The sequence below is a fragment of the Vibrio sp. 1401 genome, from assembly GCF_033340295.1.
The window spans coordinates 1-54,880 of record NZ_JAWOWF010000034.1; the positions used below are offsets into that span (position 1 = coordinate 1).

Annotated in this window: 45 protein-coding genes and 1 pseudogene; 18 read left to right on the top strand and 28 right to left on the bottom strand. The window is 42.8% G+C overall.

The window, feature by feature from the left end:
- Nucleotides 1-206: 206 nt before the first annotated feature.
- The 3 genes from R7Z77_RS16450 to R7Z77_RS16460 form a co-directional block, all read right to left on the bottom strand.
- The gene (locus tag R7Z77_RS16450; RefSeq protein ID WP_203514219.1) at nucleotides 207-1,454 is read right to left on the bottom strand and encodes a hypothetical protein; all 1,248 of its coding nucleotides are present in this window, start codon (nucleotides 1,452-1,454) and stop codon (nucleotides 207-209) included.
- Nucleotides 1,455-1,820: 366 nt separating this feature from the next.
- Nucleotides 1,821-2,009 (bottom strand): hypothetical protein, encoded by a 189-nt coding sequence (locus R7Z77_RS16455; RefSeq protein ID WP_029808445.1) that lies wholly within the window; start codon nucleotides 2,007-2,009, stop codon nucleotides 1,821-1,823.
- A 332-nt stretch (nucleotides 2,010-2,341) separates the two neighbouring features.
- Nucleotides 2,342-3,568: a chromosome partitioning protein ParB gene (locus R7Z77_RS16460; RefSeq protein ID WP_225452542.1), complete on the bottom strand. Its 1,227-nt coding sequence runs from the start codon at nucleotides 3,566-3,568 to the stop codon at nucleotides 2,342-2,344.
- Nucleotides 3,569-3,748: 180 nt separating this feature from the next.
- Here R7Z77_RS16460 and R7Z77_RS16465 point away from each other — a divergent pair, with 180 nt between their 5' ends.
- The gene (locus R7Z77_RS16465) at nucleotides 3,749-4,936 is read left to right on the top strand and encodes a hypothetical protein (RefSeq protein ID WP_405543207.1); all 1,188 of its coding nucleotides are present in this window, start codon (nucleotides 3,749-3,751) and stop codon (nucleotides 4,934-4,936) included.
- Between the two features lie 535 nt (nucleotides 4,937-5,471).
- Here the strand turns inward: R7Z77_RS16465 and yciH are convergent.
- The 4 genes from yciH to R7Z77_RS16485 all read right to left on the bottom strand — a co-directional run bounded on the left by yciH (nucleotide 5,472) and on the right by R7Z77_RS16485 (nucleotide 8,008).
- Nucleotides 5,472-5,783 carry a stress response translation initiation inhibitor YciH gene (gene yciH, locus R7Z77_RS16470; RefSeq protein WP_005376292.1) on the bottom strand — a complete coding sequence of 104 codons (312 nt, stop codon included), beginning with the start codon at nucleotides 5,781-5,783 and terminating at the stop codon, nucleotides 5,472-5,474.
- A gap of 1 nt (nucleotide 5,784) precedes the next feature.
- Nucleotides 5,785-6,171 (bottom strand): DUF3319 domain-containing protein, encoded by a 387-nt coding sequence (locus tag R7Z77_RS16475; RefSeq protein WP_005376294.1) that lies wholly within the window; start codon nucleotides 6,169-6,171, stop codon nucleotides 5,785-5,787.
- Between the two features lie 128 nt (nucleotides 6,172-6,299).
- Complete coding sequence (locus tag R7Z77_RS16480; protein ID WP_033907069.1) at nucleotides 6,300-7,289, bottom strand: D-alanine--D-alanine ligase; 990 nt, start codon at nucleotides 7,287-7,289, stop codon at nucleotides 6,300-6,302.
- A gap of 149 nt (nucleotides 7,290-7,438) precedes the next feature.
- Nucleotides 7,439-8,008 carry an SPOR domain-containing protein gene (locus R7Z77_RS16485; RefSeq protein ID WP_005390018.1) on the bottom strand — a complete coding sequence of 190 codons (570 nt, stop codon included), beginning with the start codon at nucleotides 8,006-8,008 and terminating at the stop codon, nucleotides 7,439-7,441.
- Between the two features lie 236 nt (nucleotides 8,009-8,244).
- Here R7Z77_RS16485 and R7Z77_RS16490 point away from each other — a divergent pair, with 236 nt between their 5' ends.
- Nucleotides 8,245-10,878 carry a bifunctional acetate--CoA ligase family protein/GNAT family N-acetyltransferase gene (locus tag R7Z77_RS16490; protein ID WP_085569030.1) on the top strand — a complete coding sequence of 878 codons (2,634 nt, stop codon included), beginning with the start codon at nucleotides 8,245-8,247 and terminating at the stop codon, nucleotides 10,876-10,878.
- 77 nt (nucleotides 10,879-10,955) lie between these two features.
- On the opposite strand, the gene R7Z77_RS16495 is transcribed toward R7Z77_RS16490, so the two are convergent.
- Complete coding sequence (locus R7Z77_RS16495; RefSeq protein WP_017634152.1) at nucleotides 10,956-11,843, bottom strand: LysR family transcriptional regulator; 888 nt, start codon at nucleotides 11,841-11,843, stop codon at nucleotides 10,956-10,958.
- Between the two features lie 231 nt (nucleotides 11,844-12,074).
- Between R7Z77_RS16495 and R7Z77_RS16500 the strand changes: the two genes are divergently transcribed.
- Nucleotides 12,075-14,213, top strand: a complete 2,139-nt coding sequence (locus R7Z77_RS16500) for a TonB-dependent hemoglobin/transferrin/lactoferrin family receptor (RefSeq protein ID WP_064354781.1) — start codon at nucleotides 12,075-12,077, stop codon at nucleotides 14,211-14,213.
- Between the two features lie 334 nt (nucleotides 14,214-14,547).
- On the opposite strand, the gene galE is transcribed toward R7Z77_RS16500, so the two are convergent.
- Together galE and R7Z77_RS16510 are read right to left on the bottom strand one after the other, a co-directional pair.
- Nucleotides 14,548-15,564: a UDP-glucose 4-epimerase GalE gene (galE, locus tag R7Z77_RS16505; protein ID WP_005386320.1), complete on the bottom strand. Its 1,017-nt coding sequence runs from the start codon at nucleotides 15,562-15,564 to the stop codon at nucleotides 14,548-14,550.
- A gap of 54 nt (nucleotides 15,565-15,618) precedes the next feature.
- The gene (locus R7Z77_RS16510; RefSeq protein ID WP_213967852.1) at nucleotides 15,619-17,577 is read right to left on the bottom strand and encodes a diguanylate cyclase domain-containing protein; all 1,959 of its coding nucleotides are present in this window, start codon (nucleotides 17,575-17,577) and stop codon (nucleotides 15,619-15,621) included.
- A gap of 319 nt (nucleotides 17,578-17,896) precedes the next feature.
- Between R7Z77_RS16510 and R7Z77_RS16515 the strand changes: the two genes are divergently transcribed.
- Genes R7Z77_RS16515 through R7Z77_RS16525 form a run of 3 tightly spaced genes read left to right on the top strand, consistent with a single transcriptional unit; the run spans nucleotide 17,897 to nucleotide 20,267 of the window.
- Nucleotides 17,897-18,652 (top strand): 5-oxoprolinase subunit PxpA, encoded by a 756-nt coding sequence (locus R7Z77_RS16515; protein WP_054579603.1) that lies wholly within the window; start codon nucleotides 17,897-17,899, stop codon nucleotides 18,650-18,652.
- Nucleotides 18,652-19,335: a 5-oxoprolinase subunit B family protein gene (locus R7Z77_RS16520; RefSeq protein WP_005386313.1), complete on the top strand. Its 684-nt coding sequence runs from the start codon at nucleotides 18,652-18,654 to the stop codon at nucleotides 19,333-19,335. The genes R7Z77_RS16515 and R7Z77_RS16520 overlap by 1 nt, the downstream gene beginning before the upstream one ends.
- Nucleotides 19,332-20,267: a biotin-dependent carboxyltransferase family protein gene (locus tag R7Z77_RS16525; RefSeq protein WP_085569034.1), complete on the top strand. Its 936-nt coding sequence runs from the start codon at nucleotides 19,332-19,334 to the stop codon at nucleotides 20,265-20,267. The genes R7Z77_RS16520 and R7Z77_RS16525 overlap by 4 nt, the downstream gene beginning before the upstream one ends.
- Before the next feature lie 28 nt (nucleotides 20,268-20,295).
- Here R7Z77_RS16525 and R7Z77_RS16530 read toward each other — a convergent pair whose 3' ends face one another.
- The 3 genes from R7Z77_RS16530 to R7Z77_RS16540 form a co-directional block, all read right to left on the bottom strand.
- Nucleotides 20,296-21,735, bottom strand: a complete 1,440-nt coding sequence (locus R7Z77_RS16530; protein WP_213967851.1) for an FAD-dependent oxidoreductase — start codon at nucleotides 21,733-21,735, stop codon at nucleotides 20,296-20,298.
- Nucleotides 21,736-22,087: 352 nt separating this feature from the next.
- Entirely contained in the window at nucleotides 22,088-24,544 is a 2,457-nt protein-coding gene (locus tag R7Z77_RS16535) for an ABC transporter permease (RefSeq protein WP_213967850.1), read from the bottom strand.
- Nucleotides 24,544-25,236: an ABC transporter ATP-binding protein gene (locus tag R7Z77_RS16540; protein WP_047101137.1), complete on the bottom strand. Its 693-nt coding sequence runs from the start codon at nucleotides 25,234-25,236 to the stop codon at nucleotides 24,544-24,546. Before R7Z77_RS16540 ends, R7Z77_RS16535 begins: the two co-directional genes overlap by 1 nt.
- Here R7Z77_RS16540 and tesA point away from each other — a divergent pair.
- The 4 genes from tesA to R7Z77_RS16560 all read left to right on the top strand — a co-directional run bounded on the left by tesA (nucleotide 25,235) and on the right by R7Z77_RS16560 (nucleotide 30,940).
- Nucleotides 25,235-25,837 carry a multifunctional acyl-CoA thioesterase I/protease I/lysophospholipase L1 gene (gene tesA, locus R7Z77_RS16545; RefSeq protein WP_005376324.1) on the top strand — a complete coding sequence of 201 codons (603 nt, stop codon included), beginning with the start codon at nucleotides 25,235-25,237 and terminating at the stop codon, nucleotides 25,835-25,837. The two genes, R7Z77_RS16540 and tesA, sit on opposite strands and share 2 nt — an antisense overlap.
- Nucleotides 25,838-25,919: 82 nt before the next feature.
- On the top strand, nucleotides 25,920-27,119 hold the full coding sequence (gene fabV, locus R7Z77_RS16550) for an enoyl-ACP reductase FabV (RefSeq protein ID WP_213967849.1): 1,200 nt from the start codon (nucleotides 25,920-25,922) through the stop codon (nucleotides 27,117-27,119).
- Nucleotides 27,120-27,299: 180 nt separating this feature from the next.
- Nucleotides 27,300-29,213 carry a sensor domain-containing phosphodiesterase gene (locus tag R7Z77_RS16555; protein WP_005376326.1) on the top strand — a complete coding sequence of 638 codons (1,914 nt, stop codon included), beginning with the start codon at nucleotides 27,300-27,302 and terminating at the stop codon, nucleotides 29,211-29,213.
- A 71-nt stretch (nucleotides 29,214-29,284) separates the two neighbouring features.
- Nucleotides 29,285-30,940: an ABC-ATPase domain-containing protein gene (locus R7Z77_RS16560; RefSeq protein ID WP_318136756.1), complete on the top strand. Its 1,656-nt coding sequence runs from the start codon at nucleotides 29,285-29,287 to the stop codon at nucleotides 30,938-30,940.
- Between the two features lie 79 nt (nucleotides 30,941-31,019).
- Here R7Z77_RS16560 and R7Z77_RS16565 read toward each other — a convergent pair whose 3' ends face one another.
- Both R7Z77_RS16565 and R7Z77_RS16570 read right to left on the bottom strand, forming a co-directional pair.
- On the bottom strand, nucleotides 31,020-31,640 hold the full coding sequence (locus R7Z77_RS16565; RefSeq protein ID WP_005376328.1) for a DNA-J related domain-containing protein: 621 nt from the start codon (nucleotides 31,638-31,640) through the stop codon (nucleotides 31,020-31,022).
- Between the two features lie 128 nt (nucleotides 31,641-31,768).
- Entirely contained in the window at nucleotides 31,769-32,608 is an 840-nt protein-coding gene (locus R7Z77_RS16570; protein ID WP_005376329.1) for an isopenicillin N synthase family dioxygenase, read from the bottom strand.
- 242 nt (nucleotides 32,609-32,850) lie between these two features.
- Between R7Z77_RS16570 and R7Z77_RS16575 the strand changes: the two genes are divergently transcribed.
- Complete coding sequence (locus tag R7Z77_RS16575; protein WP_005376330.1) at nucleotides 32,851-33,447, top strand: DUF2238 domain-containing protein; 597 nt, start codon at nucleotides 32,851-32,853, stop codon at nucleotides 33,445-33,447.
- Here R7Z77_RS16575 and cutA read toward each other — a convergent pair.
- The 4 genes from cutA to R7Z77_RS16595 all read right to left on the bottom strand — a co-directional run bounded on the left by cutA (nucleotide 33,409) and on the right by R7Z77_RS16595 (nucleotide 36,455).
- Nucleotides 33,409-33,741, bottom strand: a complete 333-nt coding sequence (gene cutA, locus R7Z77_RS16580; protein ID WP_005376332.1) for a divalent-cation tolerance protein CutA — start codon at nucleotides 33,739-33,741, stop codon at nucleotides 33,409-33,411. The two genes, R7Z77_RS16575 and cutA, sit on opposite strands and share 39 nt — an antisense overlap.
- Nucleotides 33,742-33,991: 250 nt before the next feature.
- Entirely contained in the window at nucleotides 33,992-35,701 is a 1,710-nt protein-coding gene (locus R7Z77_RS16585; RefSeq protein ID WP_005376336.1) for an SgrR family transcriptional regulator, read from the bottom strand.
- Between the two features lie 79 nt (nucleotides 35,702-35,780).
- A complete protein-coding gene (locus R7Z77_RS16590; RefSeq protein WP_005376338.1) occupies nucleotides 35,781-36,014 on the bottom strand; it encodes a DUF3389 domain-containing protein in 234 nt (77 codons plus the stop codon).
- A 6-nt stretch (nucleotides 36,015-36,020) separates the two neighbouring features.
- Entirely contained in the window at nucleotides 36,021-36,455 is a 435-nt protein-coding gene (locus tag R7Z77_RS16595) for a hotdog fold thioesterase (protein ID WP_005376340.1), read from the bottom strand.
- Between the two features lie 201 nt (nucleotides 36,456-36,656).
- On the opposite strand from R7Z77_RS16595, the gene R7Z77_RS16600 reads away from it, so the two are divergent.
- Entirely contained in the window at nucleotides 36,657-37,445 is a 789-nt protein-coding gene (locus R7Z77_RS16600; protein WP_017634168.1) for a M48 family metallopeptidase, read from the top strand.
- Between the two features lie 74 nt (nucleotides 37,446-37,519).
- Here the strand turns inward: R7Z77_RS16600 and R7Z77_RS16605 are convergent, their stop codons facing one another.
- Nucleotides 37,520-38,548 carry a site-2 protease family protein gene (locus tag R7Z77_RS16605; protein ID WP_047103591.1) on the bottom strand — a complete coding sequence of 343 codons (1,029 nt, stop codon included), beginning with the start codon at nucleotides 38,546-38,548 and terminating at the stop codon, nucleotides 37,520-37,522.
- Between the two features lie 422 nt (nucleotides 38,549-38,970).
- On the opposite strand from R7Z77_RS16605, the gene R7Z77_RS16610 reads away from it, so the two are divergent.
- The 4 genes from R7Z77_RS16610 (at nucleotide 38,971) to R7Z77_RS16625 (ending at nucleotide 43,828) form a co-directional block, all read left to right on the top strand.
- Nucleotides 38,971-40,206: a porin gene (locus R7Z77_RS16610; RefSeq protein ID WP_064354770.1), complete on the top strand. Its 1,236-nt coding sequence runs from the start codon at nucleotides 38,971-38,973 to the stop codon at nucleotides 40,204-40,206.
- A 20-nt stretch (nucleotides 40,207-40,226) separates the two neighbouring features.
- Entirely contained in the window at nucleotides 40,227-42,635 is a 2,409-nt protein-coding gene (locus R7Z77_RS16615; RefSeq protein ID WP_064354769.1) for a VolA/Pla-1 family phospholipase, read from the top strand.
- Between the two features lie 136 nt (nucleotides 42,636-42,771).
- Complete coding sequence (locus tag R7Z77_RS16620; RefSeq protein ID WP_054575997.1) at nucleotides 42,772-42,981, top strand: YgdI/YgdR family lipoprotein; 210 nt, start codon at nucleotides 42,772-42,774, stop codon at nucleotides 42,979-42,981.
- Nucleotides 42,982-43,270: 289 nt separating this feature from the next.
- A complete protein-coding gene (locus R7Z77_RS16625; RefSeq protein WP_005376350.1) occupies nucleotides 43,271-43,828 on the top strand; it encodes a PhnA domain-containing protein in 558 nt (185 codons plus the stop codon).
- 185 nt (nucleotides 43,829-44,013) lie between these two features.
- Here R7Z77_RS16625 and R7Z77_RS16630 read toward each other — a convergent pair whose 3' ends face one another.
- From R7Z77_RS16630 to R7Z77_RS16640, 3 genes are all read right to left on the bottom strand, one after another.
- Nucleotides 44,014-44,205 carry a hypothetical protein gene (locus R7Z77_RS16630; RefSeq protein ID WP_005376351.1) on the bottom strand — a complete coding sequence of 64 codons (192 nt, stop codon included), beginning with the start codon at nucleotides 44,203-44,205 and terminating at the stop codon, nucleotides 44,014-44,016.
- Nucleotides 44,206-44,484: 279 nt separating this feature from the next.
- On the bottom strand, nucleotides 44,485-45,504 hold the full coding sequence (locus tag R7Z77_RS16635; RefSeq protein WP_064354768.1) for a TerC/Alx family metal homeostasis membrane protein: 1,020 nt from the start codon (nucleotides 45,502-45,504) through the stop codon (nucleotides 44,485-44,487).
- A gap of 622 nt (nucleotides 45,505-46,126) precedes the next feature.
- Nucleotides 46,127-47,869, bottom strand: coding sequence for a bifunctional metallophosphatase/5'-nucleotidase (locus R7Z77_RS16640; protein WP_005376363.1), 1,743 nt, complete (start codon nucleotides 47,867-47,869; stop codon nucleotides 46,127-46,129).
- Nucleotides 47,870-48,137: 268 nt separating this feature from the next.
- Here R7Z77_RS16640 and R7Z77_RS16645 point away from each other — a divergent pair, with 268 nt between their 5' ends.
- A complete protein-coding gene (locus R7Z77_RS16645; protein WP_064354767.1) occupies nucleotides 48,138-49,772 on the top strand; it encodes an ATP-dependent endonuclease in 1,635 nt (544 codons plus the stop codon).
- 153 nt (nucleotides 49,773-49,925) lie between these two features.
- Here the strand turns inward: R7Z77_RS16645 and R7Z77_RS16650 are convergent, their stop codons facing one another.
- Both R7Z77_RS16650 and R7Z77_RS16655 read right to left on the bottom strand, forming a co-directional pair.
- Nucleotides 49,926-50,408, bottom strand: a complete 483-nt coding sequence (locus R7Z77_RS16650; RefSeq protein ID WP_017634175.1) for a DUF1097 domain-containing protein — start codon at nucleotides 50,406-50,408, stop codon at nucleotides 49,926-49,928.
- A 228-nt stretch (nucleotides 50,409-50,636) separates the two neighbouring features.
- Nucleotides 50,637-51,542, bottom strand: a complete 906-nt coding sequence (locus R7Z77_RS16655; RefSeq protein WP_005376369.1) for a LysR substrate-binding domain-containing protein — start codon at nucleotides 51,540-51,542, stop codon at nucleotides 50,637-50,639.
- A 301-nt stretch (nucleotides 51,543-51,843) separates the two neighbouring features.
- On the opposite strand from R7Z77_RS16655, the gene focA reads away from it, so the two are divergent.
- Entirely contained in the window at nucleotides 51,844-53,295 is a 1,452-nt protein-coding gene (focA, locus tag R7Z77_RS16660; RefSeq protein WP_171342929.1) for a formate transporter FocA, read from the top strand.
- A gap of 137 nt (nucleotides 53,296-53,432) precedes the next feature.
- Here the strand turns inward: focA and R7Z77_RS16665 are convergent, their stop codons facing one another.
- The 3 genes and pseudogenes from R7Z77_RS16665 to R7Z77_RS16675 form a co-directional block, all read right to left on the bottom strand.
- The gene (locus tag R7Z77_RS16665) at nucleotides 53,433-54,002 is read right to left on the bottom strand and encodes a YceI family protein (RefSeq protein WP_158173064.1); all 570 of its coding nucleotides are present in this window, start codon (nucleotides 54,000-54,002) and stop codon (nucleotides 53,433-53,435) included.
- Nucleotides 53,999-54,538 carry a cytochrome b gene (locus R7Z77_RS16670; RefSeq protein WP_005390157.1) on the bottom strand — a complete coding sequence of 180 codons (540 nt, stop codon included), beginning with the start codon at nucleotides 54,536-54,538 and terminating at the stop codon, nucleotides 53,999-54,001. The genes R7Z77_RS16665 and R7Z77_RS16670 overlap by 4 nt, the downstream gene beginning before the upstream one ends.
- Nucleotides 54,539-54,712: 174 nt before the next feature.
- Nucleotides 54,713-54,814: pseudogene (locus tag R7Z77_RS16675) on the bottom strand (DUF2164 domain-containing protein); the annotation flags it as partial.
- Nucleotides 54,815-54,880: the final 66 nt, after the last annotated feature.

Here is a 54,880-nt window from a genome sequence, read left to right on the forward strand (position 1 = left end):
GTCCTAGGTTCATCTGGTGATACAGATGGTTCACACATTAAGCGGTGAACAGCGCTTCATACGACTTCACGTCGCACGCCCCAAAATGTTTTAGGTCAGTTTTTCTGTACGGCGTTCATTTTTGTATTTGACTTATTTTTCCTTATGCCAAAGCTCTAGCTATACGGCCAAATTCGCTCAGCCAGTACAGTCCGTCAAGTCGATAGCTATTCAATAACTAAGTGCCTGTTAATAGCTTTTTTACACTCAAGGGTAAAGCGTCCCCCCATATCCCTATCTACCTCGAACCTTTTCTTTTCCGAATCGACAAACCTTACAGTTGTTTTTATGTTCTCACCTTCACCGCTCAGGATGAGGGTCAGAGTGTTCTCATCTACCTCTTTGTAACCGAGAGTTAGCTTCTTCTCTCCAGCTTGGTTGTAAATGTCATATTTTGGATAGTTGTCATCAACCTCCACTGCGCCTATTTTATCGCTTTCGTCTAGTAGTGGTTCAAGAACAATATCTTGAATAACCTGACAAGCTAATAGGTATAAAGGAGAACCCTGCGCTTGTTTGATGATCGACCTTAGCTGGATGCTTCTATACAGGCCACCAAATGTAGCCCCTTCACTACTGGTCACTAAACTCTCCGCTATTTCATGGGCAGCAACAAACATGTTCTGTATATCCTCTTGTGAGTTGGATTTTTCAGTTGATGGGGTGTCAACCACTCGATTCACTATGGGGGCTAACTCTCCACCTAAAAAGCTTGTTAGATGGAGGGTTTCAAAAAAAGCACCTCGGTAGGCATTAATGTCTGAGCGATCCAAATTAATCACCCTCATCCCTGTTTCATAATGAAGTGTTAGTGCGCATTGATTTAAATACTGAATTAGCTGGATGATCACACTTTCTTTGATGTGTCTGTTCGGCGTTTCTTTGGCTTCTTCTTTTTGTAATAGGTTTAGAGCTTCTTCTAATACCCTTTCGGTATTCCGAAAGTAGTAGTCAATGGCTCGTATTGCTTCATCACAGACTCTTAGTTTACCACGTTGAATTAGACGGTCTTCCGCATACACCTTTGAGTGAATTGCTGGCAAGTCATCTGTTGAAATAAAAGTGAATGCACGGTCAGAGGAAATTTTACCAAACTGCTTAATTAAAAGACGCTCACTAGCAGCATACTCGTCTCTAAGGTGTCTATTTATTACTTGCTGCTCCTCTAATTCGGATGGCTTATTTGAGTTGTGAGCTATCAACCATTGAATTAATGTCGTAACACAAAAAACAACAAGAGCCAGCGGTAACTGATAGGTTTCTAATGTATTTTTTAGCCCCTCAGAGAAGCCAGAGACATTTTGAGCCATAGAGACCAATGTAAACACTGCAATTAGAGTGAAAGATGGCAACACCCAAAACCAAATGGAATTGTATGGAGGTTGCCTTTTAGCTTTGCTCTTTATTGTGTCCATAAATACTCTCAGTCAGTAGGTTATGTACTAGCTTACCCTATGAAACCCGTGATAACCAACAGAGTTAGTATGGTTGCGTTGCACATCATCCACACTACTAGAAAGTCCGTCGTGGCGAGCCGCTTATTCAATACATCACCTAATTCTAACTGAGTTAATTTAACAACCTATGTAACTCACAATTGTCCCAATTGTGAGTTTATACCTTCAGGCTGACAGTGCGGTCTTGTCGTGGTTAACCAGCGTACGTGTAAGATTGTGTATGAGTCACTACACTAGAAAACGTTATTAAGCTTGCCAACTATTTATTGGTCAAGTCTAAGCCCAAGTATCTTAGATGGCTTTTCTCATGGTTGGACGGGGAAATCAGTTAATGAAATCAGCCACTATTTTTAACAGCTCAGATGCAGGTCTTGCCGAGGTGGCAGTTTTGTAAACCACAACCTTATCGCCGTACTGGACTATAAGGTTTCCGGCATCACTTAGCGTGACTGATGCGATTACCTTTTCACCCATCTCATCTTGTATTATGTGCAGTATGTCTTCCGGAGTCATGTAGTTAACCTAGTGGCCTCAAAGTGTGACCCTGCTAAGTAGCTACTGCCAACGATGAATATGTCATATTTGATTGTCACCTCTCTGGCTAAGTTAGTGTGATCAATGTGAACCTTAAGGCAGTGCTTACATGTAATACTCCATCGGATCAAAAGCTGGGATGACGTTTGAATAGTTAAAATAAACTCGGCAAAATCCCCTTGTAACCTTACATTGTCAATCGTAAACAAATGCAAAGCGTTGTTATCCAAAAGACTCAGTTCGTGGATAAGTTCTTCCATAAGCTTTCCTTACAGAAGGCAGGCTAATGTCGTATACCTGCCTTACAATCTTTATTGTTTTATTTGTTGTACATTACTTTGTTTCTGAATTCGTTTTGGCGTAGGGCCTTTGGGTACGCATGGGACTGTAAATGGCTCATTAATATTACCAGCAGCGGTAAGAGGAATTTTGTTCCCACTTTCATCTTTTTTATAGCGAGCAACTCGACGTACGGCGATCTTGTTGCCAGCAATCGTAAGACCGAGGTGCGAGTTCCATCCTTTAAAGATCGCAGATAGTTTGCAAAGAAGAGAATAAGATGTCGATTCGTGAACAATTGACTGAAGGTAATTCCTAACCTGATATTCGATATCTTCCTCAGAGCTAAGTCCTAATGAAGAGATTACACGAGTTAGATATGTTTCGGGACAAAGAGGTAACTCTTTATACTCGCAAACAGATAGTTGTTTTTTGATTAAGTAGTGTGCGAACGCATAGATTGTTTCAGATGCTTGGCTTTCAAGTCGATGTTTTTTAAATACTTCTGAGATGAAATGAACCGAAAGTGCTAGTTCATTATGCTCTTCCACATATGCCAGTATTTCTGCGGGTTGGAACGATGTTCCTTGCGTCCCACGAAAGGCGAATGGATTTCTAGTCATGTCAAACGCTTTAGCGAGCATGGCAACGCGAGAAAGGACTGAAGCACTAACCTGAACTCCTGCCATCTCCAATACTTGCGATCTTGAGCGTATATTTCCCACATCGATATGGGCAAAGCTCAGGTCGTCAGTAACACCATAAGTAATAGGCGCTATAAACCCCACACAAGCCTCACAGGCTGCCTCTAGTCTATGGTGGCCGTTCAGGATTTCACCTTCATAAGAAATGATGATTGGCTCACCAGTTAGACACCACTCGCCCCTTCTCATAGCTTCTGAATACTTTTTTACTTTGGGTTTACTAAGCCGCCTATTTTTATTTTTTTTGTTTACTGTTCCTCGACTCGAAAACTTCAACATATCTCTTGCCAACTGAGGGCTAATGAAAATGGTGATGTGTTTAAGAGTCGTTTGTACAGCCTTTACCCCAGCGTAGTACTTAGCGTTCTCTTTGAAAATCTCTTCTAACTGAGTGGGGGAAAGTGTTTCGGTCGAGTTTTTTAGCAGACTGGTTGAACTGGCTAGATAGCTTGTCCGTTCACTTTCGTCAAAGTGACTCACTAAGCTGTTTACAATCGAGTGCTCTAGATCTGCATTTGAGACTTCATCGGTATCCCCGATACGTAATTCTGTCATGTTTTTATCCTTTGGTCGGTCTGTGGCAACATAGTGCGCAAAAGTACTAATTAGGTAGTACTCACTGAATATTATTGATCCGACATGCATGTCGGATCAAATTTTATTTGTAAATTAAACTGAGATAAACACAATGTTGGACATAAAGAATTGAAAGCCATAGAACAAAAAATATCTGGCATGTTGCTTTCGACTAAGGGCAAAACTTGTAAAACCCTCATAACAACTATGCCGATGGTTGCAATTGATGCCTATTTTTCCGCCGAGAATGTTAGATCGGAATTGAAGTGGATCATTGATGCAGCAACCAATGCGACAAACTTAGATAAAGTAAAAGCTATTCAAGCCGAGCTTGAGGAGCGTGTGGTCAAAGGTGAAGTTTTTGCACCACTTTCTATCACGTTTGCTATTGAGGGGAAGCCTGTCTTGGATGGGACTTCTCGTAGCCTGTCATCTTTGGCTTTCAATTCCAGCAGTACCCATATTGTCGGTAACGTGCTGACATTCGTGGCTATTTGCAGGACGTTGGGAATTAAGACTTTCTTGTTTAGCTCAAGGTTAAGTGCGAAAGAAATTAATCAAAAAAGCTTAGCTCGGCAGCGATTAGCAATGGAAGAAGTTGAAGTTCGAGTTATTTTTGATGATGAGAAAGGGTTGAATACCGCTGATGTCGTTCACTTATTTAAAAAAAGTGCGCTCTTCGACACGGCTCTAAATCTGCCTCATGTTAGTGAAGGTAATAGCTTGTCTGGTGACAGTGACTTCCCATTAAGTCCATTCATTTTTCAGTTAATCAAAGACACAGATATCGAGTCTTATGGTGGTGTCAACTTTGATGCTAAACATGTAAAGGTGTCTGAGAGTACTATTACCACCCAATATGTTCTGTTTAAGTTGCTCGTTGGTGCGGTAGCCGGAGCTGGCACTCAAGAGTACAGCAAGATGCCTAAAGACATAACATTAGAATCGGGAGAGAGTTTAACATCGATACTTGCATGTGGTTATATGAATAACATCTCAGCATTCATGAGAGGATGGCTGAAGCCTTTGAAAGAATCGTTCGTCAATAATCGCTCAGGATATCAACTATCTCCTCAGGTTTGGCAAGCATTAGGCTTAGTTATTCATCAACTTGTGACGGATGATATGTCACCTGACGTACTTGAAAATGCAGGAAGAGAACTGGGTAACCTTGACTACAGTAAGCAGGCTAAGCACTGGGAAAACTGCCCTGTGATGGAGCTGGATGCACAGGGGCGTATTTATAAAAATGCCGCCAACTCTACACGCCAGTTTAGGTTGGGTTTACAGGAGTACTTTTTGAAAGTGATCAGGGATGCGGCTAGCTTAGAATTATCCAGAGGTTAGTTTCGCACTTTCTTTATTGCCGCTATTCCCTTTTTGTTGGTGAATTGAGTAAGTTTCAAACTTTTATGTACTCTGACAAAGAGTACATGTACTAGCCAAGTATATTTTACTCAATTTACCATAGAATTAATCTAGTACATGTACCGAATTTATTATCACTTCATGCAAATCAAGTGTAACCTACTGTTATTTAATGAAAATTTACGTGTGATCTACCCATGTACAAGGTAAGTTTCGTAGATTTGTTAAATAGTCTGGGTTTATGGTTAGGTTCATGACTATGCTTAAATCAACCACTTACCAACCAGATCACGTACTTGCCAATTTATTATGATGAGTCTACGATAACTTCATAAGTAAAAATTATGTGGTTTTCGTTAGGTTCATAAATAAGTTTATTTAACAGTATTCTGATTTACCATAAAATAGCTAATATCGATCTATCAATCTACGATTGCTTGCTCTTCAATTAGCAACTTATAAAAAATGGCGTCTATTTCTTTAGACGCCATTTTTGTTTACTGGAAATATTAAATTAGCCACCGGCTAATTTGACTGTCATGCCTTTCTTTTCAAGATGTGCCTTGATCTTGTCTCTAGCATCACCTTGAATCTCGATATTGCCATCTTTTACAGAGCCACCACAGCCACAGACTTTTTTGAGTTCTGCCGCTAATAACTTTAAAGGTGCATCATCCAAGTCTAAACCTGTAACAATGCATACGCCTTTACCTTTACGGCCTTTCGTTTGGCGCTGAATCCGAACAACACCATCGCCTTTAGGGCGAGATACTTTTTCTTCTTCCGGTTTAATTCGACCGGTTTCTGTTGAATATACCAGAGTCATTCTATTGTTTCTTTTGTTGTTGAGCTTGCATCGCTTTTTGCTTTGCAACCAAATAAGCTTCGATATGGCGTTGAATAGCGGCTTTACTGCCCTTAATCAGTTTACCATTAAACATACAGTACCAAGAGTTAGGTTGGCCTGTATCGTTTTGAATAGTATAGCCGTTAAAGACCTCTGATTTTGCAACACCAGTTTGCTGCACTCTTTGTCCGAGTGAAGCAAACTCTTTGGGATCAATAATCGATGCGGTGTCACACCACCAATCAATGCTTTTCTTTACCGCCGTCAAACTGCCCTGTAAAACGTGGTTCTTGATTTTAACCTTCCAAACACTGCCATCTGATCCGACTGACTGCAGGTTAAAACCTCTATAATTTGAAATCGCCATACCACTGAGTCATCTGTTTAATGCGTTGATATAATCATAATTGCTACTGAGCAATATTCAAATACGGCTTGAATAATCCTTGCTCTAGAAAACAACTTGTATCATAAAACGCGTCTCGATAACGTTAATCACTTTGCACTGTTTATACAATCTTCCAAGAACTCATGAAATTTGTGCCCGTTGTTTTGAAGCATTTTAGGGAACATTGAGATCGGAGTCATTCCTGGAAATGTGTTTACTTCGTTTAAGTAAATCTCATCATCTTCCGTTAGGAAAAAGTCGATACGAGATAAATGACGAAGATTCATTTGTTTAAATACCGTCTCTGACGCGTGTTGGATGGAATCTAATTGTATTTGAGTTAGATTCTTCGCCTCAACTTCTGTGAGCGAGTGACTTGAACTGCTGTACTTTTCATCGTACGAGTAAAAAGCACCATCAGGCGCGATGACCTCGCCTGGCTTAGTGATATGTAGTTGGCCATTCATCTCATATGCAGCAACTTCAAGTTCTCGAGGTTTTACTGCTTTCTCAACCAACACTTGGTCAGAAAACCCAAAAGCATCATTTACTGCATTAGAAAGCTTGTCTTTTTCTGTGACACTGTAACAGCCAACGGAAGAACCTTGGCGAGCGGCTTTAACAAAAACTTTTCCCCACTTTTCAAAGGCTTTATGAGCTTGAACGTGAGCTTCTTCATCGTTTCGCGTTAAGAATAAGTATGGCGTATTGGGTATGCCAATAGCGTCGTACCAAAGCTTAGATGTGATTTTATTGAAACTATTGCTACTCGCTTCTGGCCCGCAGCCAAGATAAGGAATACCTGCGATTTCAAACAGAGATTGAATGTCGCCTGTTTCGCCAGGAAAACCATGTATACAAGGCACGATGAAATCAATGGTTTGATTAGATTCACTTGAGCACAACTGCTTGGTATTGAGATCCAAGTAAACCAACTCACCTTGGTTGGTCATCCAACCTTCGTTTTTTATTTCTACGCGTGTAACGTGAACGTCTTCAATAAGATTTAGTTGTTGTTCGACAAAGTTTGCAGACAATAATGAAATCTCGTGCTCAGAAGAGCCACCGCCGCATAGTAAAAGAATATTTTTAATCATGAATCCATCTTTCCGTGACCTACAAAAGATACTATTTATTATGATAAACCTTTGAAGTGTGACGTACAGTAATTTTAATGTGAGGAATGTTGTTCGAATAGGATTTGAGCAAATAAATAAGGGAGCTATTCGCTCCCTTATTTGATGTGTTAATTTAATTTGTTAAGCGTTGGGTAAGCTGAGTTTTTGATTGCATCAATGCTTTTAACAAATGGTCTTAACTGCTGAAATTGAGCTGGCAAAGTCGAAATCGCTTGCTTGGCTTCTGCGCTTGTTGCGTAGTCTCCGTATAAAACTGAGAACCACTTAGTACCGTTTACAACTTTGTAGTTTTCCCAAATTGGCTGACCGTTCTGTGGCAGCTTATTTGCAAACTGATCGACTTTAGCTTGGCTACCCACAGCTGCGACTTGAATGGTATAGCCGAATCGTTGAATGCCAGCTTGCTTTTTACTTGGTGGTACGATCTTAACTGGCTTCGCCTGCTCTTTTGGCGTTAGCTTGACTACTTTCTTTTCTTCAGGCTTTGCCGTCATTTTCACAACAGTTGGTTGTACGTCTTTTTCTACTACAGCGTTTTCAGACGCCATAATTGGTTTAGAGATACGATCTGATTTGTAGTCCTCTCGGTAACTTTCTGAGGTCACATCCGTGATGTAAGTTTCAGATGCACAAGCAGAAAGCAGAACTGACAAGCCGATGATTGCGATTTTTTTCATGAAGTAACAAATGCTCTGGATAAATATTACGATAAATCATGCCGATAGCAGGGCCGTTTATCAAGCATCAAATACAATAATCTGTGATTTTGATGTGATGAATAACACAAACTCCATAAGCATCGTACACATTTTCTGCAATGTCTGGTCTGAAGATGTTTTATCAGTAAATTATTCGTTTATGATTGATATGAAACCGAGAAGCCAACGTGACTTACAAACGGCCAGGAGTCAGCATGAATAAACTACATAAACTCTTTAAACCCAACTCTGTGGCCGTTATTGGGGCATCTCAAAAAGCATTGCGAGCAGGACATGTTGTGATGCGCAACCTTCTACAAAGTGGATTTGGTGGCGCGATTATGCCAGTAACGCCGCGATATAAAGCCGTATCTGGCGTGATCGCTTACCCTGATGTAGCTTCCCTGCCCTATACGCCAGATATTGCAATTTTGTGTACGAACGTTTCACGTAACGAGCAATTGCTTAAAGAGCTAGATGAGAGAGGCACACCGTTTGCGATTGTTATCTCTGATGACCCTAATCCTTTAGATATCTCATCATTGAACATTCGAGTCTTAGGCCCAAACAGCTTAGGTATCATCCTTCCTTGGCACAATTTTAACTGCACGTTTTCCCCTGTTGCAGCTAAACCCGGAAAAATTGCTTTCATCTCACAATCCGCGGCGGTTTGTACCACGGTTTTAGACTGGGCAAATGATAAGAACATTGGTTTTTCTTCGTTCATTTCGATTGGGCGCGGACAAGATATCGATTTTGCAGATTTGCTCGACTATTTGAGTATGGATGGAAACACTGAAGCTATTCTGCTTTATGTTGATAATATCCAAGACGCTCGCCGATTTATGTCTGCTGCGCGCGCCGCTTCACGTAACCGACGTATATTGGTGCTAAAAGCGGGCCGCTCTAAAGAGATGAATACTTTTGAGCAGCAAGACGGAGATACACTTGACGTAATTTACGATTCTGCTATTCGCAGAACTGGTATGTTACGAGTCAGCAATACGCATGAGCTTTTTGCCGCGGTAGAAACACTCACGCATTCTGTGCCACTTCGTGGAGAGCGTTTAGCGATCATCACCAATGGCGGCGGCCCTGCTGTTATGTCCGTTGATACTTTGATTGAACGTGGTGGCCAACTCGCAACGCTTGATGACGCTTCCATTGAGCAATTACAAGCAGTACTTCCATCCAACTGGCGTGCTCGAAATCCAATTGATCTGTCTGGTGACGCAACCCAAAAACGCTATATTGATACCATTAACGCACTGATGAATAACGACTGTGCAGATGCGATATTGATTATGCATAGTCCTTCTGCTGTTTCTGATCCTCTTGAAACTGCTCAAGTCGTTATTAATGCCATCAAATCTCACCCTCGGCATAAGCATTTTAATATCTTGACCAACTGGTCAGGAGAACAAACGTCGAGAGAAGCGCGACTGGCCTTTACTCAAGCAGGCATTCCAACCTATAGAACACCTGAAAGTGCGGTTGTAGCATACATGCACTTGGTCGAATACAGACGAAACCAGAAACAACTAATGGAAACGCCAACGACGGCAGAGCCATTACATTCTGGAAGTGTGAGTTCAGCAAAAGAATGGGTAAACGAACGACTACTGGATAAAAACACAGTTACCTTGGATACGCATCAAACCAGCCCATTATTTAAGCTGTTCGGGTTTAACGTTTTGCCTACGTGGATTGCATCTGACGACATTGAAGCCGTTCATATGGCAGAAAATATTGGATATCCTGTTGCGGTTAAATTGCGTTCTCCAGACATTCCTCATAAATCGGATGTTCACGGTGTCGCTCTAAATTTAAGAAACAGTCGAGAAGTTTCCAACGCAGCGCTATCCATTTTAGATACCGTAAAGCTCAGCTACCCTTCCGCCAATGTACATGGGCTGTTGGTACAAGGGATGGCAAAGCTCGGCAGCGCTGAAGAGCTACGGATTAGTATTGCAGTAGATAAAGTCTTTGGACCAGTGATCTTGCTTGGTCAAGGCGGCTCTGAGTGGAATATCGCCCAAGATGCCGTCGCTGCACTTCCTCCTTTGAACATGACGCTTGCGCGCTACCTTGTCGTTGTTGCCCTAAAGTCTGGAAAGATTCGCCTGCAGAAACACAAAGATGCGCTCGATATTACTGAGTTGTCGAAGTTCTTGGTTCGTATCTCCCAAATGGCAGTTGAGTTACCAGAAATACAAAAACTGGATATCCATCCAGTGCTAGTGTCCGGAAGCGATTTAACTATCCTTGATGCAGATGTCACACTGTGTAAATACGAAGGAGACGCCCAAAAACGGCTAGCGATTCGCCCTTTCCCGGCAGAGTTTGTCGAAACTGTAACGCTTCGAGATGGCCAACCTATCCTGCTTCGCCCTATCTTGCCTGAGGATGAGCCGCTGCATGCTCAATTCATTAATAGCGTATCGAAAGAAGATCTCTATAAACGTTTCTTTTCTGAAGTTGGAGAGTTCAACCATGAGGCTTTGGCAAACTTTACTCAAATCGACTACGACCGCGAAATGGCGTTTGTTGCGGTAGCGTTTAATACTGACGGACCGTCTATCATAGGGGTAGCCCGCGCATTGATTACACCAGACAATAGTGACGCTGAGTTTGCTATTTTGGTTCGTTCAGATTTGAAAGGAAAAGGTTTAGGCAAAGTGCTGATGCAGAAAATAATCAGCTATTGCAAAATTAAAGGCACAAAGCAAATGTCTGGAATGACCATGCCAACAAACAGAGGAATGTTGATGTTGGCTCAGAACTTGGGGTTTGAGATCGATGTCCAGTTTGCAGACGGTACGGCAGATATGGTGCTCCCTTTAAATTGAAAAGCGCAGCATTAGCGATGACTTTTACTTCTTACATTCGATAATCAATGGGAATCTAAGAAGTAAAAGTTACGTTGTTACTTTAGTTTCCAATTCTTTTTTAAGTACTGAATACACCAGGATTTTGCTTCACCCATAGTGTTCCGGCGCCATGCCAAAATAATATCCATCGGCTGTTCTTCAGTGCCTTCGATTCGTTTCAATACACCACTATCAATAAGAGGTTGTGCAATTTGGCTTGGTAATGTACCAATGCCTAAACCTGCAGTTAGCGCTTCTACTTTTGCCGTAAAGTTGGTGACGGTCAAGCGAGGTTGTTTTTGAATGATATTAATTGAGAGCGCGGGTTGCTCACGTGCGGTATCTGCAATAGCAATAATCCGATACTTTTCTCGCGCTGCTTCATCAAACTTACCACTACGCTTGTGAACATAGTGATCAGCGGAAGCTACCCAATACATACTCATTTTACCAATTTTTTCTGACTTAACTTCTTGAGGAAGCGTATCCAGTGATGGGCAAATCAGTAAATCAGCTCTCCCCGTATTCAAAGACTCCCAGCTACCAGCCAGAATCTCCTCTTGCAGCCTGACTCGAGTTGAGCTGACCTCGGCCAACGCATCAACCATCGGGAAAAAATTGGATATAGGAATAATGCCATCAAAGGCAATGGTAATATCCAGTTCCCAACCATTCGCCAATAACGTTGCATCGTTCACTAACTTTTCACTGGCTTGTAAAATGGCTCTTCCTCTTTCAAGAATAAGCTTACCTGCTTCAGTAAAATGGGCTTTGTGACCAGAGCGATCGAAGATAATAATGTCTAAATCTTGCTCGAGTTTCTGGATTTGATAGCTCAGCGATGACGGGGCTCTGTCTAACTCATTCGCAGCAGCAGCAAAACTCCCTCTTCGATCAATAGCATCTAGAATATGGAGTGCTTCTAACGTAATTGGACTCTGCACATGGCCTCTCTTAATGTGACATTTATCACATTCGTTGTATTTGGATGAACTTATCAAGAACTAACGACAAATTATATAACATATTGATAACTAAAGACTAGGAATGCTAATAGCCTAAGAAGAAGATTCAATACAAATCAATAAATGACAATGGTAATGATAGTAATTACCATTTAGATCCATTAATATCCGCGTGTTGTTACCTATTATGGATCTAAGGTATTGAAGCCAATGTATAAAAAATCAATTTTGTCAGCCTCCATTTTAGTTGCCCTTTCCCATACTGCTTATGCGGAAGAAGCTTCTAAGTTTGAAGAAGTCGTTGTGTCGGCCACCCGTACCAACCAAACCATAAACACTGTTGCTGCTTCTGTTGCTGTTGTATCAGAGAAAGACATCGAAGAAAACATGGTAAAGGACTTGAATGATCTATTCGAGTATACGCCAGGTGTTACTGTTAATGGCACTCAACGCCAAGGCGTCCAAAGTATTAACATTCGCGGGATGGAAGGTAAACGAGTTAAAATCTTAGTAGACGGTGCATCTCAACCAGGTGTATTCAGCGGTGGACCATATTCGTTTATCAATTCTAGTGCCGTTACTGTCGACCCCGATATGCTAAAGAGTGTCGAAATTGTTAAAGGAGCAGCTTCTAGCCTACATGGTAGTGATGCAATTGGCGGTGTTGTCGCATTCGAAACAAAAGATCCGAAGGATTTCCTCAAAGATGGCAAAGACTTTGGTGGTCAAGCTAAACTCTCTTATTCATCGGAAGATAACTCTTTTAGTGAGCATGTAGCTTTAGCAAAGCGTTTCGGTAGTACAGAAGCACTTGTAGCCTTTACACGCCGTGATGGTGCAGAGCTACAAAATTTCTCTAAGGCGCCTTACGATAACTATTCTGTGGACAACCAAGATTATTACAAAAACGATCTATTGGTAAAACTTCAATCTCAATTGAATGACGCTCATCGCTTGGAGTTTTTGGGAGAAGTTATTTACAACGAGACTGACTCAGAGATCGCACATAAAAGTTACAAAAACTTCAACGCTGAAGACACAACCAAGCAAAATCGCATTGGGCTCAAGCACATTTGGTTTGCAGATGCAGCTATCTCGGATACGATCACGTCCAAGCTTACATGGATTGGTAAAGAAGAAAACGGCGTCTCTAATCGCTTTATCGAAGCTAGCCCTGGTTACCCACCTTACGTACCGCCTAGTGGTGACAACCAACAGAAAAAAGATTACGAATATACTGAAGACAAATTTGAATTCGAAACTCAGTTAGATAAAGAGATTCAAAATCACTATATTGTTTACGGAATATCGTACAAACATAGTGACATCAGTAATACCAATCGCGAGTTTAATTCCGATCCTGGCACGCCAGATACTGTTTACGTTTACACACCGGATGCAAAAGAAGAAAGCTTTGGTTTATTCTTGCAAGATGAAATTTCGCTTCTTAATGACAAGCTAATTCTGACTCCAGGTGTGCGTTACGATTACTTCTCTACTAATCCTTCAAATACTTCTGAAGAGTCATTCGAGAAGTTTAGCGACTCTGCATTAACTGGTCGTTTAGGAGCAACTTACTCTGTATCGAAACCTGGCACGATCTTCGCGCAAGTGAGCCAAGGGTTCCGAGCGCCATCGTTCGACGAGCTTTACTACACCTACGATAATCCGGCTCATGGCTATACCAATCGCCCTAACCCAAATTTGGGATCTGAAAAGAGTTTGTCTTATGAGCTTGGTTACCGTCATAACACTGCAGCGTCTGCAACTGAAGTAGCGTTCTACTACAGTGATTACAGTGACTTTATTGAGCAAACGTCATCAAACAATGGTGGTTTAACTGAATTCACAAATATCAATATTAGTGAAGCAAACATTAAAGGGGTTGAGCTCTCTAACCGTCTTGATTGGCATGCCATTGCTGGTCTTCCATCAGGCGTGACAACTCGCTTTGTTGCAGCATACACAGAAGGTGAAGATGGTGATGGTAATCCTTTGAACAGTGTAAACCCATGGAATGCCGTAGCTGCTGTAAATTACGATTCACCAAATGCACTTTGGGGGACAAGCCTAAAAGTAAACTACACGGCTAAGAAATCGAACAGTGATATCAACTCTGATGGTGATAAAGGCGGAATCAAAGACCAAGTTGCTTTGCCGTCTGCGACAGTCGTTGACTTAACGGCGTACTACAAACCAATGAAAGATATAACCATTCGTGCTGGTGTTATGAATCTAACGAATGAAGAATACCATCTTTGGAACGATGTTCGCGGTAAGACTGAGTTAAGTCGAGACAAAACGCAAGCTGAGCGTAATTACAACATTAGTGTTAAATACGAGTTCTAAACCTTAAAAACACAAAAGCCAGCGTAATGCTGGCTTTTTTATGGCTTTCATTTCAAAAATGTAAAGAAAAGTATGAAAAATGAAAGTTTACTGTTTTGCCATCTCTTTTTTCACCATTACTGCTGCTGCAATGATGAAAGTGATGATCAGACCGAGTTCCATGAACTACCCCAATAGCTATGAGAAAATTTATAACCCAAATTAAGAGTCGGGCATAGTTTAACAGCTCTATATATACTTGCTACCTTTTGACCAGTAATTTACGATTTTTTCCGATTTGGATCAAAAAAGACGCAATTATGCGCCTTTTTGTTACTATTATGTAAATTAAAGATTAGGCATCTGGATAACCTTGAGGGTTAGTAGACTGCCAGCGCCATGTATCGCCAGTCATTTCTTCTAGAGTGCGAGTTGCTTTCCAACCTAACTCATTCATCGCTTTTGATGGATCCGCCCAACACTCTGCAATATCACCTGGACGACGCTCAACAAGTTGGTATGGGACATCTTTACCACTTGCGGCTTCAAATGCTTTCACCATGTCCAGTACACTGTAGCCGTTACCAGTACCGAGGTTATAGATATGAAGGCCAGCTTTGCTACCTACTTTTTCTAATGCAGCAACGTGACCATCGGATAAGTCCATTACATGAATATAATCACGTACGCCTGTGCCATCTTTGGTCGGATAATCACTACCAAACACAGAAAGGAACTCTCTGCGCCCTACCGCAACTTGAGAAACAAACGGCATTAAGTTGTTGGGAATACCTTGAGGATCTTCACCTAGCTCGCCTGTTGGATGTGAACCTACCGGGTTAAAGTAACGAAGAAGTGTAATGCTCCAGTCAGGGTTCGCATTTTGGAAGTCGGTTAAACACTCTTCTACCATTAATTTGCTGCGACCATATGGGTTAGTTGCGCTAGTTGGAAAGTCCTCTGTGATGGGTACAGAAGCAGGATCACCGTATACAGTCGCTGATGAACTAAATACCAACGATTTAACTCCGGCTTCACGCATTGCATCAACCAATACTAAAGTGCCATTAACGTTATTGTCGTAATACTCTAGGGGTTTTGCTACAGACTCACCGACGGCCTTTAAACCTGCAAAATGGATAACAGCTTCAATATTGTGTGACTTTAGTGCTTCTACCATCGCCAATTTATCTCTGATATCGGCTTGAATGAAGGTTGGCTTTACACCACATACCTTTTCAATTCGATCTAATACCGTAGATTTACTGTTGTACAGGTTGTCTAGAATCACTGGCGTCATGCCAGCTTCGATCATTTGAATACACGTATGACTACCGATATAGCCCATACCACCCGTAACGAGTACTTTCATTTTATTATTCCTTCTGACGCGAATTGGGTTAGTTTAAAGCTTTGACGTTACGATTTAAACTGTCTCTTGTAATTCGCATCCCATTAATATTGCTTGGCCTTTTCCGGCTTTCTTTGCTTGATACATTGCCGTATCCGCACTTTTTAAAACTCGAGTAGCATCGCGCTCATTTACGCCGACTAATTTTACGCCGATACTAACGCCAACTTTGAGTAAGTGACCTTTGTACTCAATTGGAGCACATATGCTCTCGAGCAACTGTTCTGCTATTCGGGTGACCACTTTTTGATTGGCGGGATTTACCAACATGACAAATTCATCACCAGAAAGTCTTGCGATTAAATCACTATGTCTCGTCGCAGATGTTAGACGCTCGGAAACTTTTTTCAAAACTTCATCACCTGCATCATGACCGTAGGTATCGTTAACTTCTTTAAATCCATCCAGATCGAGGTACAAAACTGCAAATTCGTCACGCAAGTATCCAGAGCGTTGTACTAGTTGTTCCAACTCTAAATGGAACTTAGATCGATTGGCTAACCCCGTTAAAGCATCGTGATGAGCTAAATGCTCTAATCGTTCCATCTCTTTTGCGCCGGAAAGGTCGGTAAGAACAATAACCAGATCATAGAAACCATAGTCTTCACACTTAACGATACGATTGACTCGAGCAAACATCGGTACAAACTGACCAATATGGTTCTTCTCGATAACTTCACCTTGCCAAACGCCATAATTTTCTATCGACTCGATGATACTAGGCATCATTTCCTGTAACTTGCGCCACTTTAGCGTTTGGATGAATGACTTCCCAATAAGCTGATCCACCTCTAAGCCGACTAACTTAGTGACGGCAGGGTTTACCATCGTAATGACACCGCGATGATTAAGAACAATGAGACCATCTTGGCTGCTTTCAAAAACACGTCCCGCAACACGTTGCCGGTTTATGGCTTCTTCAATTTCGGTGATATCTTGAATCGAAAACAGTAAGTATTCATGTGTCGAGAGGCGACGACTGGTTAGGCTCAACTGCTGTTCGTTATCTGCATTTTTGAGGTGAATATCATCGCACTCTAGGCCTCGACTCAGGATCTGACTCAGCTCATTCGGTGTTTTGGTTTTAATTAGATCACGAATATTGGCATATTTAAGTTCATCTAATTTTTTTTGAAATATTTGCTGGGTCGCCGTATTACAATGAATAACACGTCCGGAATTGTCTGTAATAACTAATGCATGCTGAACAGATTCGATAACCTCTTCTGAAAATGCGCGCTTTTGTTCTAGTGTGTCTAGCGAATGTTGCCGCTGCTTCTCACGTACTGTTAACCTATTCATCATTTGATTGAAAGAGCTCGCGAGGTCTCCAATTTCATCCTTGGCGTAATAGCGAGCTTGATTTTCCGTGTTTCGTCCGTGTGTCACATTCTCTATTACGCGGTTGAGTTCCATCACGGGCCTGAGAACAAGCCTCTCGATACTTATGTAAAAAACAGTGCCACCAGCGATCAGAAACAGAAGAAGTAAAGCGCCATCTCGAAGTAAAGATTGTATGGCTTCTACAATTGGGCGATGAGAAAGCGTAACTCTCATGCTACCAATGACATAGCCATCATGGATAATCGGCTCTAGAACATAAAGAAATTTGGTTGATAAGGCATAGCCTAGAGCGTGCAACCTACTTCTTTCGGTTTGACTTGGAACGGGTGCCAGTGCCCCACTTATCTCCATAACAGCGAATGGTTGGTCATCTTGGTCATAAAGTTTGACCCGCGTTACATTTGGCTGGTTTAAAAAGTTGGCGAGAATAGTTTGAGCTTTTTGCTTGTCCTTTGTTGTCAGCGCATCTTTAATTGAGAAAGAAACATTGTTAATCAGCTTTCTTGTCTGCTCGACCAGTTCATGCTTAGACGATTGGTATACAGTATACGAGGTGCAACCTTTTGAGATAACAAAGATAGCCGTTAAAAAGACCAGAAGAGGCCAAATAAGCTTCGCTCGTAATGACATATATATTCCTGTCGCAGACAACCACAAAAATGACAGAAGAACAATTATGCAATCTATCACCCATGAAGGGCGACAAGATTAACACGATGCTAATGCAAAATAACCTTAAATTCTCAAAAATTGGATGGAAAAGAAACGAAATACCTTAAAATTCGGATCAACTCAAATAACGGCAACATCTTTATGGACTAACGTGATCTTTTTCGTCAGCTATCTGCTCAAAAAGCTTCGTTTTCATGATAGAAGAATGAAGTGAGTCACTGAACCTAGATGCATTTTCCTGCATCGTAAACCCATTGCTTGTGTAGAAATAAAACGTATGACATTGAATAAACAGCAACTTACATTGAACTGTGATATGGGCGAGAGCTTTGGCTCTTGGAGTATGGGCGCAGATGAAGACGTGATGCCCCATGTTGATATGGCGAACATCGCGTGTGGTTTTCATGCCTCCGACCCTAATGTCATGCACGACACTATCACCCTAGCGAATGACAACGATGTTGATATTGGCGCACATCCAGGTTACGCCGACCTACAAGGCTTTGGCAGACGAAGCATAAGCATGACGGGTGATGAAATTACGAACATGGTTATATATCAGGTTGGTGCTTTACAAGCATTATGCCGGGCGCAATACACAGACATCAGTTACATAAAACCTCATGGCGCTCTATACAACGACATGATGAAAAGTGATGCGATATTTAGAGCGGTAGTAAAGGCGGCAGCACTGTTCAAAGTACCGTTAATGATCCTAGCTTCACAGGAAAACGAAAAATACTTAGAAATCGCAGACGATTATGATGTTCCCTTGCTATTTGAAGCATTTGCAGATCGTTTATACCAAGATGACGGCTTACTGACTCCTAGAACACAGCACAATGCCGTGTTAAAAAGCGAGCACGCGATACTTGAGCAAGTCCGGACCTTAGCTGACTCAGGGCGTGTCAAAACCGCTTCAGGCGGTTACATATTATTGGAAGCCGACACAATTTGTGTTCATGGTGACAATGAAGAGTCGATCGCGCTGATCCAAAAGATCCGCCAAAGCCTATACGCTGGAGGAAATTAATGCATAAAGAGAAATTTAATATCTCTTTGATCTCCGAGTGCAGTATTTTCATTAAGTTTGATGAGAGTATTTCTGAAAATGCAGTCGGAGAGCTTGCTCGCAGCATAAGAGAAACTTTCGCTTCAATTGTTATGAACGTTGTCCCCTCCTATCAAACTATTCTCATTGATTACTTACCTTTTCGAATCAACGAAAAGAACTTAGTCAATGAGCTGCAACAAATCGTGAGCCAGTTTGATACTCAATCACTTAAGCTTTCCCAGCCGAATCACATTACTATCCCTGTATATTACTCTGAAGAAACCGCGTTAGATCTATCTCGTTTTCAAAAGCGAGGTCTGTCATTAGACGATCTTATTACCCTGCATACGAAAACCGAGTACGCGGTTTCTGCAATTGGCTTTGCTCCAGGCTTTGCATTTCTCTCTGACGTTGATACTCAATTGCACATGGCAAGGCTTGCCACACCAAGAACTCAAGTGCCGGCCGGAAGTGTAGGAATCGCAGACTCTAAAACGGCCGTCTATCCATCAGATAGTCCTGGCGGATGGAACATTATTGGTAAAAGCCCGCTTGCGCTCTTCTCCGACTCTCCTCCTTTTATACCGTTTGAAGTGGGTGACAAGGTCACCTTTAATGCTATTTCAAAACAAGAGTTTATCGATTTAGGAGGCGTACTATGAGTTACGGTGGATTACTGGTGGAAAAGCCAGGACCGCTCTCTTTAGTTCAAGACTTTGGTCGTTTTGGCTTAGCGCATGTCGGTGTGACTCAAGGTGGCCCGGTCGACGACTATGCTTACAGTTGGGCCAACCATTTGCTTGGTAACGTAGTCAATTGCGTTGCAATTGAAATTACTCTGGGTAACGCTTGTTTTATTGCATTGCATAACTGCCACCTTGCTATATGTGGCGGTGATTTAAATGCAAAAATAGATGGTGAACCTATTTCAAATTGGTCTGACTTTACGTTGAAAAAAGGACAGAAGCTTCAGTTCGGAGTCGCAAGGAATGGACTTCGCTCCTACCTAGCGGTTAAAGGTGGGTTCAATGTTGCTCAGCACTTAGGAAGCGCATCGACCGTCTTGCGAGAATCTCTAGGTGGTTATGATTCAAATGGTGGCGCTTTGAAAGCTGGCGATATTCTTCCCTTTGTCCCTCATAACTTACCGAAACGTAAGCCAAGGCAAATGACGTTTCGCTTTAAGCCAGATTACAACTTACCCATTAAGTTGAGAGTGATTGAAGGCTATCAGAACGAGGACTTTGATGAAGACGCTCGCCAAGCATTTTACAACAAAGCATTCATCATCTCCCCCAATTCGAATCGCATGGGCTACCGTCTTGAGGGCAATAACATTCGTCCACCTTACGAAGGCGTACTATCAGAGGGAATTGCGTTAGGTTCAATTCAAATACCTAGCGATGGTAACCCTATTGTGCTGCTCAACGATCACCAGACTATTGGCGGGTATCCTAAATTTGGCTGCGTAGCTCGTATTGATTTACCTAGACTGGCACAGGCGAAACCCGGACAAAAAGTCAATTTTGTTAAAGGAGACAGACTAGGCTTGCAAGAAGTATGGTGCCAATGGGCTCAGTTTTTTGGGTATTAATACAACCACTGAGCCCAAACACAGCCGATTATGCAGGCATACCATAACGCACTGCTAAAGCTTGAGGATAGCCTCGCTCTTGAGTGAGTTTAATCGCGTACTGCTCGACCTCTTTTTCAGACCACTTTACAGCGACCGGATGCTGTGTTTCCACATTTTGGTTAGGATCGATGTCAAACCAGAATTGAAGCATTTTTTGCGCTGCGAGTAGTGTCGATGACGCTTTTACCACCTCTATTCTCGCGTAGTGGTTATCTTCAAAAGTCACATCTGCCGCTCTGAGTACTGGATCTGTTCCGGGAATTTGCTGAGCGCCAAATAATGCTTTTCCTCCTTTTACAGCAGAGTGATAGTCGGGAATAAACTGCGCCATGTGTTTGATGGCGTTGTTCGTTCGCTCTTCTAACACTTCTTCTCTCCAGCCGTAACGGATCTTCGAGAGTAAAGGCATAGGCAGTTCAGGTTGAGCAGATGAGTTCGTGCTCTCCACTAAACCATCTTCAAACAGCGTGATTCCTTTTGTCATACCATGAAGTTGAAAGTAACCATCGCCATAAGGCGTCAATTGAGCCATTCCTTTATCGGTTCCACGCGGGCCATGAAAAATAACTTCTGGCCATTGTTGTTGACAGTCTGCCCACCTCGTAACGTAAGCGGCTTTAAACTCCACCAACCTGTCTCGCTTGGCACCAACTGTGTTGTCAATTGAGCCTGTTTCAAAGCCACACGCGTTAACCAAGTAGTCGCATGTCATCAGGTAATCGATACCTTCACGTTCATAGCCAAGTTGCCAGTGTTCCCCCATCCAATCGGCTTGCTTAAACGTTGCTTGTGTGAAGACCGAAGCATTAGGAAGCGTATCTAGTGTTAAGTTGGCAATTGCGGCGAGGCGAAAAACACTCCAACCATATTCTTGAACTGCGACAACAGGATACTTTAGCGCTTCAAGATCAGCATGTTGAGCAAAAGGAATGCACCACTCATCGAAGTTTGTAGGATGACTTGGTTGAGTACGTTGCGCGAGAGCTTCTAGCTCCGCTTTTGAATACAGTTTGTAGTATTCGCTTGGCTCGCCGAGCACTTTATTACTCTCATCTTTATCAACGAGCGTCTGATAAGCACTTTTCACAACCTCTAATCGCGAAATTAGTGTGGATGGGTCTCCACCATCGGAATGAGGAACCGCGATGATTGTCGGACGAATATTCAGTGAAAGCGGATACAGGCGAACAGTATCAATAGATTGTGCTAACAAGTCTAAGCACTGTTGCTCGGAAATCTCTCGATATAAATTACCACCAGCATGCAAATGACAAATGGGTGGACCATTTACTAGTGATACGCCCTTCTCTATTACGGAAACTTTAAAACCCAGCTCCGCAAAATGAATTGCTGCTGTTGCACCTGCTACACCGCCACCAACAACAGCGATATGCTTATCTTTATAACTTGGAAACTCAGACTTCATTGCTTCACTAAAAATTTTATAAGGAAAATTCTTTACTAACGGTGGATTCTACTCGTGTTTGGACTTGATTAAAATCACAAAAAGTTCATGGGTTTGCGAAATATCCAACAGCGCCAGTAAAGTGCATTAAAGTAGAAAAAATTTGCGAAAAAGTACTTGACGACATGGTTAAGAAGACACTTTTTTGTGTCTATGTGAATAAGAATTTCACTGTAAGACCCATGGCGCAAAGCCTGCAGAAACACCCCACTTTTTACCCCATTTAGTTATCCCAAAAGTTATCCACTGTTTTTGTGGATAACTAAAATAAAAGTGTCATGGAGTGTTCCAAACTTGATAACACTCGCTGCGATTAAGTGTTTACTGGCGTTAACAATCTTTTCAACAAACTCATCACTACAAGTGCCAACGTAACAAATGTTGCAAGCGGTAAAGCTATCCACAATTCGGGGTGAATTTGTGCATTGAGATCGAATCCATATGTCATGACTGCGGCCACACAAACTTCCGCAGCGAATACCGCAACACCACTAGCAATCAACGCCATAATTCCGTACTCGGCCCACAGGGTTGTGTTGATCCGTTTCTTACTTGAACCTAATGTGCGATACAAACGAATCTCTTGTTGACGTTGGGACAAGCTTAACCTCAGTAGAGTAAAGATGAGCAGCAGACCAGCAACAACGCCTAAAAGAGCAAGGATGGTGATTGCTGATACGATTTGCTGAATCAAAGCCTGAATTTTCTCGCCCATAGTTCGGATATCTAAAACAGAAACCGTTGGGTGAGCACGTGACATTGACGTCAACAACGCTTCATTTCCTTCTTCAATCCTATAACTGATGAGGTAAGAACCAGGTAAATTAGCCATCACGTCAGATGAGAAAATAAAATAAAAGTTAGGCTTCATGTCACGCCATTCGACATAACGGATGGTATCTACTACTGCATCGTAATTCTGACTGTTTATTACAAAGCGCAGCGTATCACCGAGTTTGATGCCTAAGTCATTTGCTACATCCGCTTCTACAGATACACTCCCTTTGTTTGTCCATTCACCCGAAAGCACATCATTATATTCTGGTAGGCTATCCCCCCATGTCAGGTTTAGCTCTCGACGTATCGCGTCAGAACCTTCTCCTTCGTACTCAACCTCTTTGACGTTTTGACCGTTGATCTCTGTTAGTCGTCCACGAATTATTGGATAAGCTTGTGACCGCGTAACTCCATTTTTATCTAGGGTTTCTAGGTAGTTATCGAGTTCATAATCACCAATGTTCAAAGCGAACACATTTGGCGCGTCTGCAGGTAAGGTTCTCTCCCAATCAGCGAGAATATCGCTGCGCACAAGCCAAATGATAGACAGCAACATCAAAGATAATGCCAAAGCACCAAACTGTAGGCCGCTGGTTACTGGCGTCCGGTTGATACGACTCAACGCAAGCTTCATTGCAGGATGGGTTGACACACGTGCAAACAGCTTTGTGAGTGTGACGCTAACTGCTGCGAGTACCACAAACAGTACCGCTATACCAGTGAGCACGCTCCAAACTAAGGTGTTATCTGCATACAGTAAAAGCAGTGGAACAACGGGAACTAGAACAAGTAACATTCGCTTCCAAGAACGTTGCGCTTTACCCTGCTCTAGCACTTCTAACGCGGGAGTTTTAATCAAGCCTAACAATGGTATACCGAGAGCAGGCACCGTAATCAAGACTGCTGAGATAAATGCCACCAAAAATGGTGTGACACCGTAACCAGGGAGTGGCTCGGGTAATAAGTCTTTGAGTGGAATGCGTAATAAATATTCCAGCCCGCTCCCTAACAATAGACCGACGACACTGGCACTAATGAGAAGGATTGTGACTTGAATAAATAACCACTTTTCAATCCATCGGCGGCTCGCACCAAGACTTTTCAACATCGCGATAGTTTGTGTCCGGCTGTTCACGTAATTTTGACAAGTAAGAACCAATGTTGTCGCCGCCATAATGATGACAATTGCTACTGTCAACGACAGATACTGCGTCGTGCGTTCAAAAACCTCATTACTACGACTGGCAGTATCTTGCGTGCGCCAGCGATCGCTCGGAGAAAGCTGCGTATCATCTTGTAAGCTCTTTAGTGTTTTATCATCGGCTTGTAAAAATAGACGGTATTGAACTCGACTCCCAACTTGAATTGCTCCTGTTTTATCTACGTCACTTTGATGAATGTATGCAGAAGGCATTTGCTGAAATGGATTAAAGCTCAAGCCTGGTTCCATCAATACTGCGCCTGATACAGTAAACTCGGCATCGCCTATCGTGACACTGTCACCTGGCTTTACGCTTAGTTGAGTCATAATCCGCTCATCAAGCCAGAGTTGGTTCTCTTTAACGCGACCGGCTGGATTATTTTCAAGAACGAGCTCTCCCATTAAAGGGTAATTATCATCCACCGCCCTTACAGAAATAAGCTGCATACCATTATCGCTAAATGCCATAGTGGCAAAGCGTGTCATCGTCGAACGTTCAAGGCTTTCAGTCGAGGCTAACAACGTGTCCGGAATGGGATTAGCAGACACAAACACCGCATCTGCCGTTAATGCGTCCTTCCCCTGCTTGACGATCACCTGCTCCATTCGTTCTGCTAATGCAGAAAGCGCAAAGATACTCGCAATCACGAGAATAAGAGCAACGCTAATAGGCCAAAGATTCCCCTGCCTTATTTCGCCGAAACTCCAGCGTATCAAGCTTTTATTCGACGAGTGCTGTGTTGTACTGTTTTGCTCTGTGGATGTTGCTTCACTTGATGATACTGCAGACATTACATCTCCTCCTTAAGCTCACCCGCCTCCATACGATAAATACGGTCACATCGGCTTGCTAGATGACCATCGTGTGTTACTAAAATCAGAGTTGTCCCGTGCTGTTCATTAAGATCAAATAGCAGCTCAATCACTTTGTCTGCGGTTTGATGGTCAAGATTGCCGGTAGGCTCGTCTGCGAACAACAGCTCAGGCTGTGTCATAAATGCACGCGCTAGCGCAACTCGCTGTTGTTCACCACCAGATAACTGGCTTGGTAGATGGTCGACACGTTTTTCTAACCCAACAGCAGCTAACAATTCCGCTGCTCTTGCTTCATCTTCGGCTTCACCACGTAAAAGACAAGGAAGCGTGACATTACGTAATGCACTCAAACTCGGGATTAACAGGAAACTTTGGAAAACGAAACCTAAAGAGTCAGCCCGAATTTTCGCACGTGCTTCATCGTCCAGTTTTGATAATTCATGACCTAATAAAGTAATTTCGCCTGATGTCGGCGTATCAAGACCAGCTAGCAACGTCATCAATGTTGACTTACCTGCACCGGAAGTTCCGACGATGGCGATTTTTTCTCCTTTTCGGATGTCAACATTTACGTCTTTGAGGATTGTTAATTGTTCTTGATTAGTAGAGACTTGTTTAGAAACCAAATTGGCTTGAACAATAGGTGCATTAAGTACAGGTGTTTGCATGATTCGTATACTTTCCTTAGTTCTATTTTTTTGCTTTTCCGCTACTGCACATGCGAGCGAAAAGCTACTTGTCTTGGGTGATAGCTTGAGTGCAGGCTATCAGATGCCGATCGAAGAGAGTTGGCCTAGCTTACTCCCTGATGCGTTGTCAGAACATGGTCAAGATGTAACAGTTATTAATGCCAGCATTTCTGGCGATACCACTGGCAATGGCTTAGCACGGTTACCTCAGTTGCTAACTCAGCATAGCCCTGACATGGTACTTATTGAGTTAGGTGCCAACGATGGCCTAAGAGGTTTCCCTCCTAAACTTATTACGTCGAATCTTTCAAAAATGATTACCATGATAAAAGATTCTGGTGCGGACGTTGTCATGATGCAAATTCGGGTTCCGCCTAATTATGGTAAGCGCTATAGCGATATGTTTTACGATATCTACCCTAAGCTTGCACAGCATCAACAAGTTGCCTTGATGCCATTCTTCTTAGAGCATGTTGTCACCAAACCAGAATGGATGATGGATGATGGCCTTCACCCAAAACCAGATGCACAACCTTGGATCGCTGATTTCGTTGCTCAAGAATTAATTAAACATCTCTAATTTTAATGGTCTAGCTCAATAAGTTTTACGTAACTTTACGTTAATCTATTTTCAATTCCACTCATCGAGGATAGATAACAACATGCGAATAGAACCGTTAATTCAAGGTGTTGTTGCTCGCTCTGCGCACCCCAAAGGGTGTCATGCATCTATTAAAGAGCAAATTGAATACGTAAAGCACGCCCCACAGATCAAAAAAGGCCCAAAACGGGTTTTGATTATTGGTGCCTCCTCTGGTTTCGGCCTAGCGGCACGAATAGCCCTAACGTTCGGTGGCGCTAACGCCGATACCATTGGCGTCTCATTTGAGCGTGGCCCTTCAGAGAAAGGGGTTGGGAGTGCGGGTTGGTATAACAACGTCTTTTTTAAGCAAGAAGCAAATCAAGCCGGGCGTACCGCAATAAATATTGTTGGCGATGCATTCTCTGGTTCGGTGCGCAATCAAGTGATTGAAGCCATTGAAACGTACTTTGAGGGTGAAGTTGACTTAGTCATCTATAGCTTGGCAACCGGTGTTCGACCTAAACCTGAATCTGATGAGTTTTTGCGCAGTGTCATTAAACCTATTGGTGAACCTGTCACTGGCGCTTCTATCATGCTGGAGAACGATAAGTGGATAGAAACCACCTTAACGCCTGCAACAGAAGAGGAAGCCAATGCCACCATTAAAGTAATGGGCGGCGAAGACTGGGAAAGCTGGATTGACACACTCATCAATAACGACTCTATCGCAAACGGCTGCAAAACCATCGCCTTTTCTTACATGGGCCCTGACATTACGCACCCAATTTATCTCGATGGTACGTTAGGTCGAGCGAAAATCGATTTACACCAAACCAGTCATTTATTAAACCTCAAACTCGCCAACTTTGACGGCGGTGCTTACGCAACCGTGTGTAAGGCGTTGGTGACGAAAGCCAGTGTATTCATCCCTGCTCTAAGCCCTTACCTGTTAGCGCTTTATCGAGTGATGAAGGAAAAAGGTACTCACGAACGCTGTATTGAACAAATGCAGCGACTGTTTACTACGAAGTTATACGATCAAGAGAAAGTGCCAGTTGACGGCGAACGCTTGATTCGAATAGATGACTTGGAACTTGAACCGCAAGTTCAACAAGAAGTCCACGCTCTTTTAGAACAGATGAATGCTGAAAACTTTAAAGAGATTGGTGATTACCAAGGTTTTAAAGATGAGTTTATGAAGCTCAATGGCTTTAACTTTGAAGATGTCGACTATTCGCAAGACATTTCTATTGAATCGTTAATGTCGCTTAAGCCTTGATACTTGTTACCTGTTTCAAGGATGAGATATGTGACAACTATTCCTAGTCCTGAACACTTTTCAGGACTTTTTTTTGTTTCGAGCCCTAGCCACCCTATACTTAATTAAAAAGCGAGAACAAAATAGAGCAGTCTGCATTTTTAATTCACAGGAAGTGAAACCACGTAAAGGATGACCTATATGGGGAGATTGCAAACATTAGACTACGAAATCCCTGAGTCTATGCGAAGAAGTTGGCAGGAAATCGTCAACTTACTGGCTCAAATAACACACGTACCTACCACATTAATTATGCGTATCCATCCAGATCGCATAGAAGTAAATACATCTAGCGAAACTCTAGGTAATCCTTATCGTACTGGCGATGCAGAGCTGCTTGGTAACGGTTTGTATTGCGAGCAAGTTATAGAACAGAAAGGCGAGCTTGTAATCCCCAATGCGCTTGAAGATGAAGAATGGCAAAATAACCCAGACATCAAACTAGGCATGATTTCTTATTGCGGCTTACCGCTATTCTGGCCAAATGGGGAGACATTTGGAACAATCTGTATGCTTGACTCTGAGAGAAACGAGTACAACGATAGTTACCGTCAGTTGCTTGAAACTTTCAAAGATTCAATCGAAGCACAGCTTTCAGTTGTGTACCAACAACATAAACTTCAGCGACTTAACACCGAGCTAAAGAGTCGAATTGAAAATCGTACCACGGATTTAGCCCAGTTAAGTTACTCCTTAACACAAGAAATTGATCGCCGTAAAGCCGCGGAAAAACAAGTGAGTTACCAAAAAACACATGATCAGGGAACTGGATTTCTAAATCGCTCTGCACTTGAGAACATTGTCCAATACACCTTACAGTCCCTTGATAGTGATCAGCAATCGCTTGTGGTCATCAACATTGGTTTTAGTAACGCTCGCAGTATTCAGACCAGGCACGGGTTCGAGGTCTTTGACAACATTTTAAAAGAATTTCACTCCAGATTAACCAGACACGGTGCTAGCGGATTTATCACTGGTAGACCAAGTTCGAATGACATGGTTTTATTGATTTGGGGAGAGGATATTGAAGCTCGGTTAAATCAACTATTAGATGATATCACTAAAATTAGCGTAGATGGATTTGTCTTCAACAAAACAGAAATACATTTGCACACGTACATCGGTATAGTTCAAGCTTACAAAGATTGCAGCAATGCTAAGCGTATCCTTCAACATGCATGTTACGCGATGCTTCTATGTAAAGAATCCGGCGAACCTTTTAGTTATTTTAGAGAAAATCATTCGGCGGATCTCAATAGTCACAATGAACTGGAAAGTTACCTTTTACAAGCGGTGCGTAACGACGATTTAGTGTTGTACTTTCAACCTCAAGTAGACTCCAAAACACGTAAATGGATTGGCGCAGAAGCCTTGCTTCGCTGGAGACATCCAATACTTGGCGACGTTTCCAACGAAGCATTGATACATATGGCCGAACAAAACGGGCTTATCTTTGAAGTTGGCTCTTTTGTTCTGCGTACCGCGATAGACAAAGCGAAACAATGGTCTGAGTTAATCGATAACTTCAAAATTGCCGTCAACGTTTCTCCCATTCAATTACAAAACGTAAATTTTGCAGAACAAGTGCAACACCTACTCGACACTTTCCATTTGCCAGCACACTTTCTCGAACTCGAAGTAACCGAGAGCGCTCTAATTGCCGATGAAATAGTAGCACGCACAACGTTAAATAAGTTGCACAAACTTGGTGTGACATTGTCACTTGATGATTTTGGTACAGGATATGCCTCGTTCAGCTATTTAAAGAAATATCCATTTGATGCCATCAAAATTGATAAAAGCTTCGTCCAGCAAATGGAAAAGTCGGACGATGATCGCGCGATAATTTGTTCTATCATACACATTGCGAAAAAACTGGAACTCCAAGTCGTGATCGAAGGCATTGAATCTCCCCAACAAGAGCAGTTTCTCATTGGTGAGGGCTGTGATATCGGACAAGGTTTTCTTTATGGTAAACCTATGCCTTGTAATGAATTTGAGCAAAGTTTGTTTAATCAGCGCCTTTCTGGCGGGCAATACGCCTACTCTTCCTAAGCATTCTCTTTACTATGAGGGCGGTGGTTTCTATAATCGCCGCCCGCTTCTATTAAAAGGCTAATATCTTCATGGATCAGTTGACTGCCACGCTTAAGAAAATTGAAAAGCAGAACTATCGAGCTTATCAGCAAATCAAAGGTCAATACGACTTCACTGATTTCACTTTGTTTATCGATCATGTACAGGGTGACCCTTATGCATCGGCGTCACGTTTTCGTGCGACTCGCGCATGGTCTTTGACTGGTCTTGAGTGGCTAAGAGACGAGTCTCCTGCATTTCAAAGAGCTGCACGTGATTTTATTGCGCGTAGTTTTGAACAGTTTGCTAAACAAGAAAACTCAGTATCAATTTCACTGACAGGCCAAACTGTACTGGATAGCACCGCGGTGTTGTTTACTGAAGAAGGTATTGAACTGCGTTTTCGAGTTAACTTACCAGCCGAAGGTCGTTCAGTATTGGGGAAAAAAGCCAACAACATACTGACTTTCCACCTGCCTAAGTTTATCCGTCGAGCAACTTTAGAGCGTGAACTCGACAAAGCCGCTTTAATTAAGCACTGCCAAGTTGTTGAAGACCAAGATGCCCTGCGAGAACAGTTGGAGGCCAATAACTTAGTCGCGTTTGTCGCAAACGGCAGTATCCTTCCTCGAATTGCAGGTAATTGCGACCTTCCTATGAAAGAAGCCGTTGAGTTTAAAGCCCCTGAATCTCTACAAGTCACTTTACATGCGCCAAACAAGGGCCATGTCACAGGATTAGGAATTCCAAAAGGTATCACACTGATCGTAGGTGGCGGCTTCCACGGTAAATCTACCTTATTAAATGCAATAGAGCGTTCAATTTACGATCATATTCCAGGAGATGGTCGCGAATACATTGTTGCCGATAACAAGGCTATGAAGATTCGTGCCGAAGATGGCCGATGCGTACACCACTTGAACCTGTCGAACTACATCAACCATTTACCAATGGGTAAAGATACGGCGGACTTTTCTACTCAAGACGCATCAGGCTCAACGTCGCAAGCCGCTTGGCTTCAAGAGTCTATTGAAGCCGGTTCAAGCACATTATTGATTGATGAAGATACTTCTGCTACCAACTTCATGATTAGAGATGAGCGTATGCAGGCATTGGTGGCAAAAGGTGATGAGCCAATTACTCCTCTCGTCGACCGCATTGGTCAATTACGAGATGATCTTGATATCTCTACCATTATCGTTATGGGTGGGTCGGGCGACTACTTAGACGTTGCCGATACCGTCATTCAAATGCACGACTACCAAGCCGTTGATGTGACTGAAAAAGCGAAAGAAGTTATCGCTCAGCACCCTACTCAACGCCATAACGAGTCAGAAGAACGTTTACAGACCTTCCCACCTCGAGCACTGAACCGCGTTGCGTTGATGAATATTCTGACTGACGGCAAGTTCCGTGTGAATGCGAAAGGCAAAGAGTCACTTCGATTTGGTAAAGAGTTTACTGATCTTAGCGCTTTGGAACAGATAGAGTCAGCCGATGAAGTCAACACAATTGGCTGGTTATGGTTCCAAATTGCTCAACTTCCAGGTTGGTGTAATCATCCGGCGAAGGAGATTGAAGAAATGCTGTCTGGTGAGTGGCATACCGCTCTTCCTAAGCAAGGCGACTTAGCCAAACCACGCACACTAGACGTTATGGCTGCCCTCAACCGCATGCGAAAATCTCAGTTTAAGTCATCATGCTAGTTTTGATACGCTGACAGAGACAGTTCAATCAAAAGGCAGCTATAGTTAGCTGCCTTCCTTTATCTTTATTCTTAGCGAATCATTCGTTTCTCAGTACATTCCACGCTTCACAAAGAACTCTAAATCTTTCTGCATCGCCATTTTCTCGATCAGGATGCCAACGAAGCGCGAGTTTTCGCCATTGTTTTCTAATTTCCGCAGGCGTAGCGTCAGTGTTAAGTTCAAATAGTGACAGTGCCTTTGTCTTATCTACGCTGGCTACTGACGAACCACCGATGAACTTTTGATAAGTTGTCCAAAATTCATTCAACAGTCGACGCACTTCATCTTCATCCGCTTCGTAATTGCGCCAATCTAAGTAATACTCACGCAAAGGATCATGAATATCGATCTTATGCCTCAAAGCTTCCATCGAAGACATGAGCTGAATATCCATGGCTTCGACTTGAAGCCAACTATCCGGATACAGAGTGTCTTGCAGTTGATATAATGCATTCATGATCAGGAAATTTCTTTTGAATAAATCCTTATCGGGAGAGTCGTCCAGCTTTGAAATATAACCTTGTTCACCCAACGAGCTTGCCAAGGTGTGCACTTTCCAATTAGAGGGCTGTTTTCTCAGAATTTCTAACATTGGCCAAAGCAGCGGATTTTCTATTGCATGAGGCTCAATACTATTGACAGTACGTTGTCCTTCCATTCATCCTCTCTGACACGAGTTTAGGGCCCCATTCACGGCACAAAAAACATAGTTTCCACTTTGTAGCATAAATGCAAAAAGGCCGATAGTCATTCACCATCGGCCTTTGTAAGGAGATCACGTAAAGGTTAAATAACCCCTAGCTCACGTAAACGTTCCATAAGGTAGCTATGTGCAGTGTAGCGCTCAGATAACACCACTTCCGGCTTTGGATGCAGGAACAACGGTAATGAGATACGTGACTTTTCTTGACGGCCACCCGTAGGGTTGATTACACGGTGAGTCGTTGAAGGGAAATAACCACCTGACGCTTCTTGAAGCATATCACCAATGTTGATGATTAAGTTCCCGAAGTCACATGGTACATCGATCCAATCACCCTCTTTACTCTTTACTTGCAGTCCAGGTTCATTAGCAGCAGGCAAAACCGTTAACAGGTTAATGTCTTCATGCGCAGCAGCACGAATAGCGCCTGGCTCTTCTTCGCCTGTCATCGGTGGGTAGTGAAGCACGCGTAGTAATGTTTTGTCACTGTTATTGATCATTTCTGACAACGCGATAGAGAACTTCTCTTGAACGTCCTTAGGTGCGTACGCTTCAACCCAACCTAATAGCTCTTGAGCAAATGCATTGGCACGCTCGTAGTACTCTAAGATTTCAGCTTTAAGCTGCTCTGGGATCTGCCCCCAAGGGTAAACATGAAAGTACTCTTTGATGTCTTTCACTTTGTGCCCTTTCGCCACTTCAGACACAGAAGGTGGGAAGTAGCCATCTTGGGTGTCTACGTTAAAGTGAAAATCATTCTTTTGATCTGAACAGAAAAACTCATGCCAGTTTTTGTAAATTGACTCTACAAGCTCTTGTGGAATCGGGTGGTTTTTCAACACACCAAACCCCGTTTCTCGTAGAGAGGTAACGAACTGTTGAGCAGCATCGTCAGCAAGATAATCGACAGTTTCCAGTTTCATGGCTTTACTTCTTTTTTATTAGACTGAATCATGGATTCTATGGATGGGCATGTTGTAAATCAAACTTTAATGAAAAGTGCACGCGCAAACGTTTTAATGTTGAGCAGTTTGCCAATAAATCAACATTTTCAGTGATCAAAAAACCCATTAAAATATCAATTGCACACCGTTCAATTAAGTGCAATCATTAACACAATCTATGGAGTCCCACTGTAAGATAAATTGAAGGATCAAATAACTCTATGAAAAGCACCTCGACACTCTTAGGATTAACGATTTTTTATGCCATCGTGTTTTTATTTTCTGCGTTGGAACCTAACTCACGTGCAGTTTGGTTTGCGGAGATTATCCCGGCGATTGGTATTCTTGTTGCTATTTGGGCGATTTCGATTCGCTATCAGTTCAGTAATACGGCTTACTTTTTAATGTTCATCTGGCTCTGTTTGCACACTATCGGTGCGAAATATACGTTCTCCGAAGTGCCGTTTGACTGGTTTAACGACATGATTGGTTCAGAGCGAAATAATTTTGATCGCGTTGCGCACTTTTCAATTGGCCTTTACGCATATCCGATCGCTGAATACTTGATAAACAAAAAACGGTTCAACAAAGCGTTCTCTTGCTGGTTTGCTTTGTTTGCTATCATGTCACTTGCTGCTGGCTATGAGATTATCGAATGGTGGTATGCGGAGTTGGCTGGTGGCGATGAGGGAATTGCCTTTCTGGGCTCGCAAGGTGACATATGGGACGCCCAGAAAGATATGTTGTGCGATACCGTTGGTGCAGTGTTGTCGTTATTCTTAATGTCGGCTCAACGTCGATTCTCTCAACCATTCTAAATAAGGGTTAAACCCATCAACAATTGGAACCTGTACGATTTGAGCGACCTCGTATTCGTGCAGGTTTTCTATTTTCTCTTCCACCAATTCATAAAGTTCTCGACGAGTTTTGATCACCAGCAACCATTCGTTGTCAGTACAAATCTCCCCTTTCCACACATAGTGACTTTCAATAGGCATCGTTTGAATACACGCGGCTAATTGAGCATCTAGCAAACCTTTAATGATCTGATCTCGATTTTTTTCATTACTGGTTGTACTTAAAACCATGCAATAGTCATGTTTCATACTCATTTTCTAGCCCTTTATTATTTCATCGTCACTTTGCCGCCAATCATTTTGTAAGCGGGGGTTCCTCTTACTAAAGTATCTCTTGCAAACTCTTGTCCGCAAGCGGGGCAAATACATGGGGTTTGTGTGAAATCGTCAACAATGCGCTCTTTGAAGCATTTAACCAGTGCGCCTTTCCCGCCTTTACGGTACTTAAATAGTTGAGTTTTACATTTAGAGCAAAAGATATCGACGGTTTTCGTCGGTTGTTTTTTTATTCGGTTTCGCCATGGTTACTTTCTATATCCGGTTTGACCCATACATTATTAAAATCAAACCAACCTAAGGCATTACACTTTGCATTTTGTAACGCACCGCTGTGGTCTTTATTCACGCCTAGCCAGCAGTGAAACATAGGAATCACCTGACAGCTTTTTACTAACTGTCGTCCTAGCTCACGCGCAGGAAAGTCTGTGTGCATGCCGGCACGCCATTGATCGACAAGTTTAGCCCATTCACTAAAATCGTAACCTGAACTGAACTTCTCAATATCACTGTAATCCAGGAGCCAGCCCGCCAACGCGTCATTTCGGTTCGTTGCAATGCCCATAGCTTTCACCCAGATATCCACTTCCCCAGGCGCGGGCGGTTGAGAATCATAACGAATAAACTCAACCTCTATACCGTGCGGTTTTAAGAGTGTCTTGATGGCCTTGGCAACTACTGGAAACATCGGATGCTTTTTCTGATACGCTACGGAAATTACCTTATTAGCCTGTGGTACGCTGCCCGCTTCCGCTGGCCTGAGATCAATCCAACCGGGCTTAAGGCCAAAGGCTTGCAATACTCCCAGTTCCATCACTTTATCTTGTGGAACATGCGCGTAAATCTGGTGACTGTTGAGGGTTTGCGAGAGGAACTCTGCCCAACGTGGATCTTTTGCAATTCCGGTGTTTTTGTTTAGTAATAGGAATGTACAGCCAGGGTCCAGCTCGACTTCATCGGATGAACCTTGTTTATCCATCTTCGGCTTTGACAGGCTTGGATAAACCATTGAAGAATAGGCTTCATCGATTACCCACACCTCCACTTGGTCAAGTAAAGGGCGAAAACCAAAGTAGCCATCAAAAGCAGTCAAAATAAGACGCTTATCATCATTCATTTTAACTTGGAACGGCCCTGTCCCTATCGGTTGTCTATCGAAGCTTTCAGAACGCAAAGCACTCGGTAGCAAAATTTTTGCTTGCGACTCACTCAGAGCCAGAGGAAGGTAGCGATCAGGACGGACGAGCTCAATATCAACGGTCCACTCTTGTGGTGAAGACACCCGCTTTATGTGAGAAAACAAGTTCAAGCTATTTAACGCAAGCACACTTTCAAGAACACAACTAGTTGTTAACGGTTCACCGTTATGAAAGCGTACTCCACGACGAAGATAAAAACGCCAATGTGTATCAGAAATTGCTTCCCACGTGTGGGCTAAATCTGGTTGAAGTTGTTCATTTTCATCAAGGCGAGTGAGTCCGCTAAAAATTTGTCTGGCGATGTGCTGTTCAGAACGCCGCATCGGTTTCTGCGGGTTTAACATCGACAATGGTCGATAATAAGGCAAACGCACGACCTGCTCGCCCTGTCGATGTTGAAGCCCTAGATAACCTTGGATAACCTGCGTCAATCGTGCCGCATCGTTATCAAGCGCATCTAGAGCCTGACCGATTTTCCCTTCATCGAGATAACGCCTGGCGAGGTTTTCGCTGACGTCGCTTCGATTACGTTTAAAAACGAGTTTCGAAAGTTTTCCTCGACCCGCTGCCGGATGCCACTCAATCCAGCCCTCTTCTTCAAGTTTATTTAGAACAATACGAGCATTACGACGTGTACAAAACAACGCTTCGGTGATGTCTTCGAGCTGAACGTCCGTATCGTGACCAGAAAATTTTTCAAACAGTGTTTCGAACTGAACACGTAAACGAGGGCTACTCATAAAGAGGAAATTCTTATCTTGTTGTCGATAAGCTAAGTTTCCTCATTTTTACCAAAAAGTGCAAACATCACACTATAGATTATTGAATATCGATACCAATTTCTCGCGAAAGTTCAGCCAGTTGTTCCTCGTTGTCCAGCTTGATAGACCATTTGCACTCTGCTCCATGAGATAAAACAACGTTCGCTCCTCTACCCAGCAACTGAATTGCATCGGTTTGCGCTTGCAAGGTTACCATTGCACTACCGGAGAGCTTAATCACTATTTCACGCTGGGTTGCAATGATTTTTCCTAATGAAAACTCAATCACCATCTTAGTTTATACCGACTTTGTTTTGTGTTGTTTCACAGCGATGGTCAAGCGACTGGTACACACTAAACGGCCTCGCTCATCAGTGATATCGATTTGCCACACTTGCGTTGAAATACCCAGATGAAGCGGTTTTGCCGTACCAATCACATGACCACTTCGCATGGCTCGCACATGGTTCGCGTTAATATCTAAACCGACGCAGTAGCTGCCTTCATCGACAGAGAAGTTTGCAGCCAATGAGCCTAATGTTTCTGCGAGCACGACTGATGCACCACCGTGAAGCATTCCTAAAGGTTGATGAGTAAAGCTGCATACGGGCATGGTTGCTGTAAGGGAGTCGTCAGTGAAATCTGTATATTTAATTTGTAGGTGCTCGATCAGGGTATTTTTTGACGTGGCATTCAGAATCTCTATGCTTACGGGCTTTTTCCATATACTCATTGTTTTACTCTTAGTTTCACAAACTGGTTTGTTAGGTTGTAACGATGTGCTAGGAAGCTAGCATAGACGCTACTTGGGCATAACTTCAAGACGTAACATCTCACCCTCTTTATTAATCAGATGAATAACTTGATCCATGCATCATGTTACTATTTGGGTATATACTATTGCTTCAAAACAAAAAATTAAATGGAGCCTGTTATGAAGGTATGGATGAAAGCCTCTGCTCTTTTAACTATCGCGGGTTTAACAGCGTGTAGCGCATCACCGACGGGTCGCAACCAGATCCTGATGTTTTCAGATCAGGAAATGTCATCGCTTGGCGCTAAATCTTTCGAACAAATGAAGAAAGATATCCCAATCAGCAAAGATCGCAAAACGAATGCCTACGTTCAATGCGTTGCCAAACACATCACTGACACCATTCCCGCTCAATCTGGATTTAAAGACTGGGAAGTCGTTGTTTTTGATAGTGAACAAGTCAATGCGTTTGCTCTACCAGGTGGGAAGATCGGCGTGTATACCGGGCTTTTAGATGTCGCGAAAAACCAAGATCAGTTGGCAACAGTTATTGGTCACGAAGTCGCTCACGTCCTCGCTGACCACAGTAATGAACGTCTTTCACAAAGTCAGTTAGCAAATGCCGGGTTGTCTCTAGCAAACGTTGCCATTGGAGCTTCCGAGTACAAACAGTATCAACAAATGACGATGGCGGCACTTGGTGTCGGTGTCCAATACGGTGTTATTTTGCCATACGGTCGTACTCAGGAATCTGAGGCTGATATTGTCGGGCTGGAATTCATGGCAAAAGCAGGTTTCGACCCACGTCAAAGTGTCGATTTATGGAAAAATATGAGTGCTGCATCAGGTGGTTCTCAACCACCTGAATTCTTCTCAACCCACCCATCGCACAGTACGCGCATTAAAGATTTACAAGCAACCATAAATAAGCTGCCTGCGTATAACGCGAAAGCACCAAGATGTGGCTAATTCATTGCTACTATCGTCTACTACTTAAGCTTGCCAAATAAAAAAGCTCCCTAGGGAGCTTTTAATGATTCTAATCAAGTGCCCAATATCTGTAGCGGCAAACTTAACAAACTATCTCCGAGAGTGGCAAAATACCAGATGATAGAAACAAAACCTCCGACAGAGACCAAGTACCAAGCAAGTGAAAATAGTTGCCCATAACGGGTTAATGGCAATAAATGGCTTTGATGTCGAGCTCTCCATTCCATCACCACTTCCAACATTCCCATTAACAATAAAAACCCTAGCAACGTCAGACCGAAATAGTAACTGATAAAAATGCCTAATAAAGCGGTCGCAATACTGCCAACTAACCCGACCCAAGTATTCATTGAGAAGGTAATACTTTTGAGCACATGGCCACCATCTAATGGTAAAATAGGCAGCAGATTAAATAGGTTTAACAAGGCGTTAAACACAGCAAGCCCAGCGAAGATCACCTCACCAGTCATCCAATAAAGCAAAGTAAAAACAATACTAAGTACTAAACCGAAAAATGGTCCCATGATTGAGATAACCACATCCTGCCAGCGCGTGTTTATCTTTTCGTCACTTAGCGCCAAACCACCTAGGAATGGAATCAAATAGATCCCTTTGGTCTTCATTCCAAAATACTTCATCGCTCTAATGTGACCATATTCATGGAAAACCAAGCAAGCGATCAACGCTAGCGCGAACTCGATGGAAAATAGCCAAGAATATGCAGCGAGACTTGCAGACGCTAACGCCACTTTAATAACTTTCGCACTTTTAAGTGCTTTCATCCCAAGAGATACGAGACCTATTATACTTAAACGCTTTTCGGATGGTGGCGTAACTTCTGGCACTTGGCGCTCGATGTCTTTTTCATTTCGACAACCTTCGTTGACGAGCTCACCGTTAATTGTGACCTTGTAACTCAATTCAAACGGTTGCCATGTTAAAGAACACTCTAAATGACAGTTCAGGATTTCCTCACCCGCAGAGAGCCTAAACTGGTGTAGACAAGTCTCTGCGGTATTGTCACTGGCATCGATTTGAGACACCAACGTATTATCCCAATATAACTGCTGCCACCCAGCCATCGATCCTTCGAGCCTTAGCGAACGACCTAAAAATTCAACATTCAGTAATTCCAATGCGGCTCCTATTGCGTCTATTGAATAACTACATAGCGAGCGCGAATTATGCCTGTGAAGTGAAGAAACAGCAAAGCGAGCTATCTCTTGATTTGATCGTTATTTAACTATAAAGCTCGCAAAACAATTCTGGTCGTACCATTCTCTTCAAAAATATAACGATAATACATGCCCTTACAAGCCATCGTTTGACCTATGCATCATATTTAAAACGCAAAATACGCTCAAACTTTGACAAGTTATTAAACATACAATTAACATTACATTTACATCACCGTTGTATTTCGCGTATTAACAATTGGTGTAAGTACCACACAACAATTACAAGGACTTCGGTCCAGCATTATGACACCCTAGGAGGGTCAAGGATGAACAAGAAGCACTGCTCTCTGCTTACAATTTCAATATTGTTTGCGTGTAATGCCCACTCAGCGGGCTTCCAGGTAGCTGAACATTCGGCATCTGGTCTTGGTCGAGCATTTTCAGGTGAAGGGGCTGTCGCAGATAATGCCAGCGTCCTTGCTCGTAACCCTGCAGCAATGACACTTTTCAAAGAAGCTCAATTTTCGGGCGCGTTATCTATCATCGACCCTGAAGTCGATGTGTACGACACTGTAAACAATGAACACGCGAAAGATGTCGCCCCTTTACAGATCGTGCCAGCAGGTTATTACATCAGCCCTATCAATGATAACTGGGCTTGGGGCATCGGTATGTTCACAACATACGGTGTTGCCACTGACTATCCAAATGATATTTCCGCAGGTGATATGGCGGGTGACACTTCCCTACTTTCAGTAAACATCAACCCTAATGTCGCTTACCGTATCAACGAGTCTTTCAGTGTCGGTGGTGGTATCAACCTAGTATACGCTGAAGCAGAGCTGACTCGCCACAAAGGCGCACTCGCCGGTATTTTAGGTGGTAATAAGTCCGATAACCTTGTCGGCATGGAAGGTGAAACTTTCGCTTGGGGATGGAATGTCGGCGCTTTATTTGAGCTAAATGAAAACAACCGTTTTGGCTTTGGCTACCGCTCTAAGGTTGATCTAGATTTTGATGACGGTGAGTTTAGTAGTTACGACTCTGGTCGAGCTTCATCACCAAAAGTTGATGGCCGTTTAAAAATCTCTCTCCCTTCAATTATCGAATTATCGGCTTTCCATCAACTGAATGAACAATGGGCTGTACATTACGGCTGGCAACAAACCGACTGGAGCACATTTAAAGAACTAAAAGCGACCAGTAACGAATGTAATGACGGAGTATGTTTCTTTAAACCTGAGAAATATGAAGACAACAATCGCTACTCCATTGGTGCAACTTACAAACTTAATACAGACTGGACATTCCGTGCAGGCTTTGCGTACGACGAACAAGCAGGTGAAGCGACATTGAGTATTCCTGACAGTGACCGTTTTTGGTACAGCGCGGGCCTAACTTACGCAATGAGTGAGAATTTAACTTTCGATGCAGGCTTTGCACTTGTTAAGAGTAAATCAGGCTCTTTCACTGAGACAAATGCTCTGGGTGAAGAGATTAAGTTTGACTCAGAAGGTACTGCTTACATCAGCGCGGTACAGATGAACTACACCTTCAAATAATGGGATTACGGAGTAAACCAATGAAACACACGTTTAAATTATCAATGCTTTGTTCTGCAATCCTTCTTGCTGGTTGTGGTGATGATACCTCCAGCTCTGGTACTTCCGACAAAGTTCAATTTGAAGATGAAGTCCAAGCATTGCTTGATCGCGAAACATCCATCAGTTTTACGCTTCAAGGAGCGAACGCAGATGTACCGGCACCGTCTTACTTATTAATGGACACAAGCGATGGTACGCTTGGTCTGCCAACTGATGGCGATGATGCTTTAACCAACCCTAGAGCCTCAATGAACACGATGGATGGATGGTCAACGTCTATGCCAATCGTTCTTAACTTCAACGGCGACGGTTTTGCAACGGGCATGCTGTCGTCTGGTGTTAAAGTCATCAAGATTAACCAACGCTTAACCGAGTGGGACGGTAAATCTAACCCAATCGAAGAGGTACTCGTTCAGAATCAGGACTACGTAGTTCAAGCAAAAGGTAGCTCTCTATACATCCAGTTCTTGGCTGCACTTGATGAGTCAAGCGAGTACATTTTTGCGGTTACACAAGATGTTACTGACGTGAATGGTGAGCCAATTGGTACATCAGCAAGTTATGCGACTGGTAAATCGAAAGAAATCGTTTATGAAACTGGCGACCTTGCTTCTGTTCAAGCAGTCACTCAGGCGGTTGAAGGCATTTTTGGTCTAGCTCAAGTTAATCCTAACGACATCGTTTACTCCTCATGGTTCAGTACCCAGTCTGTAGGTGATACGTTAGCGGCAGTCAAAGGAGTAACCGCTACTGGTTTTTCTACTGGCGCAAACACACTAAATACCGTTTACAAAAATGACTCAAACGAAGGTTCAGTAGACTTATCAACGGCCTACACAATAACGCTCGGTGAAACCCAAGACTTTAGCACTGCGCTAGACTCTGACGATGACTTTAGTAAATACATTAGCGATCTAGACGCAGCTAAAACGGCAATTAAAGGCCTTTACATGCAATCAGGTGCCGATGTAAGCGTGACACAAGGTGTGGTAAGACTGCCTCATTACTTGGAAAAAGGCGCAAGCTGGAACATGCAACCAATGGTATCTGCGATGCCAAGCCTAGCGAAGCTAAGCGCAGCATTAGCGGATCCGAACGAGCAAGCAAACATGGTTCAGCAGCTATCAACAGGCGTTTTTGCAAATGATCCTGTTGATGTGACAAAGCTTGCTACAGATCCTACAGAGCAGCTAAAACTTGTTGGAGCTAAGCTTACTCTTACCGATGGTACCCAGCTTGATAGTGAGCGTATCATTACTCGCTACTCGCCTGTTCCCGTAGTGAAATCGGTTGAAGATGTCGAAGTACTGGTCTTCACACCTAAATCTGGCGTCGCGAAAGACGTTGTGATTTATCAACACGGCATCACCTCTGCGAAAGAGAATGCGTACGCGTTCGCGTTCAATATGGTAAAAGCAGGTGTGGCAGTTATCGCTATTGACTTACCTATTCATGGTACGCGCAGCTTAGATGAACAACGTTCCGCAAATGCGAATGTACTGGCTTATCTAAATCTTTCCAACTTAGCCGTTGCGCGTGACAACCTACGTCAGAGTGTTCTGGATGTGTTAGGTTTGCGCGCTAGCTTAGTAGTATCTGCTCAAGGCGGTCTTTTAGCTGGAGGTCCTCTGCAAGGCTTCAACCCAATGACGGGTTCAAAAGTCAAAATGCTAGGTCATTCACTTGGCGGTATTGTAGCTACATCTGCCGTCGCAGCAGCAAACAATACACTGGGCAGCTCTACTGCGGATGCGCTGTACACCTTTAGTTCTGCATCAGTACAGAACTCTGGTGGACAAATTGGTAATTTGTTACTGGGTTCAGACAATTACGGCCCTCAGATCAAACATAACCTCGCTTATGCAGCATCAAAAGACTATGCGAATTACGCTGATGCATCATGTGCGGATCTAGAAGATAAAACATGTTACGAAGCATTTGAGGCTGCGGCAACGGAAGCTCAAGTAGCAGCGCTAGAAGCAGGTTTCTCACAATTTATCTATGCAGCACAGACTACACTAGACACTGTCGATCCGTTCACAAACGCTTCAGATTTAGTGGCATCTGGTTCGCTAACGACACCATTCTTTATGACAGAAGTGGATGGCGATAGCACAGTACCAAACAGCGTTCCAAATGCACCATTCGCGGGTACTGAACCGCTTGCTAATAAGCTAGGGTTGAAGACTGTGAACAGTACGGACACTACTGTGAATGCAACTGCGAGCTTTGTACAGTTTAATGCTACTGCATCGCACAGTACTTTTGCTTCGCCAAATGGCACTTTGTCTGATATTGATCATCATGTAGAGATGCAGATGGAAAACACTGACTTCTTAATGGATGACGCACTAACAGGTGTCACTAACACTTCTGTTTTGAAGTAATCGCAACACCCTTCCTACCAAAGCCCAGTTTCTACTGGGCTTTTTCATTTCAATTCTATTCAAACCCACTCATATTTCCTCTGCTATAGTTAAATCGATGTCTTTGCCTAACTCACTTGTTTAAAAGGAAAACTCTATGCGCGTATTGACTGTTATTGCCACTGTATTACTTCTTTCTGCATGCGGAAGTAGCCAATATCTGATGTCGACAAATGAAGGGAAAATTATTACCTCTTACGGTAAACCAGACCTGAACGAGGAAACGGGTATGTACGAATATGAAGACATGGATGGTAAAGAAATGAGTATTTCAAAAGAGCATATTGTCCAGATTGTCGAACGTTAACGACAGGCCCTCTGTAAATTAGAGGGCTATGTTCTAGCCACCCTCTCTTTACATTTACCTCTTTTAGGCTTGTAATCGTTGTAGGAATTGACACAACCAATTCATAAGCCAAAACAATCAATAGTGTCTTTTATACTTCCGTATTATTTATTTAGCGAATATTTTACATCTTCACCTTAATCAGGTTGGAGTATTGTAAAATCTAGTCTTTAATTCGCTAACACCCTTTTATTTCTCAGGATAAAGTGGATAATACCGCCACAAAATAACATTACTAAGGTGAGTCCTTATGTCTATTGAAGCTACTCTGCTTGCGCGCTGCGAGTCAAAATGTGAACTGTGTTCTTCTGAATCTCAACTAACTGCATACGCTGTCCCACCTCACGGTAATGTGACGGTTGATACTGCCATCATGGTTTGTGATAAGTGTCTGGGTGAGATCGATGAGCCAAAAGACATTAACCACTGGCGTTGTCTAAACGAAAGCATGTGGAGCCAGGTTCCTGCTGTACAAGTGACGGCATGGCGCCAACTCACTCGCCTAAACACAGAAAGCTGGGCTCAAGATGCTCTTGACATGATGTACATGGAAGAAGAGCAAATGAACTGGGCAATGAAAGGGATGTCTGCTGACGATAAAACGGTTGACTGTAACGGCACTGAACTTAAGAAAGGTGACGATGTAACAGTAATTAAAGACCTACCAGTAAAAGGCACTAATCAAGTAATCAAGCAAGGTACCGTGATTCGTGGTATTAGCCTTGGCGATGATCCAAAGCTAGTTTCGGGTAAGGCAAATGGTGGTCAGTCGATGTACGTGATCGCAGAATACTGCCGCAAGAAGTAATATCGCACTTCAGTCATGTCAAAACGGGGCACCAATGGTGCCCCGTTTTTCTATACAACACTTAATCTACTCTCATGTCTACCTCCTCTAGAGTGTTTCTTTTCTAGGGCGTAGGTTGAGTAGGCATGTTTTACAAATAAAAAAATACCGGCTCATAGGCCGGTATTTCTTACATTATTTCAATATTAACGGTACATACCGATGTCTTTTTGAATATGTGCTGACAAGTCTTCTGCGTAGTAACTGCGTGGCGCAGTGTTATCTACAAATAGAATGTCCAGTAAGTGAGCAATCAGTCCTTTGAAGTTAACCGCGTAGGTTTTCTTATCCATAGAGGTTGGTAAAGCTACATTTGTCATTTGCATTGCTTGTGCCATGATTGCCTCTCTTTAAAAGCAGTAGTCTGTTTAGTTGGTTGTATATTAGTCAGTTTCTTATTGTTTAAGAAATGACAAATTTTACCCATTCAAATTAGAATTTCTAATAAAACAAACTCATTACAAAACTCAAAAATACAAATGAATAATAACGGCATAAATAATCACAATTCCCGTAATTACATTGAATAACTGAACATTACCTGCATAATCGCCCCTTAACTCACAACATATATTTAACAATATTTTTCGTTATTTCTTTTGATTTTTGTTCTTACTTTATATTTTTTGATTAGTAATATTAACGCTAGTTTGACGCTTCGCTTTATTTTTTAGGAGTGATGCCACCACTGCCGATGTCATCACAACAACTAAAAATGTGAGAGACCATGTTGTCGGAATCTCATATTCTGTTCCAACCAATAGCATTTTTACCCCGATAAACATCATGATTACTGATAATGCTGGTTTTAAGTATACAAACTTGTCTAACATTGCTTGAAGAACAAAGTACAGCGATCGCAAACCCAATAATGCAAATACGTTCGCAGCTAAGACTAAAAATGGCTCTCGCGTTACCGCGAATATAGCTGGTATAGAATCCAACGCAAACATAACGTCCATTACTGCAATGACACCAACAACGATCAGCATCGGTGTTGCCACCCACTTACCAGCTTGCTTTAAGATTAAGTGATTTCCTTGGTAGTCATCTGTAACTGGCAATACCTTTCGAATCAACTGCTCCGGATATGGATTAACTTCTTCTGCTTCGCCTTTGTCGCGAGCTAGCTTAACACCTGTCCAAATAAGGAAAGCAGCAAATAAGTACAATACCCAGTGATACTGTGCAAGTAACTGAGCACCAACCGCAATCATGACAGCGCGTAAAACTAGCGCACCTATCACCCCCCAAAGCAATGCTCTCGGACGCAAATGCTCCGGCACACTGTATTGTGCAAAGATGATGGCAAACACAAACAAGTTATCAACGCTTAACGACTTCTCTAGTAAGTAACCAGTTAAGAATGAAATCGTTGCTTTGTCGTTCGTATAAGCGCTATGTGGCGCGTAAAAGTCCCAGAATAAATAAATAGAACCTGCAAAAACAAAGGCAAGCAAGAACCAAAAAACACTCCAAACGATGGCTTTTTTCATCGTGATAACGCCACCACGTGTTTGATAGATATCAAGCGTAACAAGAACAAGGGTAAATAAACCAAAAGCACCATACATCGCTAATGATTCTTGAAGAGGCACCGATTGGCTCAATTGGGTGGTATTTTCGATAAGAGACATATTTCCTCCCATGGCGGAAGGACTTCGTTTGGTGACCTTCCGCAGACAATAACAACCAACAGCCACATAACGATTATGTGCTGCTAGTCAATGAATGCGTTGGTCTCGTTGAAGTGTTGACGTGAATGAACCACGTAACACCTTTACTTACCGGATAAGCTGATGCTTAACGAGATGACGATAAGTAAACTTGCGCTAACTACTCCCCAAACGCCGACATAATAACGCCGAGCGTCAGGCTTTCCAACAAAAAAGCCTTGTCTTATCGAAATAAAATTCTTATCAAAAATCAGGAAGCACTATAAAAAGAAAGAAGTGGATTCAACCACCTGAACTTTAGTAAACAGACAAAAAGCAGCAAATGGCTCAAGACAAACTCTTCATTGGTTAGAGCCCTAACGGGGAAGATAGATACAAAAAAGGAGCATTACTGCTCCCTTTTGTAGCATCCACATTCTTAGCAATTCAAAAGCCGCTTAGAGGCACAAAGTAGACCAGTGTTGACCAAATTGCGATCCAGGCAACCACGACTGCCGTATCTGCCCAATCTTTATTCCACATACTGCCATCCTCATCAACCCATGTAGTAAGTGGAGAGCAGCAAAATCAATACCAGTATCTATTATCGACGTCGCTTTGTGTAAAGTTTGTGACTTTGATTCAAACAGTTTGGCTCATCGGTCAGGAGTTCAATAAAACAATCAGCCATGGACAAACTGGTCACACGCCCTTCTCCTTTCATCTCCTGCAATGCGTCGTACCCCTCTTTCCCTTTCATCGTATAGGCAGAAGAAGTCCCTCGATACCAAACATCATCTTGAACACCAACCCATTGTTTGCCATCAAAAATCACTAATGATTGAACTCTTTCACCTTTTGGGGCATCTGCGTGATACTCGAAGTTTAAATTGTAAGTGTACGGATAACTGCCAGATCCAGTGCCTTCTACGCCATTGTTGAGTGCATTATTTATCGCGCCTTCAAGTGCACGGCGAATAGCGCTGCCTTTTACATCGTAAAAGCCGATAGGAACGGCAAAAGGCAACAGCCGTCCGGCAATGTCTGCCACTGTGATGTTGCCAGGGTTCAAAGAGGTTCGCACGCCACCCGCATTATGAATTGCAAATTGAACGTCATATCCACGTTTGTTTAAACAGTGCAGAAATGATCGGGCAACGGAGGAAGCCAACTCACTCTCACCAAATTCATCGGGAATTCTCACATGACGCTTTTTGGTGTCAACACTAGCAATGACTTGTGACTGTAACTGCCTGACCTGAGGAATATATTTATCGCTCAGGATCGCTTGAGTTTCCGGGTGTTTCTTACAAACCACGACATTCGGTTGACCATGGATGAAGTCGCACGCGGTTTCGAATACACCTTGGTCGAGCTGTTGGTTTAGCGTCGAGTCCCAAAAAATACGTCGACCAAGCAACAGTTCATTTTGTCCACTCAACATCGTTGCTTTACCGTGTTCATCAAACTCAATGACGCAGTGCCCCATTGTCAAAGCATGGAAACCCGCTTGCACCACATAGGTATCATTAATTTTGATACCGTAGGGATCGTCTTGTCCTAACCCTATTGATGAAAAATCACCTTGCAACCGGTGGCTGTGTCCACCAACAATTATACCAATACCTGCGACTTGCTCAGCTAACTCTAAATCACCTTCATAACCTAAGTGGCTCAGAAGAATAATATTTTTTATACCTGATGAATGGATTTGTTTTACGGTCGCCTTGGCGGTTTCAATTGCTGAGTGAAAAGGCGTGTCTGCATCAGGGTTTGCGATGTCGCTCATTTTATCTATGGATAATCCGAAAATCGCGACCCGCTCACCATGGAATTCTTTAACAATGTATTGAGCGCTCTGTGTATCCGGTTGGTAACTATATACATCCTTACAATCACTGATACGGTGAGGTTTTTTAAGTGATTCATTGGATAAATCCCAGTTGCCAGCAAGCAATGGGAACTGAGTACGTTGGCAAAACAATGCAACTGGCTCATTCCCCATATCTAATTCATGGTTACCTAACGCCATTGCATCAATCTTTAATGCGTTCAATAAGTCGGCATTGGCTTTGCCTTTAAATAGTGAGAAATACAGCGTACCTTGGAAGCAATCTCCGGCATGGAGGAACAACATCCCATGACCTTGGCGCTGAGCATCATCTCTTAACTGCTCGACTCTGGTTGCGATACGAGAAAAGCCGCCAGCACTGACATAGGGTTCTAGCGTGAGTTCATTGTTTATCTTAAGCTTTAACTGTAATGACGTTGGTTCAAAGTAGGAATGTGTGTCATTGATGTGTGCCAGTTTGATTCTCACTGGCTTATGATTGTTATTCATCTTCATCTTCTCTTTTTTCATTCCTTATAATAATAAGAAGTGAATCATGACAGAATCATGAATTTTATGAAACTGCGATTTAGGATTTCATGTTTAAGTGATCACGATGCTGTCCCCCAGCTTTGAAAGCAAGCCTCGCTTGTAACGGTCTCTATTCAGTAAGAGGCTCTCGTAATTTTGTGAACTGAGCTTAACTCAAAAATTCCGAATTCATATATGCTTAGGAGTAGCAAAATAACTCTCGATAATTCAAATAATTGCAAGGAGGATTGAGATGAGACTAGAACGCATCGAAATCTCCGGGTTTAGAGGCATCAAACGCCTTTCACTCTCTTTTGACGAACTCACCACGCTTATCGGTGAAAACACGTGGGGCAAATCATCATTGCTCGATGCCCTTTCCATCGCACTACCTGCCAATGGCTCATTGTATCAATTCAAACTGAAAGATTTTCACGTTGACTACTCAATTTCTCATCCACAAACACAACACTTACAGATCATTGTTTGTTTTAAAGCACAGGATAAAAACGAAGTAAAAGCGGGACGCTACAGACGCATAAAGCCTACATGGTGCACCAACGAAGATGGTGAGCAAGTCATTTACTATCGTATTAGTGCGTCTCGCGATGAGCACGGCATTAATACAAAGTACGCGTTTTTGGATCATAACGGCAAACCCAAAAAACTTCACCACTCAGAGAAACTCGCTATTGAGTTAATGACACTTCACCCTGTAATCCGACTACGTGACTCCCGACGCTTCCCAGATTTAAACCATGTCAACGGCGATGGTAAAAATGCTCGGATTGAAAAACGAATCAACAACACCTGTCGACGCTTATTGGCTATGCCTGGCCATGTGAATAAAGGTGAGATTCGTAGTAGCCTCGACTCAATGCAAACGCTTGTTGAACACTATTTCGCGTTCAGAAGTGTCAGTAAAGGCAACCCACGCAAACCTCGTGATGGTCTTTTCTATACAAGCCCTTCCTCTGATAAAGGCTTGAGTCAGTTCTTGAAAGAAACCAATGACAAACAAAGCCGCTTGCTTTTAATGGGGTTACTCAATGCCTATCTTCAAGCTAAGGGTCCCACCGATTTAAGGCGCTGTGCGAGACCAATACTGATTATTGAAGATCCAGAAGGTCGACTGCATCCAACTCATCTAGCGAGAGCGTGGTCCTTATTGCAATTGTTGCCAATGCAAAAGATATTAACCACCAACAGTGGCACGTTACTCGGTTCTGTTCCACTGTATTCAATTCGACGTTTAATTCGGCTATCAGACAGAACCATCGCTAAGAGTTTAAACTCAACAAAGTTTGGTCGAGATGAGTTGCGCCGAATTGGTTTCCATATTCGTTTTCATCGTTCAGGAGCATTATTTGCACGGTGCTGGTTACTTGTTGAGGGCGAAACCGAAGTTTGGCTTTTTCATGAACTGGCTCGTCAATGCGGGTATGACTTGGCTGCCGAAGGGGTTCAAATCGTTGAGTTTGCTCAATCAGGTCTAAAATCACTCATCAAAGTAGCAAAAGAGTTTGGTATTGATTGGCATGTCGTTACCGATGGCGACCCAGCAGGGAAAAAGTACGCGCATGCAGTGCGAGCACAGCTCGACCATGATCAGGAAAGGCATCGGCTTACGGAGTTACCCGACCGAGACATCGAGCACTTTCTGTACAACAATGGTTTTGAACTTTTCTTTAAGGACATCATCAAAGTTCCTCATGACCACCCTATCCCTGCTAAAAAAGTCGTAAGTCGTGTTTTGAAAAAACATGCAAAACCGGACTTAGCTTTGGCTATTGTTTCTCATTGTGAAGAGAAAGGCATGGAGTGTATTCCTGTTCTTCTGCGCTGGACACTTAAACGCGTTGTTACCATGGCCAACGGCAATACATGAGTTAGGCGTATTTTACACTCAACGTATTGTCTTATAATACAAAAAAAGCACACCAATTTGGTGTGCTTGTATCAAACATCATTAATTTTGATTAAGGGTATTGAGAGGGATAAAACTCAATACACAGTGGATACCAATAAGATCGGGGGTTCACTACTGTGCTTGCTCAGCAAGCGAAGAAGAAGTAGCGGTTGATTTCGTATGCAACCATAGCCCTGTCGCTTTCATTAGATAGCCAAACACACCACCTAGCAACAACGATGGAATAACAAGTTGCCAGTTTCCGTCAGCCGCAAATGTTGCGCATGAACCAATAAAAGTACCAGGGATGTACGCGAGCCAAGCCTGTTTAGCTTGAATACACATGAAGAATGCCACAATAGCGGTAATCACATAGCCAATAATTTCCAACCCCACGTAAGTGGAACCGTGAATAATTACCATTGCCCAGAATACGCCTGTCATATTGGTGATTAAGCTGATGCCTAGTCCTTTCAATCCGCTCGTTGGCGCTGCAAAGTAGCTCGTGCAACCTAAAAAACCAGCCCAAGAAAGCAAACCTAAAGAGATGGCGATCCAACCCCATACGCCAGATAAAATTCCAGTAGTGATAGAAATAGCTAAAAGTGTCGTCATGGTAGTCATACCTGCTCGGCTATTATCGTACCTATATGGTTCAATAACTGCCTTCATACATTGAAATCAAGGACACATGTTAGATACATCAGCTCAGCTTATCGGTGATATTGATCACAATAAGATATTATTATTTTCACAATTTACATTAAAAGTTTGACGCAACCGATAAATCAACAGATTTAGGGAATAAACCCAACTCATCTCGTAGACATGTTTAATCAACCTTTAAAGAACTGAAGGCTTCCCTTTCATCATTCGCAGTCCCTCTCTTTTAATGCAGTCGACTAATGGGTTTTCTGCCATATCTGAACGCCATATAAATGAAAGCGTCCTTTCCATTTTTAACTCAGGTACATTTAATGCCACAAGATGACCTGCTTCTATATATCGCTCTACATCTAAATACGGTAAGCAAGTAAGGTACTGACCATTAGCAACTAAACTACGTAATACCGGAACATGTTCATATTCGCGCCACACATCCAAATCTTCAATAAGGTGGTGAATAGAACTATCAAATGTTTTTCGTGTGCCAGAGCCATGCTCTCTTAGTACCCACTTCGCTTGCTCTAACTGCGCAAGGCTAACAGACTGATTACGAGCAAAAGGATGATGAGAAGCTGCGACAACAGTAAGATGATCACGACACCATACTTCTTGGTGTAAACGGTTATCATCACAGCGCCCTTCAATAATCCCTAAGTCATACTTGTAATCTAATACCCCATCAATCACCCCTTTTGTACTTTGTACACCGAGGGAAATACGCATTTCTGGAAAGTCATTATCAATGATACTAATAAGGTCGGGAACTAAGTGCTCTGCTGGTGTTTGACTCGCTCCCATACGAATCTCACCACTCAATAAATGTTGCTCATAGAAGCCCATTTCAATCTGCAATGCGTCTTGTAGCAAGCGTTTTGCTTTTGGTCGTAACCACATCCCCCAATGGGTTAACGCCATTTGCTTGCCTTGCCTCTCAAACAACGGCCTGCCAAGCATCTTCTCTAATTGCGCAAGCGACATACTCGTCGCTGATTGTGTCAAAGCCAATTTTTCTGCGGCTTGGCTTACACTGCCGGTATCTGCAACTGCGTCGAAAACCGCTAATTGCTTAAGTGAGTAGCGCAAAGTGTCCTCCATTATTAGTGGGTATTTCCCAATCCCCACAATTGTTAAAGCATGCCCCAATAAGCAATAGAGTTCATTTTACCTGGCCCCGTAAAGTTATCAATTAATTTGATGAGGTTTCTAAATATTATCAATTTTACCTTACTAACCGTTCTCCCTATTCTGATTACGCGGTTCGGGAACACCGCAAGCCTCAATGGTTTTGAAACCGAAGTCGTTGAGGCTCTTAATAAAAACAACAATTTCATTTTTGAGTTAATAACCAAGGATTTTTTATGCGATTACAAATTAAGGAGTCAATATGGCGGTGACCAGTTCTCAAAATCACCAGTATTTTTCTCCAAAAGAGATGATGGTTGAAGCGGAAAAATTTGCGTTAAGTAAGGCAAACAAAACCAGCAGTATGACATTAAGCCTCGCGATTATGGCCGGCGCGTTCATCGGGTTAGCATTCTTGTTTTACATCACGGTGACCACCGGCAGTACGGGCGCTGGTTGGGGCTTGAGCCGCCTAGCTGGTGGACTCTCATTTAGCATGGGATTGATCCTCATCGTGATCTGCGGTGGTGAATTATTTACCAGCTCCGTCCTATCCAGTATTTCTTGGGCCAATAAACAAATCTCGTTCGGTAAGATGCTTTCGATCTGGGGCAAAGTTTACGTTGGTAACTTTATTGGTGCGATGTTCCTACTTGCGCTGGTTACTGCTGCTGGTCTTTATCAGATGGATGGCGGTCAATGGGGATTAAATGCGCTTAACATCGCACAACACAAACTTCACCACACTCTCATTCAAGCGTTTGCACTCGGTATTCTCTGTAACCTGTTGGTCTGCCTAGCGATTTGGCTGACATTTAGTTCTGCAAATGCAATGACAAAAGCAGCAATGACAATTTTGCCTGTGGCAATGTTTGTCAGCAGCGGTTTTGAGCACTGTGTTGCGAACATGTTTATGGTTCCACTTGGTATTGTTATCGCGAATTTTGCACCTGAATCTTTTTGGGCATCTGTCGGTGTGCCCGCGTCACAATACACAGACCTAAACATTAGCCACTTTATTACCGCTAACTTAATTCCTGTCACGCTTGGCAACATCGTCGGCGGAGCGGTATTAGTTGGCCTTTCAAACTGGTGTATTTTTCGCCGACCAGAACTAAAAGCAGCGAATATTTCTTCTATCACTACAACTACAACACTGTCGTCAGTTAAGGATTTCACCATGAAAAATGCTTCTTTTGTTAAAGACATTATGAACCAAAAACCAGTCACCATTCGTGCAGAAACGCCAATTGCAGCCGCGCTGGATGTGTTACTTGATAACAACGTAACTAGCGCACCTGTTGTAGACGTACAAAATCGATTAGTTGGCTTCTTCTCTGCTCACGATGTGATGGTAGAACTATGGTGTGAGGACTACATTCCGGTGAAAGACCAAAAAGTCGTCGACATCATGAGCCGAGATGTGGTCGCAATTGACGCTGGTGATCGCCTCGTTGATGTTGTGGAATTCCTATGTATCGATAAAGAGCAGTTGTACCCAGCGAGCAGTATGGGTATTGCCACTCGCTTGACGTCTTTGTCTCTCGAAGAACGCGCTAAAAGTATCAAAGTAAGTAAGCCACAAGTGCTTCCTGTGCTTGAAAATGGGCAGATGGTCGGGGTGGTTACTCGTACTGAAGTATTAAAAGCACTACGCCCGATTTTTGGTGAGCGTTTAAACCTAGTGGAAAAAAGCGAGTTAGAAACAGCGTAATTCGCTAAACATTTACAACGTCTATTGGCTTTCAATCGCTATCACTGACGGGTTTATCGATGTTAGTGATGTGATTAAGATAATAAAAAAGCGCTCTTCAAGTGAAGAGCGCTTTTAGTGTATCTAAAAGGAACTAATTACTTCTTAATACCTTCGATATGAAGTTCCATATCGACGTAGCTTGAAGCACCCATTACTGGGATGTCAAAGTCAGCAAGCTCTAGGCGAGTGTTGCCAACAAAGCCAGCGCGCTCGCCGCCCCATGGGTCACTGCCAGCACCAACGAATTCAGCCTCAATAGTAATAGGCTTAGTAACACCGTGTAGCGTTAGATCACCAGTTACATCTAGTTTGCCATTGCCTTTATCAACCACTTTTGTGCTCGTAAAGGTTGCTTCACTGTATTTACCAGCATCAATGAAGTCACCACTACGAATGTGTTTGTCACGTTCAGCATGGTTTGAATCTAGGCTGGTTGTATCAACAACAACATTTACTTTTGAGCCAGCAATGTTGTTTTCATCAAAAGAAAAGTCACCAGAAAATGTATTGAAACGACCTTTGATGAAACTGTAACCCAAGTGGCTAACTTTAAAGTTGATTGAAGCGTGAGCACCTTTGGTATCGATGACATAATCTGCAGCTTGCGCACCAAATGGCAGTGCCATAGCGATAGCTAATCCTGTAGCGAAAAGTGACTTTTTCATTTTGAAGCTCCTAACATTTTTCTTAATGTGTTGTCTTTATCGATAAAGTGGTGTTTTAGTGCAGCAATAGCATGTAAACCTGCAATCAGGATGACTGCCCAAGCTGCATAGAAGTGAATCTCACCTGCAATATCTGATTGGCCTGGGAATAACTCTCCCGCTCCTGGCACGGTGAACCAATTAAACACTTCGATGCCGCGTCCATCAGACGTTGAAATGAGGTAACCTGAAACAAAGATGGTGACCAATAGTAGGTACATGACACCATGCGCTGCTTTAGCAGCAAGCACTTCGTAACGTTTGCCTTCTACCTTTGGTGACGCCGTCACATGTTTCCATACGATGCGTGCCAAAGTTAAAATAGCGAGTAAAATACCGACAGAGCGATGGTAATGCGGCGCAGTTCGATACCATTCGCTGTAATAGCTAAGGTCGACCATCCACAAACCCACTGCAAATAGACCAATAATGCACAGCGCTGATAACCAATGCATCACGCGTGCAGTAAGGTTGTAATTCTTTACCAGTGTATCCATCTCAAGTTCCTAGATATATTCCTAAGTTAATGCTGAGCAAGAAACACTACATTAACCTATTTACGTCATATGAAACAGATTATTTACCATCATTTACATCCAGCCAATGGTGCCGTATCTATCAAGTTGTTCGAATTTTTTGAAGGAACTTTAAATCGTTTGTAAAACTGAAACTTACAGCTTAATTTCTTGTTCTATCTCATACAGCTCTTCGGAAACTTCTAACATTCTGCGTTCAACCAGTAACTTAGCATCTTCAACACCCTTGTATGGATAATAAGTACTCCAATCGGGTAAGGTGAGACCCAGACTTTAGCTGCAACTAAAGTTCTTCTATCTGGT

Coding starts and splice junctions, on each gene's coding strand:
- R7Z77_RS16450 (WP_203514219.1), bottom strand. CDS start 1,454: ATGGACACAATAAAGAGCAAAGCTAAAAGGCAACCTCCATACAATTCC.
- R7Z77_RS16455 (WP_029808445.1), bottom strand. CDS start 2,009: ATGACTCCGGAAGACATACTGCACATAATACAAGATGAGATGGGTGAA.
- R7Z77_RS16460 (WP_225452542.1), bottom strand. CDS start 3,568: ATGACAGAATTACGTATCGGGGATACCGATGAAGTCTCAAATGCAGAT.
- R7Z77_RS16465 (WP_405543207.1), top strand. CDS start 3,749: ATGTTGCTTTCGACTAAGGGCAAAACTTGTAAAACCCTCATAACAACT.
- yciH (WP_005376292.1), bottom strand. CDS start 5,783: ATGACTCTGGTATATTCAACAGAAACCGGTCGAATTAAACCGGAAGAA.
- R7Z77_RS16475 (WP_005376294.1), bottom strand. CDS start 6,171: ATGGCGATTTCAAATTATAGAGGTTTTAACCTGCAGTCAGTCGGATCA.
- R7Z77_RS16480 (WP_033907069.1), bottom strand. CDS start 7,289: ATGATTAAAAATATTCTTTTACTATGCGGCGGTGGCTCTTCTGAGCAC.
- R7Z77_RS16485 (WP_005390018.1), bottom strand. CDS start 8,008: ATGAAAAAAATCGCAATCATCGGCTTGTCAGTTCTGCTTTCTGCTTGT.
- R7Z77_RS16490 (WP_085569030.1), top strand. CDS start 8,245: ATGAATAAACTACATAAACTCTTTAAACCCAACTCTGTGGCCGTTATT.
- R7Z77_RS16500 (WP_064354781.1), top strand. CDS start 12,075: ATGTATAAAAAATCAATTTTGTCAGCCTCCATTTTAGTTGCCCTTTCC.
- galE (WP_005386320.1), bottom strand. CDS start 15,564: ATGAAAGTACTCGTTACGGGTGGTATGGGCTATATCGGTAGTCATACG.
- R7Z77_RS16510 (WP_213967852.1), bottom strand. CDS start 17,577: ATGTCATTACGAGCGAAGCTTATTTGGCCTCTTCTGGTCTTTTTAACG.
- R7Z77_RS16515 (WP_054579603.1), top strand. CDS start 17,897: ATGACATTGAATAAACAGCAACTTACATTGAACTGTGATATGGGCGAG.
- R7Z77_RS16520 (WP_005386313.1), top strand. CDS start 18,652: ATGCATAAAGAGAAATTTAATATCTCTTTGATCTCCGAGTGCAGTATT.
- R7Z77_RS16525 (WP_085569034.1), top strand. CDS start 19,332: ATGAGTTACGGTGGATTACTGGTGGAAAAGCCAGGACCGCTCTCTTTA.
- R7Z77_RS16530 (WP_213967851.1), bottom strand. CDS start 21,735: ATGAAGTCTGAGTTTCCAAGTTATAAAGATAAGCATATCGCTGTTGTT.
- R7Z77_RS16535 (WP_213967850.1), bottom strand. CDS start 24,544: ATGTCTGCAGTATCATCAAGTGAAGCAACATCCACAGAGCAAAACAGT.
- tesA (WP_005376324.1), top strand. CDS start 25,235: ATGATTCGTATACTTTCCTTAGTTCTATTTTTTTGCTTTTCCGCTACT.
- R7Z77_RS16540 (WP_047101137.1), bottom strand. CDS start 25,236: ATGCAAACACCTGTACTTAATGCACCTATTGTTCAAGCCAATTTGGTT.
- fabV (WP_213967849.1), top strand. CDS start 25,920: ATGCGAATAGAACCGTTAATTCAAGGTGTTGTTGCTCGCTCTGCGCAC.
- R7Z77_RS16555 (WP_005376326.1), top strand. CDS start 27,300: ATGGGGAGATTGCAAACATTAGACTACGAAATCCCTGAGTCTATGCGA.
- R7Z77_RS16560 (WP_318136756.1), top strand. CDS start 29,285: ATGGATCAGTTGACTGCCACGCTTAAGAAAATTGAAAAGCAGAACTAT.
- R7Z77_RS16565 (WP_005376328.1), bottom strand. CDS start 31,640: ATGGAAGGACAACGTACTGTCAATAGTATTGAGCCTCATGCAATAGAA.
- R7Z77_RS16570 (WP_005376329.1), bottom strand. CDS start 32,608: ATGAAACTGGAAACTGTCGATTATCTTGCTGACGATGCTGCTCAACAG.
- R7Z77_RS16575 (WP_005376330.1), top strand. CDS start 32,851: ATGAAAAGCACCTCGACACTCTTAGGATTAACGATTTTTTATGCCATC.
- cutA (WP_005376332.1), bottom strand. CDS start 33,741: ATGAGTATGAAACATGACTATTGCATGGTTTTAAGTACAACCAGTAAT.
- R7Z77_RS16585 (WP_005376336.1), bottom strand. CDS start 35,701: ATGAGTAGCCCTCGTTTACGTGTTCAGTTCGAAACACTGTTTGAAAAA.
- R7Z77_RS16590 (WP_005376338.1), bottom strand. CDS start 36,014: ATGGTGATTGAGTTTTCATTAGGAAAAATCATTGCAACCCAGCGTGAA.
- R7Z77_RS16595 (WP_005376340.1), bottom strand. CDS start 36,455: ATGAGTATATGGAAAAAGCCCGTAAGCATAGAGATTCTGAATGCCACG.
- R7Z77_RS16600 (WP_017634168.1), top strand. CDS start 36,657: ATGAAGGTATGGATGAAAGCCTCTGCTCTTTTAACTATCGCGGGTTTA.
- R7Z77_RS16605 (WP_047103591.1), bottom strand. CDS start 38,548: ATGGCTGGGTGGCAGCAGTTATATTGGGATAATACGTTGGTGTCTCAA.
- R7Z77_RS16610 (WP_064354770.1), top strand. CDS start 38,971: ATGAACAAGAAGCACTGCTCTCTGCTTACAATTTCAATATTGTTTGCG.
- R7Z77_RS16615 (WP_064354769.1), top strand. CDS start 40,227: ATGAAACACACGTTTAAATTATCAATGCTTTGTTCTGCAATCCTTCTT.
- R7Z77_RS16620 (WP_054575997.1), top strand. CDS start 42,772: ATGCGCGTATTGACTGTTATTGCCACTGTATTACTTCTTTCTGCATGC.
- R7Z77_RS16625 (WP_005376350.1), top strand. CDS start 43,271: ATGTCTATTGAAGCTACTCTGCTTGCGCGCTGCGAGTCAAAATGTGAA.
- R7Z77_RS16630 (WP_005376351.1), bottom strand. CDS start 44,205: ATGGCACAAGCAATGCAAATGACAAATGTAGCTTTACCAACCTCTATG.
- R7Z77_RS16635 (WP_064354768.1), bottom strand. CDS start 45,504: ATGTCTCTTATCGAAAATACCACCCAATTGAGCCAATCGGTGCCTCTT.
- R7Z77_RS16640 (WP_005376363.1), bottom strand. CDS start 47,869: ATGAAGATGAATAACAATCATAAGCCAGTGAGAATCAAACTGGCACAC.
- R7Z77_RS16645 (WP_064354767.1), top strand. CDS start 48,138: ATGAGACTAGAACGCATCGAAATCTCCGGGTTTAGAGGCATCAAACGC.
- R7Z77_RS16650 (WP_017634175.1), bottom strand. CDS start 50,408: ATGACGACACTTTTAGCTATTTCTATCACTACTGGAATTTTATCTGGC.
- focA (WP_171342929.1), top strand. CDS start 51,844: ATGGCGGTGACCAGTTCTCAAAATCACCAGTATTTTTCTCCAAAAGAG.
- R7Z77_RS16665 (WP_158173064.1), bottom strand. CDS start 54,002: ATGAAAAAGTCACTTTTCGCTACAGGATTAGCTATCGCTATGGCACTG.
- R7Z77_RS16670 (WP_005390157.1), bottom strand. CDS start 54,538: ATGGATACACTGGTAAAGAATTACAACCTTACTGCACGCGTGATGCAT.